This window comes from Burkholderia sp. Cy-637 (assembly GCF_011753175.1).
Classification (GTDB): domain Bacteria; phylum Pseudomonadota; class Gammaproteobacteria; order Burkholderiales; family Burkholderiaceae; genus Burkholderia; species Burkholderia gladioli.
The window spans coordinates 1-42,815 of sequence record NZ_VWWC01000045.1 but is presented as its reverse complement, the minus strand read 5'-3'; the positions used below and the strand labels follow the sequence as shown (position 1 = coordinate 42,815).

At 70.1% G+C, this 42,815-nt stretch carries 35 protein-coding genes; 8 read left to right on the top strand and 27 right to left on the bottom strand.

Features of this window, described 5'->3' with window-relative positions:
- Positions 1 to 296: 296 nt before the first annotated feature.
- Positions 297 to 1,187, bottom strand: a complete 891-nt coding sequence (gene dapA / locus F3J10_RS14845) for a 4-hydroxy-tetrahydrodipicolinate synthase (protein ID WP_025098657.1) — start codon at positions 1,185 to 1,187, stop codon at positions 297 to 299.
- A 445-nt stretch (positions 1,188 to 1,632) separates the two neighbouring features.
- On the opposite strand from dapA, the gene F3J10_RS14840 reads away from it, so the two are divergent.
- A complete protein-coding gene (locus tag F3J10_RS14840; RefSeq protein ID WP_167242386.1) occupies positions 1,633 to 2,652 on the top strand; it encodes a sulfate ABC transporter substrate-binding protein in 1,020 nt (339 codons plus the stop codon).
- Between the two features lie 80 nt (positions 2,653 to 2,732).
- On the opposite strand, the gene F3J10_RS14835 is transcribed toward F3J10_RS14840, so the two are convergent.
- The 5 genes from F3J10_RS14835 to F3J10_RS14815 form a co-directional block, all read right to left on the bottom strand.
- Entirely contained in the window at positions 2,733 to 3,113 is a 381-nt protein-coding gene (locus tag F3J10_RS14835) for a DUF1090 domain-containing protein (protein WP_167234043.1), read from the bottom strand.
- Between the two features lie 98 nt (positions 3,114 to 3,211).
- A complete protein-coding gene (gene arsH / locus F3J10_RS14830) occupies positions 3,212 to 3,937 on the bottom strand; it encodes an arsenical resistance protein ArsH (protein WP_345791210.1) in 726 nt (241 codons plus the stop codon).
- Entirely contained in the window at positions 3,921 to 4,352 is a 432-nt protein-coding gene (gene arsC / locus F3J10_RS14825; RefSeq protein ID WP_025098653.1) for an arsenate reductase (glutaredoxin), read from the bottom strand. The genes arsH and arsC overlap by 17 nt, the downstream gene beginning before the upstream one ends.
- A gap of 18 nt (positions 4,353 to 4,370) precedes the next feature.
- Complete coding sequence (arsB, locus tag F3J10_RS14820) at positions 4,371 to 5,438, bottom strand: ACR3 family arsenite efflux transporter (protein ID WP_167242385.1); 1,068 nt, start codon at positions 5,436 to 5,438, stop codon at positions 4,371 to 4,373.
- 11 nt (positions 5,439 to 5,449) lie between these two features.
- Positions 5,450 to 5,791, bottom strand: coding sequence for a metalloregulator ArsR/SmtB family transcription factor (locus F3J10_RS14815; protein ID WP_025098651.1), 342 nt, complete (start codon positions 5,789 to 5,791; stop codon positions 5,450 to 5,452).
- Positions 5,792 to 6,010: 219 nt separating this feature from the next.
- Between F3J10_RS14815 and F3J10_RS14810 the strand changes: the two genes are divergently transcribed.
- Positions 6,011 to 9,589, top strand: a complete 3,579-nt coding sequence (locus F3J10_RS14810; protein ID WP_167242384.1) for an indolepyruvate ferredoxin oxidoreductase family protein — start codon at positions 6,011 to 6,013, stop codon at positions 9,587 to 9,589.
- Between the two features lie 76 nt (positions 9,590 to 9,665).
- Here the strand turns inward: F3J10_RS14810 and F3J10_RS14805 are convergent, their stop codons facing one another.
- Positions 9,666 to 11,339, bottom strand: coding sequence for a Na+/H+ antiporter (locus F3J10_RS14805; protein ID WP_025098649.1), 1,674 nt, complete (start codon positions 11,337 to 11,339; stop codon positions 9,666 to 9,668).
- 280 nt (positions 11,340 to 11,619) lie between these two features.
- Here F3J10_RS14805 and F3J10_RS14800 point away from each other — a divergent pair, with 280 nt between their 5' ends.
- Positions 11,620 to 12,924: an EAL domain-containing protein gene (locus tag F3J10_RS14800; RefSeq protein ID WP_166912894.1), complete on the top strand. Its 1,305-nt coding sequence runs from the start codon at positions 11,620 to 11,622 to the stop codon at positions 12,922 to 12,924.
- A 64-nt stretch (positions 12,925 to 12,988) separates the two neighbouring features.
- The gene (locus F3J10_RS14795) at positions 12,989 to 13,705 is read left to right on the top strand and encodes a copper homeostasis protein CutC (protein WP_167242383.1); all 717 of its coding nucleotides are present in this window, start codon (positions 12,989 to 12,991) and stop codon (positions 13,703 to 13,705) included.
- A 90-nt stretch (positions 13,706 to 13,795) separates the two neighbouring features.
- Here the strand turns inward: F3J10_RS14795 and bioB are convergent, their stop codons facing one another.
- From bioB to aceK, 10 genes are all read right to left on the bottom strand, one after another.
- On the bottom strand, positions 13,796 to 14,887 hold the full coding sequence (gene bioB / locus F3J10_RS14790) for a biotin synthase BioB (protein WP_013699545.1): 1,092 nt from the start codon (positions 14,885 to 14,887) through the stop codon (positions 13,796 to 13,798).
- Positions 14,888 to 14,927: 40 nt separating this feature from the next.
- On the bottom strand, positions 14,928 to 15,671 hold the full coding sequence (gene bioD, locus F3J10_RS14785; RefSeq protein WP_025098643.1) for a dethiobiotin synthase: 744 nt from the start codon (positions 15,669 to 15,671) through the stop codon (positions 14,928 to 14,930).
- The gene (bioF, locus tag F3J10_RS14780) at positions 15,668 to 16,876 is read right to left on the bottom strand and encodes an 8-amino-7-oxononanoate synthase (RefSeq protein ID WP_166912885.1); all 1,209 of its coding nucleotides are present in this window, start codon (positions 16,874 to 16,876) and stop codon (positions 15,668 to 15,670) included. Before bioF ends, bioD begins: the two co-directional genes overlap by 4 nt.
- Complete coding sequence (gene bioA / locus F3J10_RS14775) at positions 16,873 to 18,216, bottom strand: adenosylmethionine--8-amino-7-oxononanoate transaminase (protein ID WP_167242382.1); 1,344 nt, start codon at positions 18,214 to 18,216, stop codon at positions 16,873 to 16,875. Before bioA ends, bioF begins: the two co-directional genes overlap by 4 nt.
- Before the next feature lie 565 nt (positions 18,217 to 18,781).
- Positions 18,782 to 20,077, bottom strand: a complete 1,296-nt coding sequence (locus F3J10_RS14770; RefSeq protein ID WP_167242381.1) for a CocE/NonD family hydrolase — start codon at positions 20,075 to 20,077, stop codon at positions 18,782 to 18,784.
- A 106-nt stretch (positions 20,078 to 20,183) separates the two neighbouring features.
- Positions 20,184 to 20,648 (bottom strand): YchJ family protein, encoded by a 465-nt coding sequence (locus F3J10_RS14765; RefSeq protein ID WP_166912887.1) that lies wholly within the window; start codon positions 20,646 to 20,648, stop codon positions 20,184 to 20,186.
- A gap of 5 nt (positions 20,649 to 20,653) precedes the next feature.
- Positions 20,654 to 21,331, bottom strand: a complete 678-nt coding sequence (locus F3J10_RS14760; RefSeq protein WP_166912888.1) for an SDR family oxidoreductase — start codon at positions 21,329 to 21,331, stop codon at positions 20,654 to 20,656.
- Between the two features lie 81 nt (positions 21,332 to 21,412).
- Positions 21,413 to 22,606 carry an acetyl-CoA C-acetyltransferase gene (locus F3J10_RS14755; RefSeq protein ID WP_167242380.1) on the bottom strand — a complete coding sequence of 398 codons (1,194 nt, stop codon included), beginning with the start codon at positions 22,604 to 22,606 and terminating at the stop codon, positions 21,413 to 21,415.
- Positions 22,593 to 23,366, bottom strand: coding sequence for a carbonate dehydratase (gene can, locus F3J10_RS14750; protein WP_036048991.1), 774 nt, complete (start codon positions 23,364 to 23,366; stop codon positions 22,593 to 22,595). Before can ends, F3J10_RS14755 begins: the two co-directional genes overlap by 14 nt.
- Positions 23,367 to 23,443: 77 nt before the next feature.
- Positions 23,444 to 25,243 carry a bifunctional isocitrate dehydrogenase kinase/phosphatase gene (gene aceK, locus F3J10_RS14745; protein WP_167242379.1) on the bottom strand — a complete coding sequence of 600 codons (1,800 nt, stop codon included), beginning with the start codon at positions 25,241 to 25,243 and terminating at the stop codon, positions 23,444 to 23,446.
- A gap of 359 nt (positions 25,244 to 25,602) precedes the next feature.
- Between aceK and F3J10_RS14740 the strand changes: the two genes are divergently transcribed.
- Complete coding sequence (locus F3J10_RS14740) at positions 25,603 to 26,685, top strand: MBL fold metallo-hydrolase (RefSeq protein ID WP_025101457.1); 1,083 nt, start codon at positions 25,603 to 25,605, stop codon at positions 26,683 to 26,685.
- Between the two features lie 100 nt (positions 26,686 to 26,785).
- On the opposite strand, the gene F3J10_RS14735 is transcribed toward F3J10_RS14740, so the two are convergent.
- From F3J10_RS14735 to argS, 5 genes are all read right to left on the bottom strand, one after another.
- Positions 26,786 to 28,387, bottom strand: a complete 1,602-nt coding sequence (locus tag F3J10_RS14735) for an ABC transporter substrate-binding protein (RefSeq protein WP_025101456.1) — start codon at positions 28,385 to 28,387, stop codon at positions 26,786 to 26,788.
- Between the two features lie 386 nt (positions 28,388 to 28,773).
- Positions 28,774 to 29,559, bottom strand: coding sequence for an SDR family oxidoreductase (locus F3J10_RS14730; protein WP_025101455.1), 786 nt, complete (start codon positions 29,557 to 29,559; stop codon positions 28,774 to 28,776).
- Between the two features lie 22 nt (positions 29,560 to 29,581).
- The gene (locus tag F3J10_RS14725; RefSeq protein WP_013699532.1) at positions 29,582 to 30,223 is read right to left on the bottom strand and encodes a thiol:disulfide interchange protein DsbA/DsbL; all 642 of its coding nucleotides are present in this window, start codon (positions 30,221 to 30,223) and stop codon (positions 29,582 to 29,584) included.
- Between the two features lie 46 nt (positions 30,224 to 30,269).
- Complete coding sequence (locus tag F3J10_RS14720) at positions 30,270 to 31,097, bottom strand: SPOR domain-containing protein (RefSeq protein WP_167242378.1); 828 nt, start codon at positions 31,095 to 31,097, stop codon at positions 30,270 to 30,272.
- 92 nt (positions 31,098 to 31,189) lie between these two features.
- A complete protein-coding gene (argS, locus tag F3J10_RS14715) occupies positions 31,190 to 32,974 on the bottom strand; it encodes an arginine--tRNA ligase (protein ID WP_167242377.1) in 1,785 nt (594 codons plus the stop codon).
- A 197-nt stretch (positions 32,975 to 33,171) separates the two neighbouring features.
- Between argS and F3J10_RS14710 the strand changes: the two genes are divergently transcribed.
- Positions 33,172 to 33,495 carry a DUF1840 domain-containing protein gene (locus F3J10_RS14710; RefSeq protein WP_025101452.1) on the top strand — a complete coding sequence of 108 codons (324 nt, stop codon included), beginning with the start codon at positions 33,172 to 33,174 and terminating at the stop codon, positions 33,493 to 33,495.
- A 136-nt stretch (positions 33,496 to 33,631) separates the two neighbouring features.
- Here the strand turns inward: F3J10_RS14710 and metH are convergent, their stop codons facing one another.
- The 5 genes from metH to F3J10_RS14685 all read right to left on the bottom strand — a co-directional run bounded on the left by metH (position 33,632) and on the right by F3J10_RS14685 (position 40,850).
- Positions 33,632 to 36,349, bottom strand: a complete 2,718-nt coding sequence (metH, locus tag F3J10_RS14705; RefSeq protein WP_166912892.1) for a methionine synthase — start codon at positions 36,347 to 36,349, stop codon at positions 33,632 to 33,634.
- A 62-nt stretch (positions 36,350 to 36,411) separates the two neighbouring features.
- The gene (locus tag F3J10_RS14700) at positions 36,412 to 37,476 is read right to left on the bottom strand and encodes a homocysteine S-methyltransferase family protein (protein ID WP_025101450.1); all 1,065 of its coding nucleotides are present in this window, start codon (positions 37,474 to 37,476) and stop codon (positions 36,412 to 36,414) included.
- 218 nt (positions 37,477 to 37,694) lie between these two features.
- On the bottom strand, positions 37,695 to 37,952 hold the full coding sequence (locus tag F3J10_RS14695; protein WP_013699526.1) for a DUF3567 domain-containing protein: 258 nt from the start codon (positions 37,950 to 37,952) through the stop codon (positions 37,695 to 37,697).
- Positions 37,953 to 38,211: 259 nt separating this feature from the next.
- The gene (locus F3J10_RS14690) at positions 38,212 to 39,525 is read right to left on the bottom strand and encodes a DUF3108 domain-containing protein (protein ID WP_167153363.1); all 1,314 of its coding nucleotides are present in this window, start codon (positions 39,523 to 39,525) and stop codon (positions 38,212 to 38,214) included.
- 317 nt (positions 39,526 to 39,842) lie between these two features.
- Complete coding sequence (locus F3J10_RS14685; protein WP_025101448.1) at positions 39,843 to 40,850, bottom strand: IclR family transcriptional regulator; 1,008 nt, start codon at positions 40,848 to 40,850, stop codon at positions 39,843 to 39,845.
- Between the two features lie 18 nt (positions 40,851 to 40,868).
- On the opposite strand from F3J10_RS14685, the gene F3J10_RS14680 reads away from it, so the two are divergent.
- Positions 40,869 to 41,861 carry a fumarylacetoacetate hydrolase family protein gene (locus F3J10_RS14680; protein WP_166916945.1) on the top strand — a complete coding sequence of 331 codons (993 nt, stop codon included), beginning with the start codon at positions 40,869 to 40,871 and terminating at the stop codon, positions 41,859 to 41,861.
- A gap of 65 nt (positions 41,862 to 41,926) precedes the next feature.
- Positions 41,927 to 42,814: an enoyl-CoA hydratase/isomerase family protein gene (locus tag F3J10_RS14675; protein WP_167242376.1), complete on the top strand. Its 888-nt coding sequence runs from the start codon at positions 41,927 to 41,929 to the stop codon at positions 42,812 to 42,814.
- Position 42,815: the final 1 nt, after the last annotated feature.

Genomic DNA, 42,815 nt, shown 5'->3' with positions numbered 1-42,815 from the left:
GGCACCGGGGCGGAGGCGCCGCCGCCGTTGAACGCGCTGGCGTCGCCGCCGCTCGCCGAGGGCGACGAGGCCGCGTCGGCGGGCGGGGCCGGGTGCGAATCGTCGCTGCAGGCGGCCAGCATCAGCGTGATCGACAGGACGGACAGGGCAGCCGCTCGGAACATCTCGGATCTCCTTGGCGCGGGCGGGTTGAGGGTGGGTTGAGGGCGGGCCATAGTATCGCCCGCCGGTGCGACGCGCGCGTGAAGCCCGGCGCGAGCGTGCCGCGCCGTCCGGCTCGGGACCGCCCGGCAGGCTCAGGCCGTCAACGCCGCCTCGGCCCGCCGAACCGTCTCGATCACGCGCCGCATCCTCTCCACCAGCGCCTCGCCGGCCGGCACGAAGGGCAGCCGCAAGGCGTTCGCGCACCAGCCCTCGTCGGCCAGCGCGGCCTTCACCGGCGCCGGGTTCGGTTCCTCGAACAGCACCTGCACCAGCGGCTGCAGCGCCACCGCGAGCCGCCGCGCCTCGGCCAACTCGCCGGCCAGGATCCGCTCGCGCACCCGCACGTGCAGGGCCGGGAACAGGTGCGCCGAGCTCGCGATCGCGCCGTGCGCGCCCACGCAATGCGCCGCGAAGTTCTGGTTGTCGTCGCCGGAGAACACGCGCAGCGGCGTCTCGTGCACGAGACGCATCATCCGGTCGATCGAGCCGCCGCATTCCTTGATGCCGGCGATCCGCGCGTCCTCGGCCAGCGCCTTCAAGGTATCGAGCTCGACGTTCACCCCGGTGCGATACGGGATGTTGTAGACCAGCAAGGGCAGGTCGGCGGCTTGCGCGAGCGCCTCGAAATGGCGGCGGATGCCGTCCTGGGTCGGCCGCACATAGGTGGGCGGCGTGACCAGCAGGCCGTCGGGCGCGAGCGCGGCCAGCTCGCGCGCGCGTTGCACCGCGCCGCGCGTCGCGCTGTGCGAGAGCCCCAGCACGATCGGCGCGGCCGGCACGGCGGCGCGCAGCGTGGCGAACACGGCGGCCTGTTCGTCGGCGTCGAGCAGGGCGCCCTCGCCGGTGGTCGCGCAGGCGACGAAGCCGGCGATGCCGGCCTGGCCGTGATGCCGGGCGAGCCGCGCGAGCGCGTCGTGATCGACGGCCTCGCCCGCGAAGGGCGTGACGATCGGCAGCCAGATACCGGAAAAATCGATGGACATGCAAAACCTCGGTCGGGAACGTTCCGCCGGCGGGCGCCGGACCGGGGAGTGGCAGGGTCGAGCGACCCAGGTGGATTCCCGTCCGGCTTCACGCCTGACGGGACGCGACTCCCCGTCAGTCGAGAAGTCGTTTTTTCAGTTTCAGCACGGCTGCGCGCGCGAGCACGGCGGCCGACCCGGACGAGGCGGCGCGAAGCTGGCAGGGCGACAGGAGCGAAATCGCGAAGGGCGACATGGCGGGACCGTGAGGAAACGAGCGGCCATCTTAGCATCGCGCCGCGCCCGGCGGCCAGCCCCGCGCGGCGGCCGGCACGTCGTCAAATGACTTTGGGTTGTGACCTAAGGACGATTGAATCTTAGGGCCGCGCGATGCGCCTCGCTACAATCGCCGATCAGGTTTACCAACGGCTGACAGGCCGACCAGACCAACCACACAGGGGTTTCGATGAACCAGAAGCAAGGGATCGGCCGCTGGCTGATCGCGGGCGCGGCGGCGGCGATCGTCGCGGCGGCGCCGGCCGCGCACGCGGACACCGCGTTGCTGAACGTGTCCTACGACGTGACGCGCGAGCTCTACAAGGATATCGACGCCGGTTTCGCCGCCGCCTGGAAGCAGAAGACCGGCGAGACCGTCTCGATCCGCCAGTCGCACGGCGCCTCCAGCGCGCAGGCGCTGTCGGTGCTGCAGGGCCTGCAGGCCGACGTGGTCACCATGAACCAGCCCAACGACATCGACCTGCTCGCCGAGCGCGGCCAGCTGCTGCCCAAGGACTGGCGCAAGCGCCTGCCCGACAACAGCTCGCCGTACTCGACCACCATGGTGTTCCTGGTGCGCCACGGCAATCCCAAGCAGATCCACGACTGGAGCGACCTGGCCAAGCCCGTCGTGCAGGTGGTGATCGCCAATCCGAAGACCTCGGGCAACGGCCGCTACGCCTACCTGGCCGCCTGGGGCTACCAGAAGCTCAAGGGCGCCAGTGACGAGCAGGCGCTCGCGTTCGAGAAGGCGATCTTCCGCAACGTGCCGGTGCTCGACGCGGGCGGGCGCGGCGCCACCACCACCTTCACGCAGCGCGAGATCGGCGACGTGCTGGTGACCTTCGAGAACGAGGTGGCGCTGATGGACAGCGGCAGCTCGGGCCAGCAGTTCGACGCGGTCTATCCGTCCAGCAGCATCCTGGCCGAGCCGCCGGTGGCGCTGGTCGACAAGGTGGTCGACAAGAAGGGCACGCGCAAGGTGGCGCAGGCCTATCTCGACTACCTGTATTCGCCGGCCGGGCAGGAGATCATCGCGCAGCACCACCTGCGCCCGCGCGATCCGGCCGTGCTCAAGCAGCACGCGGCCGAGTTCAAGCCGCTCAAGACCTTCAGCGTCGAGCAGGTGTTCGGCAGCTGGGACCAGGTGCAGAAGACGCATTTCGCCGACGGCGGCACCTTCGACCGGATCGTGGTCGACCGGAAGTAGGCGGGCCGGGCGGGGAAACGAGACGGGAGCGCCGCGGCGCTCCCGTTTTCATTCAGCGCCGCGCAAGGTGCGCCAAGTCTTCATTGCGAGGCCTCGACCAGGGTGCGCTCGAATTCCGCATGCGCTTCCTCGAGCTTGCGCTGGCGCTCGGCGATCTTCTTCGCGTCCTTGCCGGCGGCCCGGGCTTCCTGAAGCTCGCGCTGGCGCTGGTCCAGCTTGCGCTGCGCCGCGTCGACCTTGCGTTGCGCGTCGCTGCGCAAGCTGGCATCGGTGCAATTGGCATTCAGTTGCGCGAGCGCCGTCTCGAGTCCGTCGACGCGCGCCGCATTGCCATGGGCCCGGGCATAGTCGATCTCCCGTTCGATCGCGCCGCGCTTCGCGTCGCAGCTGCGGGGCTGGGCGGAACACACTGCCGGCAGGATCGCTGCGGCAAGCAGGCAAAGCTTGATCGTCATGTTCATGCGGGTCCTCGTGTCATGTCGGGTGGGCAGGCGCGGACGAGCCGGGATCGGTTCGTCCGCGCCATGGTACTGCGCGACGCGCACGACGCCGTCGGGGCTCAGAGGCTGGCCTGGTTCATGCGTTTCGACAGCGCCTCGGCCTGCTCGCGCCGTTCGCTGTAGCGATCCACCAGATAGCTGCCGGCGCCGCGCGTGAGCAGGGTGAACTTCATCAGTTCCTCCATCACGTCGACCACCCGGTCGAAATAGGGCGACGGCTTCATCCGGCCGTCCTCGTCGAACTCCTGGTAGGCCTTGGCCACCGAGGACTGGTTCGGGATCGTCAGCATGCGCATCCAGCGGCCGAGCACGCGCATCTGGTTGAGCGCATTGAACGACTGCGAGCCGCCGCTGACTTGCATCAGCGCCAGCGTCTTGCCCTGGGTCGGGCGGATCGCGCCGCTCGCGAGGGGGATCCAGTCGATCTGCGACTTCATGATGCCGGTCATCGCGCCGTGACGCTCGGGCGAGCACCAGACCATGCCTTCCGACCATTGCGCGAGCTCGCGCAGCTCGGCCACCTTCGGATGCGTTTCCGGCGCGTCGTCGGGCAGCGGCAGGCCATGCGGATCGTAGAGCCGGACCTCGCCGCCCATCGCGCTCAGCAGGCGCGCCGCTTCCTGCGCGAGCAGGCGGCTGTAGGAGCGTTCGCGCAACGAGCCATGCAGCAGCAGGAAACGCGGCGCGTGATCGGGCGCGGGTTTGCCGAGCAGATCGGCGAGCGCCGGCACACGAAACGCGGCGGCGTCCAATTGCGGCGGCAGGGTATCAAGCGGGGCGGACACGTCGGCCCTCCGCGTCGATCACCGGTTCGCCGTCCTCTTTCGCGAACGGTCCTCGCGGGCCCGCCGGCAACAGCTCGAGCACCGTCTCGGAAGGACGGCAGAGCCGCGTGCCGCGCGGCGTGACCACGATCGGCCGGTTGATCAGGATCGGATGCGCGAGCATGAAGTCGATCAACTGCTCGTCGCGCCAGGCCGGATCGTCGAGCCCGAGCGCCTCGTAGGGCGTGTCCTTGCGGCGGAGCAATTCGCGAGGGGCGATGCCGATCGCCGCGATCAGCCCGAGCAGCGTGTCGCGATCGGGCGGCGTGAGCAGGTAGTGGACAATCCGCGGCTCGATGCCGGCGTGGCGGATCATCGCGAGCGTGTTGCGCGAGGTCCCGCAATCGGGGTTGTGATAGATGGTGACCTCGCTCATGAGGCTCTCCTTGGGAAGTCAGGCGCGCTCGTACCAGGCGCGCGAGCGGTTGACGACGCGCACCACCAGCAGCATCACCGGCACCTCGATCAGCACCCCCACCACGGTGGCGAGCGCGGCGCCCGATTGCAGGCCGAACAGGCCGATGGCGGTGGCGACCGCCAGTTCGAAGAAATTGGAGGCGCCGATCAGCGCCGAGGGGCCGGCGATCTCGTGCCGCTCGCCGAGCGCGCGATTCAGCCAGTAGGCGAGGCCCGCGTTGAACAGCACCTGCACCAGGATCGGCACGGCGAGCAGCGCGATCACCAGCGGCTGGCGCAGGATCGCCTCGCCCTGGAAGCCGAACAGCAGCACCAGGGTGGCCAGCAGGGCGGCGATCGACCAGGGCCCCAGCGCGGCCAGGGCGGCCTCGAAGCGCGCCGGGCCGCGCGCCAGCAGTCGCTGCCTGGCGAACTGGGCCAGCAGCACCGGCAGCACGATGTAGAGCAGCACCGAGGCGCCCAGCGTCGCCCAGGGCACCGCGATCGCGCTCGAGCCGAGCAGCAGGCCCACCAGCGGCGCGAAGGCGAACACCATGATCGCGTCGTTGAGCGCGACCTGGGACAGCGTGAACAGCGGGTCGCCGCCGGTCAGCCGGCTCCACACGAACACCATCGCGGTGCAGGGCGCGGCGGCCAGCAGGATCAGGCCGGCCAGGTAGCTGTCGAGCTGCCCGGCGGGCAGCCAGGCGGCGAAGCATTGCCGCAGGAACAGCCAGCCCAGCAGGGCCATCGAGAACGGCTTGACCAGCCAGTTGACGGCCAGCGTGACGCCGATGCCGCGCGCGTGGCGCCGCAGCCCGGCCAAGGCGCCGAAATCGACCTTGATCAGCATCGGCACGATCATCACCCAGATCAGCAGGCCGACCGGCAGGTTGACATGGGCCAGCTCCATCCCGCCGACGGCCCCGAACAGCCCGGGCAGCAGGCGGCCGAGCGCGATGCCGGCCAGGATGCAGAGCACGACCCAGAGGCTCAGGTAGCGTTCGAAGCGGCCGATGGCGGGCGCGGCGGCGGGGCCGCGCCCCGTGGCGGGCGAGCTGGGCATGGCGGGCGGGATCAGGAGGAAGGGGGCGAGGGCGGGCAGCAGGCGGGCGCCTCGGTTGCCGCGCAGGCCTGGCCGGCGCAGCAGTTCTCGGTCAGGAAGCCCATCAGCGCGTTCATCTGCGCATAGTTGGCCGCGTAGATCATGAAGCGGCCGCGCTGCTCGACCGTCACCAGGTCGGCGTGCGTCAGCTCCTTCATGTGGAACGACAGCGAGGAGGGCGCGATGCCCAGTTGCTCGGCGATCTGCCCGGCGGCCATGCCGGCGGGGCCGGCTTCGACGAGCAGACGAAAAACGCCCAGGCGGGATGCCTGGGCGAGAGCCCCGAGGGCGCGGACGGCTTGGTTCGTTTCCATGTTTCGATAATAGTTGAAATATAAAAACGAAGCGAGGGAGATTTGCGATCGATCAGGGTGCGCGAGATTTCTCTCGAAATTCGTGAAATCTGCGAGGGAATTTGCTCGATTCGAGGTATGGCGAGCAGGATCAGAAAAATAATTCTTCTTATGACGGCGAAAAATAGTGCCAACAGATAGCGACAGACAGCCGCAGCCCAATCCCCGGAGACAAGCCTCATGACCGCCCGACCGCCGCTGGACGGCACCCCCGCCCTCGCCGACTACCGCCTCACCGACAATCTCACCGCCACGCGCGGGCGCGTGTTCCTGACCGGCACCCAGGCGCTGGTGCGCCTGCTGCTGATGCAGCGTGCCCGCGACGCCGCGCATGCGATCGACTCGGCCGGTTTCGTCAGCGGCTACCGCGGCTCGCCGCTGGGCATGGTCGACCAGCAGATGTGGAAGGCGCAGAAGCTGCTCGACGCGGCCCGCGTGCGCTTCCTGCCCGCCATCAACGAGGAGCTGGGCGGCACGGCGGTGCTCGGCACGCAGCGCGTCGAGGCCGACCCGGAGCGCACCGTCGAGGGCGTGTTCGCGATGTGGTACGGCAAGGGCCCCGGCGTCGATCGCGCCGGCGACGCGCTCAAGCACGGCAACGCCTATGGCGCCTCCCCGCATGGCGGCGTGCTGGTGGTGGCCGGCGACGACCACGGCTGCGTCTCGTCCTCGATGCCGCACCAGAGCGATTTCTCGATGATCGGCTGGCAGATGCCGGTGGTGAATCCCTCCAACATCGCCGACATGCTGGAGTTCGGTCTCTACGGCTGGGCGCTGTCGCGTTTCTCGGGCACCTGGGTCGGCTTCAAGGCGATCTCGGAGACGGTGGAATCGGGCTCGACCGTCGATCTCGACGCGCTGGTCACCGACTGGCCCGAGCCGCCCGCCTTCGAGGCGCCGGCCGGCGGCCTGCACAATCGCTGGCCCGACCTGCCGAGCCTGTCGATCGAGGCGCGGCTGACGGCCAAGCTCGAGGCGGTGCGCCACTTCGCGAAGCACAACAGCATCGACCGCTGGGTGGCGCCGAGCCCGCGCGCGAGCGTGGGCATCGTGACCTGCGGCAAGGCCCATCTCGACCTGATGGAAGCGCTGCGGCGGCTCGACCTGACGGTGGCCGATCTCGACGCGGCCGGCGTGCGCATCTACAAGGTCGGCCTGTCCTTCCCGCTCGAGACCACGCGGCTGGAGCGCTTCGTCGAGGGGCTCGAGGAAGTGCTGGTGATCGAGGAGAAGGGCCCGGTGATCGAGCAGCAGGTCAAGGACCATCTCTACAACCGCGTCGCGGGCGCGCGTCCGCGCGTGCTCGGCAAGCACGACGCGCAGGGCGCGCCGCTGCTCTCGGCGCTCGGCGAGCTGCGGCCCTCGCGCGTGCTGCCGGTGTTCGCCGACTGGCTGGCGCGGCATCGCCCGGCGCTGGACCGCCGCGAGCGCGTGGTCGAGCTGATCGCGCCGGACATCCTCTCCAACGAGGCCGATGCGGTGAAGCGCACGCCCTACTTCTGCTCGGGCTGCCCGCACAACACCTCGACCAGGGTGCCCGAAGGCTCGATCGCGCAGGCGGGAATCGGCTGCCACTTCATGGCCTCGTGGATGGAGCGCGACACCACCGGGCTGATCCAGATGGGCGGCGAAGGCGTCGACTGGGCCGCGCACGCGATGTTCACCAAGACGCGCCACGTGTTCCAGAACCTCGGCGACGGCACCTACTTTCATTCAGGCATCCTGGCGATCCGCCAGGCGGTGGCCGCGCGCGCCACGCTCACCTACAAGATCCTCTACAACGACGCGGTGGCGATGACGGGCGGCCAGCCCGTCGACGGCAGCCTGTCGGTGCCGCAGATCGCGCGGCAGGTGGAGGCCGAGGGCGTGTCGCGCTTCGTGGTGGTATCCGACGAGCCGGAAAAGTACGACGGCCATCGCGACCAGTTCCCGCGCGGCACCACCTTCCATCACCGCGACGAGCTCGACGCCGTGCAGCGCGAGCTGCGCGACACCGACGGCGTGACGGTGCTGATCTACGACCAGACCTGCGCGGCCGAGAAGCGTCGCCGCCGCAAGAAGGGCGAGTATCCCGACCCGGCGCGGCGCGCCTTCATCAACGAGGCCGTCTGCGAGGGTTGCGGCGATTGCGGCGTGCAGTCGAACTGCCTGTCGGTGGAGCCGGTGGAGACGCCGCTGGGCCGCAAGCGCCGCATCGACCAGTCCTCCTGCAACAAGGACTATTCCTGCGTGAACGGCTTCTGCCCGAGCTTCGTGACGGTGGAGGGCGCGGCGCTGAAGAAGGCGGCCGGCATCGCCTTCGACGAGGCCGCGCTGGCCGCGAGCGTCGAGGCGCTGCCGCTGCCGGCCGCGCGGCTCGACGCGGCGCCCTACGACATGCTGGTGACGGGCGTGGGCGGCACCGGCGTGGTGACGGTCGGCGCGCTGATCAGCATGGCCGCGCACCTGGAAGGCAAGAGCGCCTCGGTGCTCGACTTCATGGGCTTCGCGCAGAAGGGCGGCTCGGTGCTGTCCTACGTGCGGATCGCCGCGCGCGACGAATGGCTGAACCAGGTGCGCATCGACACGCAGCAGGCCGACGTGCTGCTGGCTTGCGACATGGTGGTGGGCGCCAGCGCCGAGGCGCTGCAGACGGTGCGCCACGCGCGCACGCGGATCGTGGTCAACACGCACCGGATCCCGAACGCCGCCTTCGTGCGCGACCCCGACGCGAGCCTGCATGCCGACGCGCTGCTCGACAAGATGCGCCACGCGGCCGGCGAGGACTTCGTGAGCGACTGCGATGCCCAGGCGCTGGCCGCCAGGTTCCTCGGCGACAGCATCGGCGCGAACATCCTGATGCTCGGTTTCGCCTGGCAGCAGGGGCGCGTGCCGGTCTCGCTGGCCGCGCTGATGCGCGCGATCGAGCTGAACGGCGTGGCGGTGGCCGCCAACCGGCTGGCCTTCGCGATCGGGCGCATGGCCGCCGCCGATCCGGCCGGGCTCGATGCGTTGTGGAACGCGCGGCATCCGCTGCCGCAGGTGGTGGCGCCGCGCACGCTCGACGAGCTAGTCGAGGATCGCGCCGGGCGGCTCGACGCCTATGGCGGTCGCCGCTATGTCGAGCGTTACCGCGCGCTGGTCGGCGCCGCGCGCGCCACCGGCGACGAGCGCGTGGCCGAGGCGGTGGCGACCACCTTTTATCGCCTGCTGGCCGTGAAGGACGAATACGAGGTGGCGCGGCTCTATAGCGATGGCAGCTTCCGCGCGGCGCTGGCCGCGCAATTCGAGGGCACCGCCGGCAGCGACTACCGCCTGCGCTTCCACATGGCGCCGCCCACCACGGCCAGGAGCCGCGACGGCGCGCGGCCGAGGAAGCAGAGCTTCGGCGGCTGGATGTGGCCCGTGCTCGGCATGCTCGCGCGCTTCCGTGCGTTGCGCGGCAGCCTGCTCGATCCGTTCGGGCGCACCGAGGAGCGGCGCATGGAGCGCGCGCTGGCCGACGATTACGAAGCGACGATGACGCGCGCCTTCGCGGTGCTGCAGTCGCGGTCGGCCGAGGTGGCCGAGGCGGTCACCGCGCTGGCGGCGCTACCTGCCCGCGTGCGCGGTTACGGACCCGTGAAGCTGGCCAGCGTGGCCGCCATGAAGCGCGCCGAGCGGCCGCTGGCGCTCGCGGCCGGGCTCGAGGCGAGCACCAGCGCGGCGGTCGCGCATGCCATCGAGTCGATCAAGGGCGGCGGCGCGCTGCGCGGCATCCCGGTGGTGGTGGCCAAGTGAGCGGCGCGGCGGCGGCCGGCGTGAGCCGTCGCCGCCGCACCTGCTTGCCGATCGGTCGATCGTCGGGCCGGCGCCCTCAGACCAGCCCTTTCTTGCGCGTCGACAGCGCTGTCTCCGACAGGTCGACCTCGCGCATCAGCTTGCCGAGCGTCTCGTCGTTGATCTTCTGCTCGGCGCGCATCCGGTACAGCGCCGCGCGTTCGGCGCGTACCGCCGCGATCTTCATCTGCAGCTCCATCTTCTCGGCCTGCTTGGCCTCGGCGCGCAGCGTGGCCGCGTCGTCGGCCTCGTCGAGGCTTACCAGGCGGCGCCGGTAGAGATCCATCACGCGCGCGGTCAGGTCGGCGCAGCGCGCCGCGTCGGCCTCGTCGAGCGTCTCCGTGAGCGTGTCGTGGGTCGCGTCGATCGCGCGGATCGCGGCCTGGGCGGCCGCCGCGCGCGCCGCGCGTTCCTCGTGCGCATGCGGGTTCGGCGTGGTGCGCAGGCCGCGCAGCAGCAGCGGCAGGCCGAACACGGCCACCAGCAGCGAGCCGAGGATCACGCCCGAGGCGATGAAGATCGCCGTGTCGCGCCCGGCCAGCGGCGTGCCGTCGCCGAGCGCCACCGGCAGCGACAGCACGCCGGCCAGCGTGATGGCGCCGCGCACGCCGCCCACCGTCATCAGCGCCACGGTGCGAAAGCCCGCCCAGGAGCCGGTCATGCCGCGCCGCGCGGCGCGCTTGCTGGCGAACCAGCGCAGCAGCCAGACCCAGGCGAAGCGGATCAGGTAGAGCGCGGCCATCATCGCCAGCACGTAGCCGATCATGGCCGCCACCAGCGCATCGCTCTCGTGGTGCGCCGACAGCAGCGCGCGGCCGATGATCTGCGGCATCTGCAGGCCCAGCATGATGAACACCATGCCGTTGAACACGAACTCGATCATCGACCAGGTGCTCTCGGCGCGCACCCGCGCGGCCACCGTGCTGCTGCGCGAGAAGCTGGTGTAGTTCATCATCATCCCGGCCGCCACGGCCGAGAGGATGCCTGATAGTTCGAAGTGCTCGGCGATCAGGTAGGAGGCGAACGGGATCAGCAGGGTCATCACGATGCCCGGCGCCGGGTCGCCTTCCTGGGCCGCGTTCAGGAAGCGCGTCGACAGCGTGCTGAACAGCCAGGCCAGCAGCGCGCCCACCGCCAGCCCGCCCGAGGCGACGATCACGAAATTGAGCGAGGCCTCGCGCAGCGAGAACACGCCGGTGAGCGCCGCGGCGATCGCGAACTTCAGCGCGACCAGGCCCGAGGCGTCGTTCATCAGCGCCTCGCCTTCGAGGATGTGGGTCAGTTGCGCCGGAATCCGGCCCTTGCCGGCGATGCCCGACAGCGCCACCGCGTCGGTCGGCGAGAGCACCGCGGCCAGCGCGAAGGCGACCGGCAGCGGCAGGCCCGGGATCAGCCAGTGCGCGAAATAACCCACGCCGACCACGGTGATGAACACCAGCCCGAAGGCCAGCATCAGGATCGCGCGCCGCTGCAGGTAGAGCTCGCGCTTGGGGATCCGCCAGCCGTCGGCGAACAGCAGCGGCGGGATGAACAGCAGCATGAAGATCTCGGGATCGAAACTCACGTGCAGGCCGAGCCTGGGCCAGGCGAGCAGGGAGCCGATCGCGATCTGCACCAGCGGCAGCGGCGGGCGCCAGGGCAGCAGCCGGATCGCGATGCCGGACAGCGCGACGGCGAGCAACAGGATGAGGACGGTGAAAACGATTTCCATCGATACGGGGGGCTCTCTTGACGGTGGCGGACCGGGCGAGTGTAGCGCGCACGGGCGAAGGGCGTCGTGCCGCCTCGCACCAAATCGGTGCAAGCCAGGCACCGCGATCCGGCAAGAAGCCGCGACCAGCAAGCTTTTTCGCCGATCCATGCAGTGAGCACGAAGCTTGCTTGTAGCTGACTGATAACACGATGGAATGAAACGAGGGTGCAATGATGATCGGATCGATTACGCGTCGCGCGCCGTGTCCGGCGCCGGCATTCGGGAGGGTCGCCACATGATGATGACGACCATGCAGCAGGAGCGTGCGGCGCCGGCGGCGACGCACGGCGCGGGTTCGCCTTATCGCTTCGAGCGCGAGGTCACCTCGGGTTTCGAGCGGGTCGCCTCCAGCCACCGCGAGCTGGCGCTCTCCAGCGTGTTCCAGCCGATCTTCAGCCTCTCGCACCAGCGCGCGATCGGCTACGAGGGCCTGCTGCGCGCGCACGACGCGCTGGATCGGCCGGTCTCGCCGCTCGACGTGTTCGGCGAGGCGGCGCGCCACGGCGAGGCGATGCAGGTCGACCGGCTGGCCCAGGCCCTGCACCTGGAGAATTTCTCGCTGCTCGGCGCCGAGCGCGAATGGCTGTTCCTGAACGTGCATCCCGGCGTGCTGACCGACCCGTTCCAGGCCGCGGCGCTGCTGGCCAACCTCAAGCGGCTCGACATCTCGCCGCGCCGCGTGGTGCTGGAGGTGCTGGAGCAGCGCGCCGACGATCTCGAACGCCTGGCCGACGCGGTGCACGATTTCCGCGAGCACGGCTTCCTGATCGCGCTCGACGATTTCGGCGCGGGGCATTCGAACATCGAGCGGATCTGGCAGCTCAATCCCGACATCGTCAAGCTCGACCGCATCATGCTCTCGCATGCCCAGCATCGCCGCGGGCAACTGGCGATCCTGCACGGGCTGGTCACCCTGCTGCACGAGGCCGGCAAGCTGGTGCTGATCGAGGGCATCGAGACCGAGCACGACGCGCAGGTGGCGCTGGCCTGCGAGGCCGATTTCGTGCAGGGCTATTTCTTCGGGCGGCCGGCGCCGGGGCTGTCCGACGGCGTGACGGCCTCGGCCTGCATCGGCGAGCTGACCGAGCGCTACCGCCTGCAGACCGAGGCGCGCGAGCGGCGCGACGCTCAGCGCATCGCGCCCTACCTGCGTGCCTTCGAGCGCGCGGCCGAGCGGCTCGCGGCCGGCGAATCGATGGACGAGGTGTGCTGGAACTTCCTCGCGCTCGACGACGCGGCGCGCTGCTTCCTGCTCGACGGGCAAGGGCGGCAGGCCGGCAGCAACGTGGTGCTGCGCGCCGATCGCGCCCAGCACGAGACGCGCTTCCTGCCGCTGGTGGAGGCGCAGGGCGCGAATTGGCTGCGGCGCCCGTATTTCCGCGCGGCGATCGCCGAACCGCAGCGCGTGCACGTGACCAAGCCCTACCTGTCGATCAACGAGGCGCTGCCCTGCGTGACGCTGTCGATCGCGATCCGGATCGGCGATGCGCTGCGCGTGCTGTGCGGGGATATCGACTGGCGGGAGGGGGAGTGGGTGGTGTGAGCGGCGCGAGCCGGATGCGCGCGGGTATGGCTACAATGATCGCCCCAGCATCCGGAGCCGCCCCATGCCCGTTCCGTCCATCCTCCTCGAAGTCATCGCCACCACGCTGTCCGACGCGCAGACCGCCGCGCGCGCCGGCGCCGACCGCATCGAACTCGTCACCGGGCTGGCCGAGGGCGGCCTGACGCCGAGCATCGGCCTGATCGAGGCGGTGGCGCGGGCCGTGCCGATTCCCGTCAACGTGATCGTGCGTCCGCATAGCCGCGGCTTCGTCTACACCGCCGAGGAACTCGCGATCCTCGAGCGCGACACGCAGGCGGCCGTCGCCGCCGGTGCCTCGGGCATCGTGTTCGGCGCGCTGAACGCCCATGGCGACATCGATGCCGCCGCGCTGGCGCGCATCGTCGAGGCCGCCGGCGGCAAGCCGATCACCTTCCATCGCGCCTTCGACGTCTCGCGCGATCTCAACGCCGCCTTCGAGACGCTGCTGAAGACGCCGGCCGTCACCTCCGTGCTGACCTCGGGCGGCCATCCCTCCGCGCTCGACGGCCGCGATACGATCGCGCGCCTGGCGCGCCGCGCTGCGGGCCAAGGCTGCGAAGTGCTGGCCGGCGCCGGCCTCACGGTCGATTCGATCGGCGATTTCGTGCGCGCCACGGGCGTGCGCGCGGTCCACCTGGGCACCGGCGTGCGCGAGCGCGGCGAGTCCTGGGGCCCGGTCGACGCGCGCCTGGTCGGGAAGGTCCGCGCCACCCTCGACGCGGCCGGCGCGGCGCGCTGAACGAACTCCTCACGACTTCCCCGCAAGCCCGAAAACAAAATCGGCGCGCCCAACCGCGGCGCGCCGATCTCATTCAAGCCAGCCCGAAGCTCAGTTCGCCACCGGCCCCGGCGCATGCGCGCACTTCACCGGCTCGGCCGCGGCTTCCGCCGGCATCTGCTGCGCCGACTCGGCGCGCATCCCCAGCCGCGCCAGCAGCTCGCGATCCTTCTGCGCCTGCGGATTGCTGGTGGTCAGCAGCTGGTCGCCGTAGAACATCGAGTTCGCGCCGGCCAGGAAGCACAGCGTCTGCATCGAGTCGTCGAGCTGCTCGCGCCCGGCCGACAGCCGCACCATCGCCTTCGGCATGGTGATGCGCGCCACCGCGATGGTGCGCACGAACTCCAGCGGATCGAGCGGCGCGGTGCCTTCCAGCGGCGTGCCCTTGATCGCCACCAGGTTGTTGATCGGCACCGATTCCGGATACGGGTTCATGTTGGCGAGCTGGGTGATCAGCCCGGCGCGCTCGCGGCGCGATTCGCCCATGCCGATGATGCCGCCGCAGCAGACGTTGATGCCCGCGTCGCGCACCCGGTCGAGCGTGTCGAGCCGGTCCTGGTAGGTGCGCGTCGAGATCACCTGGCCGTAGAACTCGGGCGAGGTGTCGAGGTTGTGGTTGTAGTAGTCGAGGCCGGCTTCCGAGAGCGCCTGCGCCTGCTCGTCCTCCAGCATGCCCAGCGTCATGCAGGTCTCCAGGCCCATCTCCTTCACGCCGCGGATCATCTCGGTGAGCGGCTCGATATGGCGCTCCTTCGGGCTGCGCCAGGCGGCGCCCATGCAGAAGCGCGTCGCGCCGTTGGCCTTGGCCGCGCGCGCGGCGTCGAGCACCGCGCTCACGTCCATCAGCTTGCTGGCCTTCAGCTCGGTCTCGTGATGCGAGGACTGCGAGCAGTAGCCGCAATCCTCCTCGCAGCCGCCGGTCTTGATCGACAGCAGGGTGGAGAGCTGGATCGCGTTCGCGTCGAAGTGCTCGCGATGCACCTGCTGGGCGCGGAACAGCAGGTCGTTGAAGGGCAGTTCGTAGAGCTTGACGACGTCGGCGACGCGCCAGCGCGGCGATACCGGCGCGGCCACGGGAACGGCTGCGGGCGCGGCTGCGGGTGCGATGCTCGCGTCGGTGCTCACGGTTTGGGCTTGGGTCATGGTCGGGTCCTCGGTAGGGTCGGGGATCAGCGGTTGTCGTTCAGGGCCGCGCGGCGTTCGCGCCGCGAAGCGCCGCCAGCAGCCGTTCGATGTCGAGTGCCGCCGCGGCTTGCTCTGCCCGCGGCGGCGTCATGTGGGGAATCTCGCCGATCAGCGGCGCATCGTGCTCGCGCGCGAGCCATTGCGCGACGGTGGCGATGTTCTGGTCGGCATAGAGCATGGCCGGGTCGACGCGGTTGGCCACCCAGCCGGCGATGCGCAGCCCGCGCGCGGCGATCGCGTCGGCGGTGAGCAGCGCGTGGTTGATGCAGCCGAGCCGCACGCCGACCACCAGCACCACCGGCAGCTTCAGCGCCACCGCCAGGTCGGCGGTGTCGAGCGTGTCGTCGAGCGGCACGCGAAAGCCGCCCACGCCCTCGACCACCACCACCTCGGCGGCCCGGCAGGCTTGCGCGTGCGCGGCCAGGATGGTGCCGATCTCCAGCTTCACGCCTTCTTGCGCGGCCACGATATGCGGCGCGGCCGGCGCCTTCATCATGAAGGGCGTGCGGATCGCGGGCGGCAGCGCGACGTTGGCGGCCGCGTCGAGCTGGTCGGCGTCCTCGTTGTGCAGCACGCCATCCCGTTCTTCGGCACCGGCCGCGATCGGCTTCATCGCGGCGGCGCGCAGGCCGTGCCGCGCGAAGCCGTGCAGCAGCGCGGCCGACACGAAGGTCTTGCCGATCTCGGTATCGGTGCCGGTGACGAAGCAGGACAACGTCGAGGAGGTGGAAGACGCGCTCATGCCGCCGCCTCCGCCGCGCCAGCGGCGCTCAACGCGGCCTCGAGCCGGGCCAGGTCCGCGAAGTCGTGCGCGGCCGACAGCGACACGCGCAGCCGCGAGGTGCCGGCCGGCACGGTGGGCGGGCGGATCGCCGGCACCCACAGGCCGTGCTGGTCCATCGCCCGCATCGCGGCCAGGGTCGCGTCGTTCTCGCCGATCACCAGCGGCTGCACGGCGGTGCGCGAGTCGATCGGCTGCCAGCGCGTATTGCGCAGGATCTCGCGGGTGCGCTCGATCAGCGCGGCCAGGTGCGCGCGCCTCGCCTCGCCTTCCTCGCCGCCGATCAGCGCGAGGCTGGCCGACACGGCGTGCGCCACCGAGGGCGGCGCGGCGGTGGTGAAGATGTAGCTGCGCGCGCGCTGGATCATCCACTCGATCACGGTTTCGTGCGCGATCACGAAGGCGCCGGCCACGCCGGCGGCCTTGCCGAGCGTGCCGACGTAGATCAGGTGCTCGGAGCGCAGCCCATAGGCGGCCGGCGCGCCGCGCCCTTGCGGGCCGAGCACGCCGAAGCCGTGCGCGTCGTCGATCACCAGCCACGCGCCATGCGCCTCGGCCAGGGCCACCAGCCGCTGCAGCGGGGCAATGGTGCCGTCCATGCTGAACACCGTGTCGGACACGATCAGCTTGGTCTCGGCCGTCGAGGCGGCGAGCTGCGCGGCCAGCGCGTCCATGTCGCCATGCGGATAGACGCTGATCTCGGCGCGCGACAGGCGCGTGCCGTCGATCAGCGAGGCATGGTTCAGCGAGTCGGAGAAGATCTCGGCCCCGCGGCCGGTCAGCGCCGTCAGCGCGGCCAGGTTGGCCATGTAGCCGGTGCTGAAGTAGAGCGCGCGCGGCGCGGCGCAGAAGCCGCCGGAGAAGTCGGCCAGCTCGTCCTCGAGCCGCGCATGCGCGCGCGAATGGCCGCCCAGCAGGTGCGAGCCGCCGCTGCCGGAGCCGTAGCGGCGCGCGCCCTCGGCGAAGGCCTCGACCAGCGCCGGATGCGCGGCCAGGCCCAGGTAGTCGTTGCTGGCGAAGCTGACGATCTCGCGGCCGTCCACCGTCATGCGCGCGCCGCAGGCGCTGTCGGCGGTGCGGCGCACGCGGCGCAGCCCTTGCGCGTCGATCTCGGCCAGGCCGCGTTCGAGCGCGGCAAGCAGGCTCGGCGGGTTCGGCGTGCTCATGCGCGCACCTCCGCGAGCGTGGCGTCGAGCGTGGCGCGCGTTTGCGCGGCCAGCCAGTCGATCTGCCCGTCGTCGAGCACGTAGGGCGGCATCAGGTAGACGCTGGTGCCGATCGGGCGCAGCAGCAGTTCGTGCCTGAGCGCCTGCTCGAAGAAGCGGCGCGAGAAACCGCGCGCCTGCTCGGCCTCGAGCGCGACGTCGAAGGCCAGGATGGTGCCGCGCTGGCGCAGGTGGCGCACCTCGTCGCGCTCGGCGAGCGGCGCGAGCGCCTCGCGCAGGCGCGCCGACTTGCGCGCATTGGCCGCCAGCACGTCGTCGCTGTCGAACAGATCGAGCGTGGCGAGCGCGGCGCGGCAGGCCAGCGGATTGCCCGTGTAGGAATGCGAATGCAGGAAGCCGCGCGCGGTGTCGTCGTCGTAGAAGGCCTGGTAGATCGCATCGCGCGAGAGCACCAGCGAGAGCGGCAGGTAGCCGCCGCTGATGCCCTTGCTCAGGCACAGGAAGTCGGGCCACACGCCGGCCTGCTCGCAGGCGAAGAAGGTGCCGGTGCGGCCGCAGCCCACCGCGATCTCGTCGGCGATCAGGTGCACCTGGTAGCGGTCGCAAAGCGCGCGCAGCCCGCTCACGTAGGACGCGTCGTGCATCGCCATGCCGGCCGCGCACTGCACCAGCGGCTCGACGATCAGCGCGGCGATCGCGCCGGCGCGCTCGGCGAACAACTGCTCCACCGCGGCCAGCGCGCGCGCGGCCACCTCGGCCGCGGCCCCTCCGGGCTCGGCCTGGCGCGCGTCGGGCGAGGCCACCACGTGGGCGTGGCGGATCAGCGGGTCGTAGGCGTCCTTGAACAGGGCGACGTCGGTCACGCCGAGCGCGCCGATGGTCTCGCCGTGATAGCCGTTCGCCACGCAGACGAATTCGCGCTTCTCGCCGCGGCCGGCGTTGCGCCAGGCGTGGAAGCTCATCTTCAGGGCGATCTCGACGGCCGAGGCGCCGTCCGAGGCGAAGAAGGCGTGGCCGAGCGTGTGCCGCGTGAGCGCGGCGAGGCGCTCGGCCAGCTCGATGGCGGGCTCGTGCGTGCAGCCGGCCAGCATGGCGTGCTCCAGCGTGTCGAGCTGGTCCTTCAGCGCGGCATTGATACGCGGGTTGGCATGGCCGAACAGGTTCACCCACCAGGAGCTGATCGCGTCCAGGTAGCGCGCGCCGTCGCGGTCGTACAGCCAGGGGCCGGCGCCGCGCGCCACCGGCACGAGCGGCATGCGCTCGTGGTGCTTCATCTGCGTACAGGGGTGCCAGACTGCGCGCAGGCTGCGCGCAACCCAGTCGTCGGGTTGTGTGCTCAAAACGGCTCCGGAACGGGACGCGGCGCGGCGGGATTCGGACGAGATTCGGGTGGAACCGCGGCAGCGGCCCCGCGCCGGTCCATCGAGGCGGCGGCCGGCGGGCGATATCCGCCCCGCGACGGCCGTTGACGCGCCTGCGTGCAAAACCAAAACGGGCCAGAGATTAGCGCGATTCCGGGCCTCGCGCAGCATTGGTTACAAACGTGCGGAGCCTTGCTGGGCATGGAGTTGCGCGAGGTTTTGGGGTGCTCGCGACGGTTCGGGCGCGATGCCCGGGATAGCGTGCAGATGACGACGGCAAAGTGGCGCCACCCGACGGACGGAAATCGAGGGGAAGCGGCGCGGGAGGTTCGCGACGAAAAAGGGAGGGATCGATGCGGCTGTCGTGCGCGAGGCGCCCCGGAGCACGGGCGATCAGGCGAAGTGTCGTCGAAGGACGTGACGGGGCGAGGTCAGCGCGGGATGGGCGCAAGGTGGGCGTGAAGCGGGAACGGTGACGCAGACGGCAAAACGGCGAGGCCGGGAAGGTCTCGCCGTGTGTGCAATGGGGGCTAGGACGCGCCGCTCAGCGGCTGGCCAGTGCGTGGGTGGCGCCGTCGGCCGGCGTGACCGCCTCGGCCGTGGCCGTGCCTTCGTTGGCATGCCAGACCACGTGGTTGTCGACGGCATAGAGCCGGCAGGCGCCGGTGCCCTGCTTGCGGCAGTTCTCGAGCGCGAGCGCCATCGGGTCGTCGCCGCCCTCGGCCCAGGACCAGGCGCCTTCGGCCGACACCGCGAAGGCGCGGCTCGGATGCTGGTTCAGGAAGTGGCGATAGCCTTCGCGGCCGGCGGCGTCGAGGTAGGGCACCGCGTCGACGGCGTCGATCGAGGCGTAACCCGAGGCGGAAGGCATGTGCGGGCAGGCCACGGCATAGAGCACCGTAGTCGGCATGTGCAGCTCGCTGAGGAAGGCGTTGACCGAGGGCCACCAGATCGGCACGCCGTCGCGGTCGACGATCAGCCGGTGCGCGTCGTCCTTGTAGCTGCCGTAGTCGACGAACAGGGTGCTCGCGCCGTGCGAGACATAGGCCTCGCGCAGCCGTTCGACCAGGGCCGGCGACCAGACCGAATCGTTGTCGCCGTACATCCACAGCGAGGGCACCTGGGTCTTTTCGCCGTAGGTGTCGAAGGCGCCCACCAGGTTCTTCTGCCAGCCGTCGCAGAGATCCTGGCGCAGGCCGCCGGAGAAGTTGATGATGCCCTTCACGCCCTTGGCCGCGACCGTGCCGTAGGCCAGCGAGACCAGCCCGCCGTGCGAGGTGCCGGCCACCACGATGCGGTTGGCGTCCACGTAGGGCTGCTTGGCCATGTAGTCGACCGTGGCGGACACGTCGCGCGCCTGCGCCATGCCGTTGCGTTCGACGTCGCAGCCTTCCTGCACGTAGGTGCCGCCCGAGCCCGCGAAACCCTCGCGGTTCGGCGCCACCACCGCGTAACCGCGGCGCACGAACTCCCGCGCGAAGGCGACCGGCCGGCTGCGCGGCTGGTCGTGCAGGTCGCCGGGGTTCTTGCCGTGGTTGAACACCACCAGCGGGAACGGCCCGGGGCCGTTGGGCTTGAAGACGGTGGCTTCGAGCATCACCGAACCGTCGCGATCGGCGGGGATCCGGATGATCTGCTCGTTCATGTCGGCCGTGATCTGCGGCAGCCCCGGTTCGTTGTAGTCGAACCGTTCGGCGCCGGCCAGCGAGGCCGTGGAGGAAGTCGGGGCGGGCGACGCGATCGCGTCGGGGGAGGCCGCGGCAGCGGACAAGGTGCCGGCCTGGGCGGCCGACAGCAGAGACGCCGCCATCCAAGCTGCTAACACCTTGCGAAACACCATGTCGATTCCCGCGACCCATTTCGTTTGAAACCGGGTCCATCCTAGCCCGACAAATTCGGCTTGTGCAATGCGGGAATAACCCTTCCTCCGCCGCGGTGGCGTTGACTCAGCGTTCGCTTACATTGCCGTCGATATAGCGCCAGATTCCGTGCTCGTCGCGCGAGAAGCGGCTGGTCTCGTGCAGCCGGTGCGCGCGCGAGCCGTCCTTGTAGCGCGCCACGAACTCCACCACGGCGTGGGCGGCGTCCTGCTCGGCGAAGCGCTTGATGTCGAGGCCGAGCCAGCGCGGGCCGTCGCCGGCCTCGAGATCGGCCGGGCAGGTGGCCGGATCCCAGGTGGCGCGCAGGTAGGCCGTCTCGCCGAGCACGTAGGCGGTGTAGCGCGAACGCATCAGTTGCCAGGCGTTCGGCGCCGGCGTGCCGGCATCGATCAGCGGGCCGCAGCAGGCCGCGTAGGCCGGCGCGCGCTCGGGCCGCCGGCCCGGTTGCGCGCCGCCGCAGGGGCACAGTACCGGGCGCCCGGCGGCTGTGGACGAAGTGGGGCGGGAAGCCTCGGTGGAACGTTCGTTCATCGCGCTCACCACTCCAGCTCGGCGCCGTCGTACTGGAAGAAGCGGCCGTTGGCGGCGGCGCGGTCGGCCGCGGCCCTGGCCAGCACGCGGCGCATGCCGGTCACGCTGGTTTCGGCGTCGAGCGCGGCGTCGCCGCCGCCCATGTCGGTGCGCACCCAGCCGGGATGCAGCGACAGGCAGGTGGCCTCGCGCGTCTGCAGCGCGGCCACCCGCACCACGTTGTTGAGGGCGGCCTTGCTGGCGCGATACAGCCAGCCGGTGGTGCCGCTGATGCCGCCGGTGCTGCCCATCCGGCTCGACACGAAGGCCAGCACGCCCTGTGCGTCCTCGACCATCGGCAGCAGGATCGGCAGCAGCTGCATCGGGCCGAGCACGTTGGTGTGCATCACGGCGTCGAAGTCGGCCGCGTCGATGGTCTCCACGCCCTGGGTGCGCGGGCCGTAGACGCCCGACACCACCACCGCCGCGTCGAGCCGCTCGCCTTCGAGCTTCCAGCCGAAGCCGGCGAGTTGGGCGGGATCGGTCACGTCGAGCGCGTGGGCGGTCGCGCCGAGCGCGCGCAGCGCGTCGAGCGAGGCCGCGTCGCGCGCGGTGGCCAGCACGTTCCAGCCGTCGCGCCGGTACTGGCGCACGAATTCCCTGCCGAGGCCGCGCGAGGCGCCGACGATCAGGACGGTTTTCATCGAATCGTTCTCCTTGCTTGAAGCGGGCGGCGCGGCGCGCGGGCGGCTGCAATGGCGCCGCCCGCGCGCCGCGCCGTGGGCTCAGACCAGCTCGATCGCCATCGCGGTGGCCTCGCCGCCGCCGATGCAGAGGCTGGCCACGCCGCGCTTGCCGCCGCGCGCGCGCAGCGCGCCGAGCAGGGTGACCAGGATGCGCGCGCCGGAGGCGCCGATCGGGTGGCCCAGCGCGCAGGCGCCGCCGTTGACGTTGACGCGCTCGTGCGGCAGCCCGTGTTCCTTCATGGCGGCCATCGCCACCACCGCGAAGGCCTCGTTGATCTCGAACAGGTCGACGTCGGAAGGCCGCCAGCCGGTGCGCTCGAACAGGCGCTGCAGCGCGCCCACCGGCGCGGTGGCGAAGCGCGCCGGGGCCTGCGCGAAGGTGCTGTGGCCGACCACCCGCGCCAGCGGCGCGGCGCCCAGGCGCTCGGCGGTGGAGGCGCGCATCATCACCAGCGCGGCGGCGCCGTCGGAGATCGACGAGGCATTGGCCGCCGTCACCGTGCCGTTCGGGCCGAACGCGGGCTTCAGCGTGGGGATCTTGTCGGGGTTGGCGCTGAACGGCTGCTCGTCGCGCGCCACCACGGTTTCGCCCTTCCTGCCGGCGATCGTCAAGGGTGCGATTTCCCAGCCGAACGAGCCGTCCTCGTTGGCGCGTTTCGCGCGCGCCAGCGACTCGATGGCATAGGCATCCTGCGCCTCGCGCGTGAAGCCGTATTCGGCCGCGCACTCGTCGGCGAAGCTGCCCATCAGGCGGCCCTTGTCGTAGGCGTCCTCCAGGCCGTCGAGGAACATGTGGTCGAGCACCTGGCCGTGGCCCATGCGCATCCCGCCGCGCGCCTTGGGCAGCAGGTAGGGCGCATTGGTCATGCTCTCCATGCCGCCCGCCACGATCACCTGGGCGGAGCCGGCCAGCAGCATGTCGTGCGCGAACATCGCCGCGCGCATGCCGGAGCCGCACATCTTGTTGACGGTGGTGCAGCCGGTGGCCTGCGGCAGTTGCGCGCCGAGCGCGGCCTGGCGCGCCGGCGCCTGGCCCTGGCCGGCCGGCAGCACGCAGCCCATCACCACCTCGTCGACCTGCTCGGCGGCCAGGCCCGAGCGCGCCAGCGCCGCGGCGATCGCCGCGCTGCCGAGCTGCGGCGCGCCCTGCGTGGCGAAGGCGCCTTGGAAGCTCGCGATGGCCGTGCGGGCCGCCGCGGCGATCACTACCGGATCATGTTCAGCATTGGTCATGTTTCGTCTCCTTGAGTGTTTTCGCGACCTGTTCCGCGACGTCGGCCAGTTGCGCCGCGTCGGCCGCGACCATGTCGTTGTCGTCGCTCGAGCTGGCGCGCCCGGCCGAGAGCGTCTCGACGCAGCGCTGGTGGACGCTGGCGAGTTCGTCGGCGGCCGACACGGCCATGCCGAGGTTGCGCATGCGGCCGTCGTGCACGCCGTAGACCAGGCCGTGCACGGTGAGCGGCTGGCCGCGCGTCCAGGCATCGTTGACGATGGTGGTGCGGCACACGTTGACCACCTGCTCGATCGCGTTCAGCTCGATCAGGCGGCGGTAGCGCGCCTCGCCCACCGGCCACTGGTCGAGCAGCCCGGCGTGCTTGTCGCGCACGTCCTGCACGTGGTGCAGCCAGTTGTCGGCCAGCCCGACGCGGCGGTTGGTGAGCGCGGCGTTCACGCCCGAGCAGCCGTAGTGGCCGACCACCATGATGTGCTTGACCTTCAGGATGTCGACCGCGAACTGCAGCACCGACAGGCAGTTGAGGTCGGTGTGCACCACCACGTTGGCGATGTTGCGATGGACGAACACCTCGCCCGGCGGCAGGCCGATGATCTGGTTGGCGGGCACGCGCGAATCGGAGCAGCCGATCCACAGGTATTCGGGCGCCTGCTGGTCCTTCAGGCGTTCGAAGAATTGCGGGTCGTCGGCGAGCTTGCGCTTGACCCAGGCGTCGTTGTTCTCGAACAGGTGGGCGAGCGGGTGATCGTTGGTATTCATCGCGAGGTCCGTTTGGTCTGTTGCGTGCTGTTGATCGGTTGAAGTCGTGAAGCCGGGATTCGGTTCGGTCCTGGCGCTCAGGCGGCGCGCTGCGCGTCGGCGGGCCGCGCGTAGCGTTCCGGGTAGCGCGCGCGAAAGCGCAGGGACGGGTCGTACGGGAAAAAGTCGGGCAGCTCGCCGCCCAGCACGCGCGCCTGGCTGTCCTGCCAGAGCGCGGGCTCGAAGAAATCCGGGTGCTGCGCGAGGAAGGCCTCGCGCACGCGCGGATCGCCGAGCAGGAAGGGCCCGTAGGTTTCGGGAAAGATGTCGCGCGGGCCGACCGGGTACCAGGGTTCGTCCGACATTTCATCTTCCTCGTTGCGCGGCGGCGGCACGCGGCGCACCTGGCAGTCGGTCAGGTACTCGATCTCGTCGTAGTCGTAGAACACCACGCGGCCGTGGCGCGTCACGCCGAAATTCTTGTAGAGCATGTCGCCGGGGAAGATGTTGGCCTGGATCAGCTCCTTGACCGCGTTGCCGTATTCCTTCACGCCGTGCGCGATCTCGGCGTCGCTGCCGTGCTGCAGGTACAGGTTCAGCGGCGTCATGCGGCGCTCGATGTACAGATGCCGGATCACCACGCTGTCGCCCTCGTATTCGAGCAGCGAGGGCGCCTCCTTCTCCAGCTCGCGCAGCAGCGTCTCGTCGAGCCGCGCCAGCGGCAGCGCGACGCTCGAGTATTCGAGCGTGTCGGCCATGCGGCCGAGCCGGTCGTGGCGCTTGACCAGCTGGTACTTCTCCATGATGCGTTCGCGCGTGGTGTCCTTGGGCGGCGGGAAGCGGTCCTTGATCGCCTTGAACACATAGGGGAACGAGGGCAGCGTGAACACCAGCATCACCATGCCCTTGATGCCGGGCGCGATCACGAAGCGGTCGCTCGAATGCGAGAGATGGTGCAGCAGGTCGCGATAGAACAGGTTCTTGCCCTGCTTCTGCAGGCCCAGCGAGGTGTAGATCTCGGCCTTCGGCTTGCCCGGCATCAGCGTGCCGAGGAACTCGACATAGGCCGAGGGCACGTCCATGTCGACCAGGAAGTAGGAATGCGAGAAGCCGAAGATCACCTGCAGCTGCTCGCGGCGCAGCAGCACCGTGTCGAGCGCGAGCGTGCCGGCGCCGGTATGGCGCAGCGGCACCGCGAAGGGCAGGGTGCGCTCGCCGTTGACGATGCGCCCGACGATCCAGGCGCCCTTGTTGCGGAAGAACAGCGAGGACAGCACGTGGATCTGGAAGTTGAAGGCCTCGTCGAAGGCGCCGAACTCGTCGTCGATCGCCTGCAGCAGACAGGCCGTGTCGCGAGAGAGATCCTCGAAGGGCACGCCGAGCTGGAAGTTCGTGACGATCCGCTCGAGCGTGGCGGGCAGCCCGTCGCGCGCCGGGTAGTAGGCGCGGTAGGTGGGCTTGGCGGCCGGCGCGGCGTTCTCCAGGTACTCGGTCGAGATCGCCGGGCGCACGAAGATGAAGTCGTTGTGGAAATACGAGCGGTGCAGGATCTTGCAGCACACCGAATTGAAGAAGGTTTCCGCGCATTCGGGCTGCAGGTGCGAAGTCAGGAGCCCGATGTAATGGAGCTTGATCTGCTGCCAGACCTCGTCGTCGAGGCCGGCCGCGTCGTATTCGTCTTCCAGGCAGACCACGCATTCGCGCACGCGATCGTCGTAGGAGGTGATGCGCTCGCGCCCGAGCCGCTGCAGGCCGTGCCAGTCGGCCGCCTCGAACCGCGCCTTCGCCTCGACGGCCGCGTCCCGGAAGGTCCGGTAATGGCGATCGAAATGCTCCAGCATGGCCTGGGCGAGATCGAAGCCGATTTGCGACGACAGCAGTTTGGGGAAGTGGTGCATGGTCCGTCCGGGCTCGTGGCGGGGGCGAGGCGCTATTTTACCGCCGCGCCGCGCCGAAACCGCGCCCTCGCGAGCGGGTTGCCGAGCGTCGCCCGGGGCCGGATCGCCGACGTTCGGCGACATAGGGCGACGAATCGGGCATCTGCCGGCAAGCGGCGCGGTTCGGGCGTGAACGTGGCACGAACTTTTTTCGTGCGCCGCGCGGTACCGCGGTGCGTCATGCGGCGGGACGGCCGCCACGGCGCGATGGGGCGCGATCGCGCCCGGCGCGGCGCGCCGACGATGTTGCGGCGCACGCGCTAGAATCGCAGGGCTCCCCACGCCGCGCCAGGCGGCCCATGAAGAACCGACGAGACGCCATGAACGCATTGGAACACCAACTCGACTACCCGTTCGCCGACACCCTGCCCGCCGCGGGCGAGTTCCTGGAGGTCGCGCCGGGCGTGCGCTGGCTGCGCATGCCGCTGCCGTTCTCGCTCGACCACATCAACCTGTGGCTGCTGCGCGACGAGATCGACGGGCAGGCGGGCTGGACCGTGATTGACTGCGGAATTTCGTCGGACGAGATCCGCCGCCACTGGGAGCAGGTGTTCGACACGCATCTCGATGGCCTGCCGGTGCTGCGCGTGCTGGTCACGCATTGCCATCCCGACCACCTCGGCCTGGCCAACTGGATCTGCGAGGGCGGCGAGCGCCGGCGCTGGCAGGTGCGGCTGTGGATGACGCTGGGCGAATTCATGTTCGGCCAAGTGATGGCGGCCGGCAACGGCTCGAACGCGGGCGGTGCCGCCGCGGCCGAGCACTTCGCGCGCCACGGCCTGACCGACCAGGCCAAGCTCGACAAGCTGCGCAACCGCAACAGCTACTACTCGGACCTGGTGCCCGCCGTGCCGGCGCGCTATCGGCGCCTGCGCGAGGGCGACACGCTCACCATCGGCGCGCGCCGCTGGCAGGTGGTGACGGGCTTCGGCCATTCTCCCGAACATTGCGCGCTGCACTGCGCCGACGAGGCGCTGCTGATCTCGGGCGACATGGTGCTGCCGCGCATCTCGACCAATGTCTCGGTGTTCGACCTCGAGCCGGAGGCGAACCCGCTCCAGCTCTATCTCGACTCGCTCGGCCGCTACGAGCCGATGGCCGCCGACACGCTGGTGCTGCCCTCGCACGGCAAGCCGTTCCGCGGCGTGCGCACCCGCATCGGGCAGTTGCGCGAGCATCATGCGGCGCGGCTCGACGAGGTGCGCCAGCTCTGCGCCGAGCGGCCGGCCAGCGCCGCCGACGTGGTGCCGATCATGTTCCGCCGCCGCGAGCTGGACGTGCATCAGCTGACCTTCGCGCTGGGCGAGGCGATCGCGCATCTGCACCTGCTCTGGCACGCGGGGGAATTGCGGCGCGAGGTGGACGAAGCGGGCGTGTTCCGCTTCCGGCCGGCGCGGGGCTGAGGGCAGGCGGCCCGGCGCATCGCGCGCGCGGGCCGGGTCGAGACAGCGGGCAAGCGAGGCGGAGGAATCCGTCGCTCGCCCGCGACAGCGGCGGGAAGGCTTACTGCACCGCGACCGTATCGAAGTGCTGGCGCCCGAACGGGCTGACGTGATAACCGCTCACGTTCGGCCGCGTGATCGCCGAGGCGGTCGGGTAGCCGAGCGGGATCCACAGCGCCTGGTCGTGGATGATCTTCTGCGCGGCTTCATAGGCCTTGGTGCGCTTGGCCAGGTCCGGGGTTTCCTTGCCGTCGGCGATCAGCTTGTCGAGCTGCGGATCGCAGTAGCGCGCGAAGTTGATGCCCGACTTCACCGCATTGCAGCTGAACAGCGGCGACAGGTAGTTGTCCGGATCGCCGTTGTCGCCGGCCCAGCCCATGAACAGCATGTCATGCTGGCCGAGCTTGGCCTGCTTGATCAGCTCGCCCCACTCGATCACCTTGACCTCGGCCTTCACGCCGATCTTGGCGAAATCGGCCTGCAGCAGTTCCGCGCCGGCCTTCGGGTTCGGGTTCAGCACGCTGCCCGTCGGGCGCACCCAGATGGTGGTCGAGAAGCCGTTCGGGAAGCCCGCCTGGGCCAGCAACTGCTTGGCCTTGGCCGGATCGTAGGGATAGGCCGAGATCGACTTCGCGTAGCTCCAGGTGTTGGGCGGATACGGGTTCACGGCCGGCGTCGCGGTATTGTCGAACACCACCTTCAGGTAGGTCGCGCGATCGAAGGCGAGGTTCAGCGCCTCGCGCACCTTCGGGTTGTCGAGCGGCTTGTGCTCGGTGTTGAGCGCGACGAAGGCGGTCATGAAGGCCGGCGTCTCGACCACCTTCAGCGCCTTGTCGGCCTTGGCGGCGGCCACGTCCTGCGGCTTGGGCGACAGCGCGATCTGGCATTCGCCGGCCTTGACCTTCTGCGCGCGCACCGAGGCGTCGGGCGTGATCGCGTAGATCAGGCGGTCGACCTTGGGCTTGCTGCCCCAGTAGCTCGGGTTCACCTCGTAGCGGATCAGCGCGTCCTTGGTGTAGCTCTTCAGCACGAAGGGGCCGGTGCCGACCGGCTTGGCGTTGAGGTCCTGCTGGCGGCCCGCCTTGAGCAGCTGGTCCGCGTATTCGGCCGAGTAGATCGAGGCGAAGCCCATCGTCAGGATCGGCACGAAGGTCGCGTTCGGCTCGTTCAGTTCGAACTTCACGGTCTGCTCGTCCACCTTCGAGACCGACTTCACCAGCTTCACCAGGCCCATCGACTGCGCGTGCGGGAAGCCGCTCGCGCCGGCCACCTTGTGCCAGGGATTGTCGTTGTCGAGCATGCGGCTGAAGGTGAACACCACGTCGTCGGCGTTCAGGGCGCGCGTCGGCTTGAAGTCCTCGGTGGTCTGGAAGGCCACGTTCGGGCGCAGGTGGAAGGTCACGGTGCGGCCGTCGGCGCTGACGTCCCACTTGTCGGCCAGCGAGGGCACCACCTTCTTGCTCGCCTCGTCGTAGGACACCAGCGTGTTGAAGATCACGTCGGCCGAGGCGTTGGTGGTGACGAGCGAGTTGTACTGCACCACGTCGAAGCCGTCCGGGCTCGCTTCGGTACAGACCGTGAGCGGCTTGGCCAGAGCGATGAGCGGGGCGGCGGCGAGCGGGGCCGCAATCAGCGCGGCGGCGGCGAACGTCGTGAAACGCATGAGATCTCCCACGTGGCAGTGTCTGTTATCGGCGTGCCGGGCGGCGACGGCCATGCAGCTCCCGGGCATCGGTCGACTAGCATACCGTCAAAGCGCGCCGGGCGTGAGCGCGTATCAGAAAGGCGTCGGCCATCGCGGCGCGGCGCCTGCCGGGGCGGAGAAGGGCGCCGCGAAGGCGCCCGGATCGACGTGGCGCCGGCGCCATCGCGGGCTTGCGAGGTGGGATCGGCCGGGCTTCGGTGATGGAGCCGGCGTCTTCGCGAAGTCGCGCGAGCCGGCAGAGCTTCGGCCCCGGAGCGGGCGTCGTCGCGAAGCCGCGCGTGACCGGCAGGGCTTCCGCCCGGGAGCCGGCGCCGTCGCGAGGTCGCGCGCGAGCCGGCCGGGCCTCAGCCCTCGGCCTTGGGGCCCGGCGCGCGCGGCTTGCGCGGCGCCTTCTCGAACAGGCGGTCGTAGAGCCAGCGCGGCGCGACATGCAGGATCTTCGCGACCAGGCCCATCTGCCAGGGAATCACGCGGAACGCGTCCTGCGCCGCGATGGCGCGCAGCGCGCGCTCGGCGAAGCGCTCCGCATCCATCAGGAAGGGCATCGGATAGGGATTGTGCTCGGTCATCGGCGTGCGGATGTAGCCGGGCGCGATGGTGACCACGCCGACCCGCGAGGGCCGCAGCTCGACGCGCAGCGCCTCCAGGTACTTGATCGCCGCCGATTTCGAGGCGCTGTAGGCGCCCGAGCCGGGCAGGCCGCGCACGCCGGCCACGCTCGCCACGCCGACCAGGGTGCCGCGCCGCGCGGCCTTCATGGCCGCCACGAAGGGCTCGAAGCTGGCCACCATGCCGTAGTAGTTGACGTCCATGATCTCGCGGAAGGCCGCCAGGTCGCCTTCGCCGGTGATCGCTCCCTTGCTGATGCCGGCATTGGCGATCACCACGTCGGGCCAGCCGTGCGCGGCCACGAAGGCGTCGGCCGCGGCCTGCAGGGCGGCGGCGTCGCGCACGTCGGCGGGATGGATCGAGATGGGAAGATCGGGATGGCGCCGCGCGAATTCGGCGAGGCTCTCGCCGCGGCGGGCCACCAGGCCGAGCGTGGCGCCCTGGCGGGCATAGGCCTCGGCGAGCGCGAGGCCCAGGCCGCTCGAGGCGCCGGTGATGAAGACCTTCGGGGGAGCGGTCATGCCGGCGCCTCGGGCGTGGGGATTACAGCTTCTTGTCCTTGACCTGCTGGACGATCCAGTCGAGCACCGGCGGCGTGCCTGCCTCGCTGCCCGTGTAGGACGGACCCGACTTGTACTTGCCCTGGATCACGATGGTCGGCACGCCCTGGATGTCGTAGGTCTTGGCCAGTTCGCCCGACTGCTTGACCTGCCCCTGCACCGTGAACGAGTTGTAGGTGGCCAGGTACTTCTGCTTGTCGATGCCTTGCGTGGCCAGGAAGTCGGCCTGCGCCTGCGGCGTGAGCAGGTAGTTCTTCTGCTTGTGGATCGCGTTGAACACGGCCGGCGTGTCCTTCTCGGCCACGCCGAGCGCGTTGAGCGTGTAGTACATCGCCGAGTGCGGCAGGAAGTCGTCGCGGAAGGCGACCGGCACGCGCTTGAAGACGATGTTGTCGCCCTGCTTCTTGACCCAGGCCTCGAGCGTCGGCTCGAACTCGTAGCAGTGCGGGCAGCCGTACCAGAAGAACTCGATCACCTCGACCTTGCCGGCCGGCGCCGAGATCGGCTGCGGCGACTTCATCACCTCGTAGTCCTTGCCGGCCACCGGCGCGGCCGAGGCGGACTGCGCCACGATGCCGGCCGCCAGGCTCAGGGACAGGAACAGCGTGCTGAACAGTTTTTTCATGTTGGGATTTCGAACGGTTGCATGGGACCGGATCGGGCCGGCCGGCTTACTGTTTCGTGAAGCGGATCACCGCGGTGTCGACACCGGCATCGGACAGCCGCTGGCGCGCGGAGTTCATGTCGTCGAACTTGTTGAACGGGCCGACGCGCACGCGATAGTACGTGACGCCGCTGACATCGCGCTTGGAGACCTTCGACTCGAAGCCCTGGAAGCCCAGGCGCGCGCGCTGCTGCTCGGCGTCGGCCTCGGTCTTGTAGGCGCCCACCTGCAGGAAGTAGCCGCTGTTGGCGTCGGCCGGGTTCGCGCCGGAAGTCGGCTTGGCCGGGGCGTTGCCCGCCTGGGCCGAGGAGGTCGGCTTGGCGGCCTGCTGGGCCGGCTTCTGCTGCGAGGACGACGAGGAAGGCGTGGATGCGGTGGCTTGCGGCTTCTTCGCAGGCGGCGTGTTGTCGGCGGGCCTGGGCGCCACGGCGATGCCGTTGTCGTCCGAGGACGGCTGCGGATTGCTGTTCTGCGTGCCGTTCGAACCCGGCACCTCGACGATCTGCGGCTCGGGCAGCAGCGGCGGCTGGGTCTGGTTGGCGGCCTGGCCCGGCGCGGTATTGGGCGGGGCCGGCTGGGCGGCCTGCGGCACCGGCTGGCCCGGCGTCTTGCCCTGCAGCGCGCGGTTCGGGTCGAACTGCTGCGGCTGGCTGGCGCCGCTCGCGCCGTTGTCGGCCGGCGGGGCGACCTTCGAGACGAACGGCGAGGGCGCGCGCGTGATGTAGAGCGCGACCACCACGGCGATCGCGAGGCCGACGATCAGGCCCAGCACGATGCCAAGAAAGGTTCCTCCGGCTTGTTTCGACGGTTTCGACGTGCGGCGCGGTTGTGCCATTGCTTGAGTCACCTGCTAAAAGAGTCGTGAAACGGGATTCGTGGCACGGTCGCGCGCGGCGGCGCGACCGTCTGGAGCCCGGCCCGGCGGCTTTACATCTTGCTCGGCGAGGACACGCCGAGCACCGCGAGACCGTTCGCGAGCACCTGGCGCGTCGCGGCCAGCAGCGCGATGCGCGCGGTGCGTTGCGCCTCGTCGTCGACGAGCACGCGCTCCGCATTGTAGAACGAGTGAAACTCGCCCGCGAGGTCGCGCAGGTAGAAGGCCACCGCGTGCGGCGCGAGTTCGCCGGCCGCGTGCGTGAGCATCTCGGGGTACTCGGCGAGCTTCTGCAGCAGCGAGGCGGCCGGCTTGCTGTCGAGCGGGGAGAGGTCCGCGCCCGGCAGGATCGCCTCGTCGGCGCCGTGGCGCGACTTCCACTCGTTGAGCACCGAGCAGATCCGCGCATGCGCGTACTGCACGTAGTAGACCGGATTCTCGTCGTTCTGCTTCAGCGCGAGATCGATATCGAACACGAATTCCGTGTCGGCCTTGCGAGAAATCAGGAAGAAACGCACCGCGTCGCGCCCGCGCGTGATGATGGCCTCGTCGAGCTGCTCGGGCGAGACCTCCGCGTCCGGCGTGGCGCCGCCCGACCATTCGATCAGGTCGCGCACCGTCACGTAGCTGCCGGCGCGCTTGGAGAGCTTCACCTCCTGGCCGTCGCGCATCACCGTCACCATCTTGTGCAGCACGTAGTCGGGATAGCCCTTCGGGATGCCGATGTGCAGGCCCTGCAGGCCGGCGCGCACGCGCGCGATGGTGCCGTGGTGGTCCGAGCCCTGGATGTTGATGACCTTGGTGAAGCCGCGCTGCCACTTGGCCACGTGGTAGGCGACGTCGGGCACGAAGTAGGTGTAGGTGCCGTCGGTCTTGCGCATCACGCGGTCCTTGTCGTCGCCCTCGTCGGTGGTGCGCAGCCACAGCGCGCCTTCCTGCTCGTAGGTCATGCCGGCGTCGACCAGGGCCTGCACCGTGCTCTCGACGCGGCCTTCCTGGTACAGCGAGGATTCCAGGTAGTACTGGTCGAAGCGCACGCCGAAGGCCTTCAGGTCGATGTCCTGCTCGCGGCGCAGGTAGGCGACCGCGAACTTGCGGATCGCCTCGATGTCCTCGATGTCGCCCTTGCCGGTGACGGGCTCGCCGTCGCTGGCCGAGACCGTGGCGCCGGCCAGGTAGTCGCGCGCGATCTCGGCGATGTACTCGCCGTTGTAGGCGGCCTCGGGCCAGTCGGCGTCACCGGGCTTGAGGCCGCGCGCGCGCGCCTGGGTCGACAGCGCCAGGTTGCCGATCTGCACGCCGGCGTCGTTGTAGTAGAACTCGCGGTGCACCGCGTAGCCCTGGCTGGCCAGCACGTTGGCCAGCACGTCGCCGAGCGCGGCCTGGCGGCCGTGGCCGACGTGCAGCGGGCCGGTCGGGTTGGCCGAGACGAACTCGAGCAGCACGCGGCGCCCGGCCTCGTGCGCGGAGCGGCCGAAGGCCTCGCGCTCGGCGAACACCGCGCCGATCACGGCCTGCTTGGCGGCCGCGGTGAGGCGCAGGTTGATGAAGCCGGGGCCGGCGATCTCGGCGGCCTCGACCAGCCCGGCCGCCGACGGATGGGCCGTCACGGCCGCCACGATCCTCTCGGCCAGCTGGCGCGGGTTGGTGCCGAGCGGCTTGGCCAGCTGCATCGCGACGTTGCAGGCGACGTCGCCGTGGGCGGCCGCCTTGGGGCGCTCCAGGGTGATCGTCGGCGCGACGAAACCGGCCTCGGATTCGCCCTTCAGGGCCTGGACGACCTGCTTCACGCTGTCGGCGAGCAGGGTTTCGAGTATGTGTTTTTGAGCGGGCAGCATGCTGTCGGGAATGGTGGTTGCCGGCAGCCCGGGCGGGCGGCTCCGGCGGCGCGCCGGGGCGCGCGTTTCAGGAATCGCTGAATTTTAACAGGTGCTAAACTGCCGCTCAGACGCAAAGCGTCGGCGCGACCCCAACTCAAGCGCGCCAGCCGGCCCCGGCGCCGGTACGCACAACAAGCTGAAAGGAAATTGCGATCATGATTACGTTCAAGAGCAAGGCGGCACAGGACCTCGACGTGCTGAAGGATTTCGCGGTGTATGTGCTGGGCATCGTCGGCAAGCCGCTGGGCGAGCGCGGTGTCATCACCCACGAGGAGCTGGACGGCGCGATCGCCCGGCTCGAGGCGGTGACCGACCAGGCGCGCCGCGCCAGCGCCGAGCACGGCGGCCACTTCCACGAGGAAGAGGTCGACCACGCCCACCACGAGGTCGCGCCGAGCGTGGCGCAGCGCGTGGCCCCCTTCCTCGGCATGCTGCGCGCGGCCAGGGAACAGAACGCCGACGTCCACTGGGGGTTCTGAGCCCCGGCAGCGGCCTCGCCGCCCAGCAAAAAGCCCGCTTCGAGAAGCGGGCTTTTTTGTGCCTTGGCGGGCGCGGTGAGGCGGGCGCGCGGCCCGTCGATTCGTCAGAGGATTGCAGCCGCCGCAGCAGCCGGCTTCAGAGCAGCGGCGCCAGCGCGCGACGGGCGTCCGCGTCCGACAGCGACATGCGCACCGCGAAATCGGCCACCTGGTCCTCGCCGATCTTGCCGACCGAGAAATAGGTGCTGTCGGGGTGCGCCAGGTAGAAGCCCGAGACGCTCGCGGCCGGCAGCATCGCCAGCGACTCGGTCACGCTCATGCCGATCTCCTCGGCGCGCAGCACGTCGAACATGGCGCGCTTGACGAGGTGGTCCGGGCAGGCCGGGTAACCCGGCGCCGGGCGGATGCCGCGATACTTCTCGGCGATCAGCGCCTCGTTGTCGAGCGTCTCGCCGGCCGCGTAGCCCCACAGTTCGCGCCGCACGCGCGCGTGCATGGCCTCGGCGAAGGCTTCCGCGAAGCGGTCGGCCAGGGCCTTGAGCATGATCGCGCTGTAGTCGTCGTGGTCGGCCTCGAACTGCTTCTCCTTGGCGTCCACGCCCAGGCCCGCGGTGACCGCGAACAGGCCGATGTAGTCGGCCACGCCCGAATCCTTGGGCGCGATGAAGTCGGCCAGCGAGCGGTTCGGCCGCATCACGCCGTCCACCACCGGGCGCTCGCTCTGCTGGCGCAGGTTGCTCCAGCGCATCGCCACCTCGGTGCGCGTGTCGTCGGTGTAGATCTCGATGTCGTCGTCGCCCACGGTGTTGGCGGGCAGCAGCGAGAGCACGCCGTTGGCGCTCAGCCAGCGGCCCTGGATCAGGCGCGAGAGCATCGACTTCGCGTCCGAGAACACGCGCCGCGCCGATTCGCCGACGATCTCGTCGTTGAGGATCGCCGGGTAGGGGCCGGCCAGGTCCCAGGTCTGGAAGAACGGGCCCCAGTCGATGTACTGGGCCAGCTCGGTCAGGTCGTAGTTCTTGAACACGCGGCGGCCGATGAACTTCGGCTTGACCGGCTGGTAGCCGCTCCAGTCGATCGGCGTCTTGTTGGCGCGCGCGGCGGCCAGCGTGACCATCGGCGTCTTCTTCTTGTTGGCGTGCTGGTCGCGGATCCGGTCGTATTCGCTCTTCAGGTCGTCGAGATAGCGCGTGGCGCCCTCGTCCGAGAGCAGGCTGGAGGCCACCGACACCGAACGCGAGGCGTCCGGCACGTAGACCACCGGGCCTTCGTAGTGCGGGGCGATCTTCACCGCGGTGTGCACGCGCGAGGTGGTCGCGCCGCCGATCAGCAGCGGGATCTTCTTGACGCGGAAATAGTCGTCGCGCTGCATTTCCGAGGCGACGTAGGCCATCTCCTCCAGGCTCGGCGTGATCAGGCCGGAAAGGCCGATGATGTCGGCGCCCTCGACCTTCGCCTTGGCGAGGATCTCGTTGCAGGGCACCATCACGCCCATGTTGACGACCTCGAAGTTGTTGCACTGGAGCACCACCGACACGATGTTCTTGCCGATGTCGTGCACGTCGCCCTTGACGGTGGCGATCACGATCTTGCCCTTGGCGCGCACGTCGCCGCCGGCCTCGGCCAGGCGGCGCTTCTCCTCCTCGATGAAGGGGATCAGGTGGGCCACCGCCTGCTTCATCACGCGCGCCGACTTCACCACCTGCGGCAGGAACATCTTGCCCTGGCCGAACAGGTCGCCGACCACGTTCATGCCGTCCATCAGCGGGCCTTCGATCACGTTGATCGGGCGCCCGCCCGCGGCGTCGATCGCCGCGCGCGCTTCCTCGGTGTCCTCGACGATGAAGTTGGTGATGCCGTGCACCAGCGCGTGGGCCAGGCGCTTCTCGACCGGCTGGTTGCGCCATTCGAGGTTCTCTTCCTTCTTGGCCGCGCCGGTCTTGAACTTGTCGGCCACTTCCAGCAGCCGGTCGGTGGAATCCTCGCGGCGGTTCAGGATCACGTCCTCGACGCGCTCGCGCAGCTCGGCGTCCAGGTCGGCATACACGCCGAGCTGGCCGGCGTTGACGATGCCCATGTCCATGCCGGCCTGGATCGCGTGATACAGGAACACGGTGTGGATCGCCTCGCGCACCGGGTCGTTGCCGCGGAACGAGAAGGACACGTTCGACACGCCGCCGCTGATCTTCGCGTGCGGCAGGTTCTGCTTGATCCAGCGGGTCGCCTCGATGAAGTCGACCGCGTAGTTGTTGTGCTCCTCGATGCCGGTGGCCACCGCGAAGATGTTCGGATCGAAGATGATGTCCTCGGGCGGGAAATCGCATTCCTCGACCAGGAACTTGTAGGAGCGGGTGCAGATCTCGGTCTTGCGCTCGAAGGTATCGGCCTGGCCCTTCTCGTCGAAGGCCATCACCACCGCGGCCGCGCCGTAGCGGCGGATCAGCCGCGCGTGATGGCGGAACGGCTCCTCGCCTTCCTTGAGCGAGATCGAGTTGACGATCGCCTTGCCCTGCACGCACTTGAGGCCCGCCTCGATCACTTCCCACTTCGACGAGTCGATCATGATCGGCACGCGCGCGATGTCGGGCTCCGAGGCGATCAGGTTCAGGAAGCGGACCATGGCCGCCTTCGAATCGAGCATCGCCTCGTCCATGTTGATGTCGATCACCTGCGCGCCGTTCTCGACCTGCTGGCGGGCCACGGCCAGCGCCTCGTCGTACTGGCCGTTCAGGATCATTCGCGCGAAGGCCTTCGAGCCGGTCACGTTGGTACGTTCGCCGACGTTGATGAACAGGGTGCCTTCGGTGACGTTGAACGGCTCGAGGCCGGACAGGCGCATGGTGTGATCGGTCATGGCGGGGCGGATGCGTATCGGTTTGGGGGGCGGCGCGACGGATGCGGCGGGCGGCTCGGGGCTCAGGCGGCTTCGCTGTACTGCGAGGGCCAGCGGCGCGGCTTGACCTCGGCCAGCGCGCGGGCGATCTCGGCGATGTGCGCGGGCGTGGTGCCGCAGCAGCCGCCGGCCAGGTTCACCAGGCCGGCCTGGGCGAATTCCTTGAGCAGGCTCGAGGTCACGTCGGGGGTCTCGTCGAAGCCGGTTTCGGCCATCGGGTTCGGCAGGCCGGCGTTCGGGTAGCAGGACACGTAGGTATCGCAGAGCTTGGCCAGCTCGGCGATGTACGGGCGCATCAGCGCCGCGCCGAGCGCGCAGTTCAGGCCGAAGGTGAGCGGCCGGGCGTGGCGCAGCGAGTTCCAGAAGGCCTCGACGGTCTGGCCCGAGAGGATCCGGCCCGAGGCGTCGGTGACGGTGCCCGAGATCATGATCGGCAGGTTCTCGCCGGTGTCCTCGAACAACTGGTCGAGCGCGAACAGCGCGGCCTTGGCGTTGAGCGTGTCGAAGATGGTCTCGACCAGGAACAGGTCGACGCCGCCGTCGAGCAGGGCCTTGGCCTGCTGGTAGTAGGCGTCGCGCAGCTCGTCGTAGGTGACGTTGCGCGCGCCGGGATCGTTCACGTCGGGCGAGATGCTGGCCGTCTTCGGGGTCGGCCCGATCGCGCCGGCCACGAAGCGCGGCTTGTCCGGCGTCGAGTACTTGAGCGCCGATTCGCGCGCCAGACGCGCCGACTCGACGTTCATCTCGACCACCAGGTGCTCCATCTCGTAGTCGGCCTGGGCGATGGTGGTGGCGCCGAAGGTGTTGGTCTCGACGATGTCGGCGCCGGCCGCGAAGTACTGGTCGTGGATCTCGCGGATGGTGGCCGGCTGCGTGATCGACAGCAGCTCGTTGTTGCCCTTGATGTCGCGTCCGAAGTCGGCGAAGCGCTCGCCGCGATAGGCGGCCTCGTCGAACTTGTACTGCTGGATCATGGTGCCCATCGCGCCGTCGAGGATCAGGATCCGGCGCGCCAGCAGCGCGGGCAGGTCGGCGCCGCGCGTGTAGGACGCGGCGGGGGCGGAGCGGGCGGGCAGGGAGGTCGGCATGGCGGACGGACGGCGGATCGGGGAAAACGCCATTGTAGCGGGTGCCGGCATGCCGCGCCGGGCTACCCGGCGCGCGCGCGATTTGTCATTGAAAACCCCCGCACGGCAGGCCGGGCGGGGGTTCGATCAGGAAATGCCGGGGAGGAAGCGGGCCGGCACCGGGCCGGCCTGCCAGCTGTCGCGCACCATCCTGGGGCAGGCGGCGCGCGACGGGCGGATCAGTGCAGGACCACCGGTTGCGTCATCAGGCTGTCGAATTGACCGAGGAATTCGTCCACCTCGTCCAGCGAGGGCTCGTCCTCGATCAGCTGCTTGACGTGCTCGCGGAAACGCTCGGCCAGTTCGCCATCGATGAAGATCTCGCGCTGCGCATTCTTGTCCACGATTTCGTAGCCACCGGAATTCATTGCGTGATGGCCGACCTGCGGGGCGAACTCGACGACGCAGTAGTTGGGGCTGTTGTAGATCATTTGCATGGCGGCACTCCTCTTTGCTGTGGCTGTCAGGCCGAATGCTCCGAAGGTGGGGCGGGCCTGGCCGGTTTCAAGGGGTTGGCGCTGCACGCCCACGTGGATCAGGGCGCATCGGTTAGAGACCGATATCGATGAAACGTTTCCGATTTTCCTCCGGTGCACGGGCAGGGTTGTCAAACATTGTCAACACTGTGACGCAAGTTTACCGGCTTGTGTGCAGCCCCTGGTGACAGCAGGGAAACAGTCGCGAAATCGGTCGAAATTACCGTGCTGGCGAGGCCGCTTGTGGTGCCGATGCGACGGGGCTCGCGGCTTCGGCTGCCGGGGCGGCCGGCATGCCGTCCGACGATACCGGCGCGGAAGCCGCGCCCGCGCCGCTCGCGCCGGCTGCCGGGGCAGCGGTCGAGGCAGGGGCCGGCGCCGACGCGGTGGGCGCGATGCTTGCGTGCGCATCCATCGCGGCCGATTCGTCATACCCGATCCCGCGGCTCGGTGCGCCGCGTCCCTGCCACAGCAATTCGATCTCCGAACCATTCGGCTCGGTCTGCACCAGGCGCACCGGCAGCCAGTCCAGCGAGGGCGCGAGCCAGATGTCGATGCGCCGCGTGTCGCCCTCGCGGCGCGGCAGGCGGCGGAAGTGGCGGGTTTCCAGCGAGCTGGTGGCGGTGCGTATCGTCTCGTCGCCGATCGTGACGATCGGCCAGGTCTCGCCGCTGTTGTTGTCGATGATCCGGAATTCGCGCGCGATGCCGGGGCGATAGACGTCGGGCGCGCCGTGCACCAGGCCCGACAACTGCATCAGCAGGCTGAAGCGGTCCTGCATGCCGTCGGTCAGCGGCAGCGAGTTCGGCGTCCTGGTGAACACCACCTGTTTCGTCTGTCGATTGAAGATCGCGATGTCGGCGGGCTTGCGGCCGCGCTGCTCGGTGTAGCGGTCGGGCGCGATGCCGTAGGCGTCGATGCGGCCCAGGCTCTCGTAGACGAAGGGGCCGACGAAGGGCACCGGGATCTCGATCAGCAGGCGGTAGCGATCGCCCTCGGTGGTCCAGTGGATGGTCGCGGTGCCGTTCAGGTTGCCGTTGAAGTAGGCGCCGTAGCGCAGGTCGCCCGAGGGCGGCGCGATGAACTTCACGCCGCTGGCGGCGGCCGAGGCGGGCACGGCCGCGCTGGCCGTCGCGCTCGCGGCGGCGCTGCCCTGGCCCGTGCCGGCCCCGGCTGCCTGCCCGGCGTCCGGCGGCGCGGTGGCCGGCGCCGAGGGCGCGGTGCTGGCCAGCACCGGCGCCTGGTTGCGCGGCGCGGCCGGAGCGGGTTTGGCGGCCGGCCTGGGCACCGGCTTCGGCGCGGGTTTCGGTGCCGGCGCGGCCGGCGCGGGCGCGCGCTCGATCGGCTGCGGCTTGAGCAGCTCGACCTGTACCGGCGTGTCGTCGCGCGCATCGGGATTGGCCGGCGCGCGATATCCCGCGAACCACAGGCCGGCGATCAGGTGCAGCACCAGCACCAGCGCGAGCGTCAGCCCCGCGCGCAGCCAGCGGCGCGGCGAGAGGCGGGACGATTCGGGCGGCAGGGGCGAGGGCATCGAGCGAGGCTGGTTCGGTGTGTTCAGGGCGTTCGGGGGCGATGGGCTGAATCATCGGCGGGCGATGCCGGTGGCGGGTTCGGCGCGAGGCGGCACGTACCGGCTCGTCGGCCGCCGGATCCCGGGCACGCGGGCCGGTGAAGGCGAGAAGCAGCAAGGAAGCAGCAAGCCGCGTTCCGGCCATGAGGCTCGCGCTTCGCGTGGATGCACGCCGGTTCGCATCCGGCCCGCCGGCGCGACAGGCGCGGCGGCACCGCCCAGCCCGTCCGACCCGATCGCGCGCCGAACGTTCGCGCGCGGCGTTCGGGGCTCCGGTTTCAGGCCTCGCGCGGATCGGCACTGTAGCCGATTTCGTAGGACAGCTTGCGTGCCACGGCGCGCAGCGCGAGGTCGATCTCGCCGCCCCAGGACACGTCGAAGCTGCCCTCGTGGCCCAGCGCGATTAGCCCCAGCGAGAGTTCGCCGAGCGCATCGAACACCGGCATGCAGAAGGCGTGGATGCTCGGCAGCAGCATGCCCTCGACGCGTGCCGCCTGGTGCTCGCGCACCTCGGCGAGCCGCGCCTCCACCTCGGCCGGCGTGCGCGGGCCGTCGCGCGGCGGCCCGCGGCGCGCGTCGGCCAGCTCGCGCTCGAGCATCGCGGCGGTCTTGCCGCGCGGCAGGTAGGCGGCGAACAGCAGGCCGGTGGCCGAGCCGAGCAGGGGCATCACGTCGCCGAGCTTGAGCGAGGCCTTGGCGGGATGGCTCGATTCCATCCAGTGCACCACGGTCGGCCCCTGGTTGCCCCACACGGCGATGCCGAGCGTGAGGTCGAGCTCGTCGCGCAGCGCCGACAGCGCGAGCCGCGCGAGCTTCACGCCGTCGACGCGGGCCAGCCGGGCCAGGCCCATCTGCAGCGCGAAGCCGCCCAGCTCGTAGCGGCCCGAGACGGGGTCCTGCGCCACCACGCCGAGCCGCTGGAAGCTGACCAGGTAGCGGTGCGCCTTGGCCGGGCTCATCTGCGCGCGCTGGGCGAGATCGCGCAGCATCATCGCGCGCGGCTCGGCGGTGAGCACCTCCAGCAGGCGGAAGCCGACCTCGATCGACTGGATGCCGGAGCGGACCTTTTCCTCGGCGCTGTCGTCGGCGAGGTGGTCGGCGAGATCGTCGGTGTTGACCATGGATGGAATGCGATAGGAAGGTGGCGGGCGAGGCGGCGCGGTTCGCCGCGAGGCAGGCGCGGCCGGGCGCGGCGGTGAAGCGGCCCGGGCGGCGCCGTCGCCCTGGGCGGCACGGGCTTCGCCGCGCGGATTCACCATCGTAAAATAGTTTCCCTCCATCGTCACTACACGGACTTCCCCTCCATGAAACTTGCTTCGCTGAAGGACGGCACGCGCGACGGCCAACTGATCGTGGTGTCGCGCGACCTGCAGACGGCCGCGATCGCCGAGACGGTCGCGCCGACGCTGCAGCGCGCGCTCGACGACTGGGCGTTCCACGCACCGCAGCTTCGCGAGCTCTACGATGCGCTCAACCACGGCCGCGCGCGCCGCGCCTTCGCCTTCTCGGCCGCCGACTGCATGGCGCCGCTGCCGCGCGCCTACCAATGGGCGGACGGCTCGGCCTACCTCAACCACGTCGAGCTGGTACGCCGCGCGCGCGGCGCCGAGATGCCCCCCGAGTTCCTCAGCGATCCGCTGATGTACCAGGGCGGCAGCGACGATTTCCTCGGCCCGCAGGACGACATCGTCTGCGCCTCGGAGGACTGGGGCATCGATTTCGAGGCCGAGGTGGCGGTGGTGACGGGCGACGTGCCGATGGGCGCGAGCGCCGACGAGGCGCTGCGCGCCGTGCGGCTGGTGATGCTGGTCAACGACGTGTCGCTGCGCAACCTGATCCCGGCCGAGCTCTCGAAGGGCTTCGGCTTCTTCCAGGGCAAGCCCGCGACGGCCTTCTCGCCGCTGGCGGTGACGCCCGACGAGCTCGGCGAGCACTGGCGCGGCGGGCGCCTGGAGCGGCCGCTGCTGGTGAGCTGGAACGGCAAGCGGGTGGGCCAGGCCGAGGCCGGCGTCGACATGAATTTCCATTTCGGTCAGTTGATCGCGCACGCGGCGAAGACGCGCAACCTGCGCGCCGGCACCATCGTCGGCTCGGGCACGGTGTCGAACCGCGATGCCGGGCGCGGCTACAGCTGCATCGCCGAGAAGCGCTGCCTAGAGACCATCGAGCACGGCGCGCCGCGCACCGAGTTCATGCGCTACGGCGATCGCGTCAGGATCGAGATGCTCGACGCGGCCGGCAAGTCGATCTTCGGCGCGATCGAGCAGGCGGTGTCGCCGCTCGACGGGCAGGCCTGAACGCGCGGCGGGCCGGCCGCCTGCCGGTTTGCCCCGATCATCACGAGAAGAACCAGGAGACAGACATGAGTGAGCGTGAATCCGCCGGGCTGGAAGCCTATGCCGGCTACCAGTCGCTGCGCCTCGCGCGCCATCCGCACGGCATCCTCGAGATCGTGATGAGCGGCGCGGGCGCCAACCGCAGCAACCTGGCCACCGCCGACGCGCGCATGCATCGCGAGCTGGCCGAGATCTGGCGCGACCTCGACCGCGATCCCGAGGTGCGCGTGGCGCTGATCCGCGGCGAGGGCAAGGGTTTCTCGGCCGGCGGCGATCTCGGCCTGGTCGAGCAGATGGCCGACGATTTCGAGGTGCGCACGCGGGTCTGGCACGAGGCGCGCGACCTGGTCTACAACCTCGTCAACTGCGGCAAGCCGGTGGTCTCGGCGATGCACGGGCCGGCGGTCGGCGCGGGGCTGGTGGCGGGCTTGCTGGCCGACGTCTCGATCGCCGCCAACACGGCGCGCATCATCGACGGCCATACGCGGCTGGGGGTGGCCGCCGGCGATCACGCGGCGATCGTCTGGCCGCTCTTGTGCGGCATGGCCAAGGCCAAGTACCACCTGCTGCTGTGCGAGCCGGTCAGCGGCGAGGAAGCCGAGCGCATCGGCCTGGTCTCGCTGGCGGTGGACGAGGCCGAGCTGCTGCCGAAGGCCTTCGAGCTGGCCGAGCGGCTCGCGCGCGGTTCGCAAAGCGCGATCCGCTGGACCAAGTACGCGCTCAACAACTGGCTGCGCCTGGCCGGGCCGAGCTTCGATACCTCGCTGGCGCTCGAATTCATGGGTTTCTCCGGGCCCGACGTGCGCGAGGGGATCAGCTCGCTGCGCGAGCGGCGCGCGCCCGATTTCGACGGCGGCCCGGGCGGCTCCGGCGGCACCGGCGGCACGGGCAGCGGCGGGGCTGGCGGCGCCTGAG

Bases quoted from the DNA above. Each gene is read 5' to 3' on its own strand.
- F3J10_RS14740 (WP_025101457.1), top strand. From the start codon at position 25,603: ATGAACGCATTGGAACACCAACTCGACTACCCGTTCGCCGACACCCTG.
- F3J10_RS14710 (WP_025101452.1), top strand. From the start codon at position 33,172: ATGATTACGTTCAAGAGCAAGGCGGCACAGGACCTCGACGTGCTGAAG.
- bioB (WP_013699545.1), bottom strand. From the start codon at position 14,887: ATGACCCAAGCCCAAACCGTGAGCACCGACGCGAGCATCGCACCCGCA.
- F3J10_RS14725 (WP_013699532.1), bottom strand. From the start codon at position 30,223: ATGAAAAAACTGTTCAGCACGCTGTTCCTGTCCCTGAGCCTGGCGGCC.
- F3J10_RS14695 (WP_013699526.1), bottom strand. From the start codon at position 37,952: ATGCAAATGATCTACAACAGCCCCAACTACTGCGTCGTCGAGTTCGCC.
- F3J10_RS14805 (WP_025098649.1), bottom strand. From the start codon at position 11,339: ATGGAAATCGTTTTCACCGTCCTCATCCTGTTGCTCGCCGTCGCGCTG.
- F3J10_RS14760 (WP_166912888.1), bottom strand. From the start codon at position 21,331: ATGAAAACCGTCCTGATCGTCGGCGCCTCGCGCGGCCTCGGCAGGGAA.
- F3J10_RS14675 (WP_167242376.1), top strand. From the start codon at position 41,927: ATGAGTGAGCGTGAATCCGCCGGGCTGGAAGCCTATGCCGGCTACCAG.
- F3J10_RS14730 (WP_025101455.1), bottom strand. From the start codon at position 29,559: ATGACCGCTCCCCCGAAGGTCTTCATCACCGGCGCCTCGAGCGGCCTG.
- bioD (WP_025098643.1), bottom strand. From the start codon at position 15,671: ATGAGCGCGTCTTCCACCTCCTCGACGTTGTCCTGCTTCGTCACCGGC.
- can (WP_036048991.1), bottom strand. From the start codon at position 23,366: ATGAATACCAACGATCACCCGCTCGCCCACCTGTTCGAGAACAACGAC.
- F3J10_RS14720 (WP_167242378.1), bottom strand. From the start codon at position 31,097: ATGGCACAACCGCGCCGCACGTCGAAACCGTCGAAACAAGCCGGAGGA.
- metH (WP_166912892.1), bottom strand. From the start codon at position 36,349: ATGACCGATCACACCATGCGCCTGTCCGGCCTCGAGCCGTTCAACGTC.
- F3J10_RS14840 (WP_167242386.1), top strand. From the start codon at position 1,633: ATGAACCAGAAGCAAGGGATCGGCCGCTGGCTGATCGCGGGCGCGGCG.
- arsB (WP_167242385.1), bottom strand. From the start codon at position 5,438: ATGCCCAGCTCGCCCGCCACGGGGCGCGGCCCCGCCGCCGCGCCCGCC.
- F3J10_RS14690 (WP_167153363.1), bottom strand. From the start codon at position 39,525: ATGCCCTCGCCCCTGCCGCCCGAATCGTCCCGCCTCTCGCCGCGCCGC.
- F3J10_RS14795 (WP_167242383.1), top strand. From the start codon at position 12,989: ATGCCCGTTCCGTCCATCCTCCTCGAAGTCATCGCCACCACGCTGTCC.
- argS (WP_167242377.1), bottom strand. From the start codon at position 32,974: ATGCTGCCCGCTCAAAAACACATACTCGAAACCCTGCTCGCCGACAGC.
- F3J10_RS14800 (WP_166912894.1), top strand. From the start codon at position 11,620: ATGATGACGACCATGCAGCAGGAGCGTGCGGCGCCGGCGGCGACGCAC.
- F3J10_RS14700 (WP_025101450.1), bottom strand. From the start codon at position 37,476: ATGCCGACCTCCCTGCCCGCCCGCTCCGCCCCCGCCGCGTCCTACACG.
- F3J10_RS14755 (WP_167242380.1), bottom strand. From the start codon at position 22,606: ATGACCAATGCTGAACATGATCCGGTAGTGATCGCCGCGGCGGCCCGC.
- F3J10_RS14735 (WP_025101456.1), bottom strand. From the start codon at position 28,387: ATGCGTTTCACGACGTTCGCCGCCGCCGCGCTGATTGCGGCCCCGCTC.
- F3J10_RS14815 (WP_025098651.1), bottom strand. From the start codon at position 5,791: ATGGAAACGAACCAAGCCGTCCGCGCCCTCGGGGCTCTCGCCCAGGCA.
- F3J10_RS14810 (WP_167242384.1), top strand. From the start codon at position 6,011: ATGACCGCCCGACCGCCGCTGGACGGCACCCCCGCCCTCGCCGACTAC.
- arsC (WP_025098653.1), bottom strand. From the start codon at position 4,352: ATGAGCGAGGTCACCATCTATCACAACCCCGATTGCGGGACCTCGCGC.
- dapA (WP_025098657.1), bottom strand. From the start codon at position 1,187: ATGTCCATCGATTTTTCCGGTATCTGGCTGCCGATCGTCACGCCCTTC.
- F3J10_RS14770 (WP_167242381.1), bottom strand. From the start codon at position 20,077: ATGGTGTTTCGCAAGGTGTTAGCAGCTTGGATGGCGGCGTCTCTGCTG.
- F3J10_RS14765 (WP_166912887.1), bottom strand. From the start codon at position 20,648: ATGAACGAACGTTCCACCGAGGCTTCCCGCCCCACTTCGTCCACAGCC.
- F3J10_RS14680 (WP_166916945.1), top strand. From the start codon at position 40,869: ATGAAACTTGCTTCGCTGAAGGACGGCACGCGCGACGGCCAACTGATC.
- aceK (WP_167242379.1), bottom strand. From the start codon at position 25,243: ATGCACCACTTCCCCAAACTGCTGTCGTCGCAAATCGGCTTCGATCTC.
- F3J10_RS14835 (WP_167234043.1), bottom strand. From the start codon at position 3,113: ATGAACATGACGATCAAGCTTTGCCTGCTTGCCGCAGCGATCCTGCCG.
- bioF (WP_166912885.1), bottom strand. From the start codon at position 16,876: ATGAGCACGCCGAACCCGCCGAGCCTGCTTGCCGCGCTCGAACGCGGC.